Source organism: Nitrosopumilus cobalaminigenes, assembly GCF_013407145.1.
Taxonomy (GTDB): Archaea; Thermoproteota; Nitrososphaeria; order Nitrososphaerales; family Nitrosopumilaceae; genus Nitrosopumilus; species Nitrosopumilus cobalaminigenes.
Window position 1 is genome coordinate 513,405 of the sequence record NZ_CP026993.1, and the last position, 55,607, is coordinate 569,011.

The window sequence follows — 55,607 nt, forward strand, 5'->3', positions numbered from 1 at the left end:
TAAAATCTGAAAAATCAATTATAGAATATTTAAAAAAATTACCCGATGATACTATAATCAAATACTATCTTGATGTGGAGTATAGCCCATTCCCTATTCTAGTCATTGAAGAGTATACTAGACGATTTAAAAGGAAAACCAAAAATGAAATTATTAAAGATCTTAAACTACAATCTCGACTTGCCAAAAAGAAAACAAAAGAGCTTGGTTCAATGGCAAAGAAACGAAAACTAGTTGATGATGTAACTCGGGAAAAATCTGAAGAAATTATTAAACAAGCAAAGAAAAAAGGTTATGAAATAAGTGAAAGACTAGCCTCTAGGGGAAGTATTCTGGGTTCAAAATTAAAAAAGAAAACAAAATCTGGAATTGAATCTGGAATGAAAGCAAAATCTCAACTAAAAACATCAAAACACAAAGATCTTGATTTGCTCAAAAAGCTTGGAGATTTACAAAAGGCAGGAATAATCACCAAAAAAGAATTTGAGGAAAAGAAAAAGAAAATCCTTTCTAAAATTTAGAAAATTAATTCAAAATTTTATTTGATATATTTTTTATTTTGAAAATAATAATAACTTCCAATTTGTATGTCGATTGGTCCTGCATCAAGGGCTTTCACTCCTTCCATTAGCACTAATTGATAGCCTTCTTTTGTAACTTTATCAAATTCTTCAAAAAATTGGGGCTCATATCCTTTTTTCTTCCATAATACTACTATTGCTTCAGTTTTTAGTTGAAGAACTTCTTTGCTGCGCCAAAGTGATTTGATTCTTTTTGCATGTCCTACAACTTGTTTTTTGTCTTCCTCAAATTCAGTATGAAGTTCTTTTTTTACTGTGTCTTTAGTTGATTTATTTGGTTTAGTTTTTTTAGAAAATTTTTCTTTTATTCCCATGACCTAATTCTATTTTTCTTGTTTTAATACATGTTGATTTGCTCTTAACTTTAACATCTAATTATTTTGTTTTAAATTATATTTTTATTCTAATCCCAAATCTCTTGAGAAAAGATTGAAAACTATTTCCAGCATCGCTTGTAACATTTGATTTTAAAGTATCTAGTTCTATCCACTCTATTTTTTTTATTGATTTAATTTTTTCTGAAATTTTAAATGATACAAGTATTGTCTTTTTATTCTTGGGAGTCGAGTTCCATTTTATTGCATATGCAATTTGTGATTTATCTTTAAATGAAACAGTGATATGTTGATTACTTCCATGATTGGATTTCTCAATTTTATTTGGATTTTTTAGAAAATTTTTGGCATAATTATGAAAACTTTCTAGGATCTCTATCATTATTTTGTTTTTTTCTTTTTCATTTGGTTCTTTTTTCTTTATGTTTTTACTTTTAATGACTGCTGGATTCCCTGCTGCAAAAACATTGTCTGGAATATTTTTTGTAATTACTGACCCTGCACCTATTATTGCATTTTTACCTATTATCACACCTGGCAATATCATAACATTCCATGGAATCCATGCATTATCTTTAATCGTAATTGGTGAAAATTTGTTGGGGTATCCTTTGAGAACATTTTGCCATGCTCCATGTGTGAATATTTGAGAGTATCCTCCAACTCCAACATTATTTTCTATAGTGATCTTTTTTGTTGGATTAAGATATGCTCGATAAAGTATGACGCAATCATTCCCTATGACAATTTCACTTTCTTCGCTTTGCATACCTCCGACAAAGACATTTCTATCAATTAGACAACGATCTCCAATACTAATTCCCTTGAATGAATTGATGACTGCTTGTTCTTTTATCTCTGATTTTTTGCCTATAGTAATTTCTCCATCTGAAAAAAGTTTACAATCTGTTAATACGCTATCTGCGTCAATAGTTACTTTCTTCGCTTTAATTATTACTCCATCTAGTTTTGCATTATCATGAATTATAATTTCTGATGCATCTATCTTAGAATTTTTCACTATCGCATTTTTTGCAATATTTTTTAATTTCTTCATAAATCCTCATTTCCTTGTAATTTCACTATTCTTCATCAATTCTCTTTTTTTTAAAAACTTGACTATTCAAATCCTGTTTTTTGTTTTAATACATTGTCTAATCTAATGTGAATGAAAAATAAGAAAAAATCCAACTAGTATGATGCTGGAGTTGCTCTTCCCGACATATGCTCAATGTCTGGGTCTAGAAATTCTTTCTATCAAATCACTATTCCTCTGGTCGACCATAGTCAATCCGTACCCACTAGTCGTGTTGAAAATCTAAATTTGGCTCTAAATTGGTCTTGTTTTGCTCTAGGATCTACATTTGGCTTGAATTCCATATACAAATCCACTCTTGGAACTAGGTGTGTTTTCTAGCTTTTGCTTATTTTGATATGGACTTTTTCACCTTTGTTTGAATTATTTTGATATATTGTTCTAGTCTTGTATCCTTGTTTTTGTAGACATCCATCCAAAACAGATACCCATGGCAATGAGTGTCCGCTATTTAGCTTAGATTCAACTGTAATGTTTTTTGTATTTGCTTTAAAATTAACATGACCTGAACATGTAATTTGCATTACGGCATCCATTATCTCAATTACATCGTCTAGAGATTTTGTTTTTAATGAAATTCCATTCTTTTCTAACAGTTTGAACATGTCAGCTTCTGGTTTTTTTGATACCATTGAAGAATTTAGCATATACATCAAACCAGATTCGTTTACTGTTTTGATAATTTTATAAATTTCTTGGGCTTCTGCTTTTGTCATGTCTGCAAGAGCTTTGGTCTTTATTGCGTTTTTCCAAATATTTGAAAACATTTTTTCTTGATTTATGCCTAAAATTTCAGTAGATGAAAAGATGGCACCTTTTCCATTGTCATTATTTATCATCATTAATTCAGCTTCATCAAAAATGAAACAATTTTGTGCAATATCTGAGGCTCTAATTTCGACTCCATCTGGTATTGCCCTATATGCTTCAGAACAAATTTGAGTTGGAGCAACAAGTATCTTTACGTCTAAATTTCTACGTAACACTGATAACATCTGTTCTTTACATTCTGCCAGCAATCCGAATCCCCATTGATCAGTCATGATCTTGATTGATGATTTTGAACCTTCAATCATTGTTTGAAGTTGTAATAAAACATTATTTGCACTCAAATGAAAATATCTTTTTTCTTCTGAACCTCTAGACTTTCTGCTTTCCTCACTTGCTTTCTTCAAGTTAGAAATTAAAGCGTTCATTGCATTTACTTTGTTAATTTGCTCATGGATGATTCCATCAAATGCATCTTCTGGAGCAATAGCTGTACACATAATGGGTTTACTTTTTGAAATGATGACTAGTTTTTTATTTTCTAATTTTAATAATGTTGGATAGATTTTTGTTCGTGGAATTTCAGAATAATAGGCTAACTCACTTGCTGAAATAGTACCTTTTGCAATGAGTGCTACATAGGCTTGGGCTTCATACTTGCTTAACCCAAATTCTTCTAGGCTGACTGTTAAAACGTGCTCATTTATCATAATATTACTTGATTTGTTATTAGGTAAAATTGAGAGCTAAATTCCTTTACACAAATACTCAAAAAAAATCAAAATTGTATCTGCAGATGGGTGTAACTGTGGTTACTAAATAATTTGATACACCGTCCTGATATACAAAATCTTGAAGTCCTAGTTGGTATGTTGGTAAAATATGATGTCAATCCATTAGAAATTGAAAATATATCTCATTCTGTAACTCTTGTTCCAAGATTAGAATATTCTGTAAATCTATTAGATGAAATAATTGATATTCTAAATGAAAAACAAATTAAATTAAAAGAATCAAACAAGGAATTATTTAATGATTTTGACGAATCTGACAAAATTCATGTGGAATCTTTAAAACTTGAGCATCTTGTGACTTATTCTTTGAATATTTTACAACAAGTAAAAAAGAACATGAAACGTATCTCAAATGTAAGTAGTATTCCTGAAGTACTGCCTTCATCAATTCCTATGATTCGAACAGTCAGTGCTAAATTATTTGATATAATTCCTGTGTGTAGTCAAAAATTATCTGAAATATCTGTTCATTTAGGAAGCATTGTGCTTGATTCTGCTGCTTTAACTACTGCAAGTTTTGATTTTAGTCAATCAAATAATGAATCCTCGACTTCACTTAATGAAGTAAAATTGATGGTAGACTCTAAATTAAGTAAGCAGTACCCTAATCTTGATTTTTTTAAACTATGCAACACTTGATATGTTAAATCAAAAACGAGATTTTTCAAAGGATATAGAACGAATTAGGTCCATCTCTTCTAAAATTGATAAAAAATTATCTGAGGTTAAATCTTCAGATGATTCTAAAATTGATAAACTTTCATTAGAAGAATTACAAGATTTAGATAAAATTGTAGGAATTGCTGATTTTATGATGTGTAAATATGCTGATAAAAAAGATATGCGCTCAATTTTGAAACATTTCACCTCTATAATCAATGAGACTGCAAGCTCTTTGGTTGATTTGGATGATGAAGTATCTGAATTAATTCTGTCTGCTGAGGATTCTATTAACAAGGTCAAAGATATGCATACTAATATTTCAGAAAAATCTGATTTTAAAAAAAAATATCTTGACGGACCTGAGTATGATGAGCATGAAACAAGTGGAATTAATTTAACCAATTTTGTGACAGAGATTAACACCGTAGAATACCAACAAAATTCTCGAGAAGATACTGCGTAGGTAATTAGAATGAGTTTAGCCCCCCAAGAATTAGAAAACACAGCAAGCAAATATGCTTCTGAAGCCATCAAATTTGATTCCCAAGGTGCTCGTGGCATGGCAATCACACATTATCAACAAGCAATTGATGCTCTAGTGAAACTATTACAATTATATCCTACCAGCAAACTAAATCAAATTTACAAAGAACGATGTAACTCTTACCATGGTAGAATCAATGCATTACAACAGGCTCATGGTGTTGAGCCTGCAGTTGATCCTAAAGCTTCTGAATCAGATCAAAAGAAATCTGTTCAGCGACAAGAAAATGAAAATGATTTTGAAGAATTAATAATGAAAGAAAAACCTGATGTTACTTGGGATCAAGTCATTGGTTTAGATGATGCAAAAAGTGCTTTGCGTGAATCTATTGTTTATCCAACTAAAAGACCTGATTTATTTCCTCTTGGATGGCCAAAAGGAATGCTATTGTATGGTCCACCTGGAACTGGAAAAACTATGCTTGCAGCAGCGACTGCAAATGAAATGGATGGATATTTCATCAATGTTGATGCCTCATCCATGATGAGTAAATGGTTGGGTGAAGCAGAAAAAAATGTTTCAAAATTATTTGCTATGGCAAGACAATATGCTGAGAAAGAAGGAAAACCTGTTATTTTGTTTGTAGATGAAGTTGATTCACTATTAGGTTCTAGAAATAGTGAAGTTGGTGGAGAGGTGAGAACTAAAAATCAATTTTTAACTGAAATGGATGGTGTTAATGGTAAAGGAAAAGACTTGATGCTGTATGTAATTGGTGCAACAAACAAACCTTGGAGTCTTGACTGGCCATTTCTTAGAAGATTCCAAAAAAGAATCTATGTGTCATTACCTACCCAAGCCGCAAGAGAGAATCTCTTTGAACAATATACTGAAAAATTGAATAAAAGTATGAGAATTAACAATACTGATCTAGCAAAATTATTTGATGGATATAGTGCAAGCGATATCAAAGATGTATGTCAAGCAGCACAAATTAAAACTGTTCATGAAATTTTTGATTCGCCTGATTATCATGAGCCAGTTGAAGGTGAAGAACCACTACAACCTAGAGCGCTTACAACTGCTGATTTCAAAAATATTATGGAAAGAAGAAAACCAAGTGTGTCGACAGAAATGATTCGTGCTTATCACAAGTGGAGCGAAGAGTTCCAAGCCCTTTAGACGAGCGATCAAAAAAATTTCTTTTTCTTACGCACAAAACTTAAATTCACATTCTTGCGGACTTAACGAGGGTCACAATTACTACAAAGAAATCAATCCACGCAAAAAAGTTTGCAAAACTAGTTTTTGATGATGGTACTATTCTTGATGGTGATGGTTTTGGTTATTCAACTACTGTTTTTGGTGAAATTGTCTTTAACACTGGAATGGTTGGATATACAGAAGCTCTGACTGATCCTTCTTACAGTGGTCAAATTCTTACCTTAACATATCCTCTTGTTGGGAATTATGGTGTCCCCGATCCATCTATAGTTGATGAGGATGGAATTCCAAAATTCTTCGAATCAAGCAAAATCCAGGCAAGGGGGTTGGTTGTGCATGAACTATCCCTTACTGCAAGTCATTGGAACCTTTCGATGACTTTAGATGAATGGATGTATAATGAGAAAATTCCTGGAATATCTGGAATTGATACTAGAGAATTAACTAAAAAACTTAGAACTAGTGGAGTCATGATGGCAGCTCTTGTCGTATCTGATTCTGAAATTGATGTGGACGAAATAAAAAAGCAATTAGAATCTGCACCTCATTATGATTCCGAGCAATTTATGGATGATGTTTCTACCAAAGAAGAAAAAATTTATGGTGATGATGAGAACACTGTAGTAGTAATTGATACAGGTGCAAAACATGCAATTCTTAGAAATGTTCGTGATATTGGATACAAAGTTGTTTTGCTTCCTTGGAATACTACTTATGAAAAAATAATGTCTTACAATCCAAAAGGAATTGTTCTTAGTAGTGGCCCTGGTGATCCTCAAAAATGTCCTGACACAATTGATGTAGTTAAAAAATTAATTCAAGATAATGTTCCAACCCTTGGAATTTGTCTTGGTGCTCAAATTATTGGTATTGCAGGAAACACTGAAACTTACAAACTAAAGTATGGACATCGTGGACAAAACAAACCTTGTGTCAATTTAGAAAATAACCAAGTCTATGTAACTAGTCAGAATCATGGTTATGGAATCAAACCTGAATCCTTGGACAAATCTGATTTTAATTTATGGTTTACAAATGCCGATGACAAAACTGTTGAAGGAATTAAACACAAAACAAAGAACTGCATTGCAGTCCAATTCCATCCTGAAGCTGCACCTGGACCATATGATTGCAAATTTGTCTTTGAAGAGCTAAAACAACTAATGGAGAAAAACTAATGCCAAAAAATGAATCTCTAAAGAAAATCCTTGTTCTTGGTAGTGGTGCAATTAAAATTGGTGAAGCTGGTGAATTTGATTATTCGGGAAGTCAATGTCTTAAAGCAATTCAGGAAGATGGAATCAAAAGCGTTCTCATCAATCCAAATATTGCAACTATACAAACTGATACGCGGTTTGCCGACCAAGTCTATCTTTTACCTGTCACACCTGATTATGTAGAATCTATCATAGAAAAAGAAAGGCCTGATGGAATCATGTTGGCGTATGGTGGCCAAACTGCTTTGAATTGTGGGGTCAAACTAGAAGAAGCTGGAATTTTACAAAAATATGGTGTAAATGTCCTTGGTACTCAGGTTCCTGGAATTAAAAGAACTGAGGATAGGCAACTTTTCAAGGATTCTATGAAGGAATGCGGTGTTCCTGTACTCAAAAGTAAAACTGTCACCAATTTTGAAGATGCCAAAAAGATTGCAGAAGAGCTTACCTATCCTGTGATTGTCCGTGTGGCGTATACTCTTGGAGGTCGAGGTGGAGGTGTTGCTCATAATGAAATTGAACTTCACGAAATTGTTGAAAGAGGAATCAAAGCATCCATGGTTGGTCAAGTTTTAGTTGAAGAATACATTGGTCATTGGAAACAAATTGAATATGAAATTATGCAAGATTATGATGGAAATAATGTAATTGTGTGTAATATGGAAAATGTCCTTTCAATGAAAGTTCACACTGGTGACAACATTGTAGTTGCTCCTTCTCAAACAATTAACAACCACGAATATCATATGTTACGTACAGCTGGTTTACGTGCAACCAAACATGTTGGAATAGTCGGTGAATGTAATATTCAATATGCACTTGATACTGTTTCTGATAGATTTGTTGCAATTGAAATTAATCCTCGACTTTCTCGTTCTTCTGCTCTTGCAAGTAAGGCAACAGGATATCCTCTGGCATACATGTCCGCAAAGATTGGATTAGGCTATAATTTGTCTGAACTAGTAAATAGAATTACAAAAAATACTACTGCATGTTTTGAACCTTCGCTTGATTACATTGTATGTAAACATCCTAGATGGGATTTCGCAAAATTTGAACTAGTAAATCCAAAACTTGGTCCTACTATGAAATCTGTTGGTGAAGTAATGGCAGTTGGTAGAACATTTGAAGAATCTTTACAAAAAGCAATTAGGATGCTTGATATTGGAAATGATGGATTGGTGTTAAATCGCACCACCGGTAAATCATACACTGAAGAAGAGATTGAAGAAAAATTATCTCATCATGATGACAAGATTTTGTACAATGTTGCAATTGCACTAAAGATGGGGCTTTCAGTTGATAAAATCTATTCACTATCATCAATTGATCCTTGGTTTATTGAAAAAATTAAAAATATTGTAGAAATGGAGTCTGAAATAAAATCCAAAACTCTTGATGTGTCCTTGATGCGTGATGCCAAGCAACTAGGCTTTGCAGATAAGCAGATTGCAAGAGCTATAGAAAAAACCCCTGATGAGGTACGTAATTTACGCAAGAAAATGGGAGTTGTGCCTGCAGTCAAGCAAATTGACACGCTTGCAGCTGAATGGCCTGCAGTAACTAACTATCTGTATATGACCTATGGAGGATCTTCCAATGATATTCAAATTCCGTCTGATGAAAAAGGTGTGGTTGTAGTAGGTGCTGGTCCCTATAGAATTGGTAGTAGTGTTGAATTTGATTGGGGAACTGTTAACATGGTTTGGGGCTTGCAAGAAAATGGTGAGAAAAATGTTTCAGTAGTTAACTGTAATCCTGAAACTGTTTCTACTGATTATGATATTTGTACAAGATTATACTTTGAAGAAATTACTCAAGAAAGACTGCTTGACATTTCTGACTTTGAAAATCCTAAAGGTGTTATTACATGTGTTGGCGGGCAAACTGCAAATAACTTAACTCCTGGACTTGCAGAACATGGAATCAACATTATGGGAACTGCAGCACATGATGTCGATAGAGCTGAAGACCGTTCAAAGTTTAGTGCAGAACTTGATAAACTTCATATTAAACAACCCCGATGGCAGGCATTTTCAAATCTTAGCGAAGCAAAAAGTTTTGCACAAGATGTTGGTTTTCCTGTGATTGTTAGACCTTCATATGTTTTATCAGGAGCTGCGATGAAAGTTGTTTGGTCTCAAGAGGAATTAAAAACATATGTTAAAGAGGCAACTGATGTTTCCCCTGATCATCCTGTTGTGATTTCTAAATTTATGTTAAACTCACTTGAAGTAGATGTTGATGGAGTCAGTAATGGTAAAGAAGTTGTAATTGGTGCTATTGTTGAACATATTGACAGTGCTGGTGTCCATTCTGGAGATGCAATGATGTGTATTCCACCATGGCGTCTTAGTAACAAAACAATCGACACCATAAATGAATACACTAAAAAAATTGCTCTAACATTTAATGTAAAAGGCCCATTTAATTTGCAATTTTTAGTTCACGATGATCATGTCTATGTGATTGAATTGAATATCAGAGCGTCTCGTTCCATGCCATTTGTTTCAAAATTAGTTAAAACAAATCTAATTTCCTTAGCTGCCAAAGCAATTTTGGATAAACCTCTGCCTAAAATCCCTGAAAATAAATGGCAAAAAATCCCTAATTATGGAATAAAGGTCCCGCAATTTTCATTTATGGCACTTGATGGTGCTGATATTTCATTGGGTGTTGAAATGCAATCTACTGGTGAGGCTGCATGCTTTGGAAATAGTTTCTATGATGCTTTATCCAAAGGATTGACTTCTGTTGGATATAATCTTCCAGCAAAAGGAACTGCTCTTGTTACAGTAGGTGGTGCAGAGAACAAAGAAAAACTTGTAGCATCAATAGCCAAACTAAAACAATTGGGATTCAAAATTCTAGCAACTGAACATACTGCAGAATTCTTTGAAGAAAAAATAGGTGAAGTTGAAATTGTTCACAAAATATCTGAACCAGACAGAAAACCAAATATTTCTGATTTATTATATGATCGAAAGATAGATTTCATCATAAATATCCCCAGTACTTCTACTTTAGAAAAATATGTTGGAATGCTTGATGATGAATATCAAATTAGACGTAAATCATTGGAGTTAGGAATTCCAGTTCTCACTACTTTGGAATTGGCTGACTCTTTTGTTAAAACACTAGAATGGCTAAGAGACAATGAAACAACCAAAGATCCTATAGAGCCTTACGATAATTATGATTAATTTTAAAAAACATAAACACAAGTATTCTATGAAATAACATATGGCAAAAAAATTCTCTGATGATGAACTCGATGAAGTTCTAAGTAAGATTGTGAAATTTGATACTGATGGAATTCGTTTTATTCATTTGAAAAATAGTGTAAAGAAAAATTTTGTGAAAATAAAGATTGCAGAGTTTAAACTAAAAGATATTTTAGTTTTTTTAGATGAAAATAGTCTTGTACAGAGAATTCCGTTTGATGACAAACCTGGATTTCATGATTTAACTCTCTACAGAATATCTGACAAGGGCAGAGATTTAATTGCAAAGTTTATTCGTGATCCTAATGATGATTGGAATAAAAGTAGCTATTCCTCTAATGTGTTCTGTCAAAATTGTGGACATTCATATGAAATTCGTATTTCATATTCAAAAACTGTAAAAACATGGGCAAAATCAGAAAGATGTCCAAATTGTGCTATGAAAGGCACTCTTGAAACAAAAACAATTTGATTAAATCACTTGTTTGATGTTTGATTCGTTTCCAATTATTGTTCCATCCAATGTTATAATTTTTGCTTTGGATATTTCTTTAATTTTGTTAATGATTGGTGAGATAGATTTTTTGTATTGTTTTCTATGTGTTGCATAGAAATATTTGTTAAATGATGGCATTATTGTTATTTCAATCTCTCCAGTTTTATTTGGAAAAATATTTTCTTTTTCAGTTTTAATTGAAACCCATACTCTTTGACCGTTGATGATTGAATCTTCTTGAAAAAATACTGGATGAAGATGGCCCATAATGATTTTATCTACATGCGAAAAGTTTTCTGAGGGCATTGTATGTCCATGTGTTAACAAAATATTTTCTTCAACCATTCCTGTAGAGCTCATCATTGAAATATTGTCTGGAACTAGTTGCTGAATATTTGCATCATGATTTCCAGGAATTAAAATCACATCGCATTTTTCTTTAATTTTTTTAAAAAATAATGGAACTTCATTCCATTCATTTCTTGATATGCTTTTAATACTTGATTTAACATCCCCTAACAAGATTATTGAATCTGGTTTTTCTGTATCAATTATTTCAGATAATTCATGAATTAATTCGTTAATTGTTGAATTTTTACCTATGAAAATTTCATTTGCAGCCATACTGTTTTCAAATCCAATGTGGATGTCTGTAACTATGAGATTCTTTTTCTCTCCTTCTAAAACCATAACTGGTTTTGATGGAACTATCCTTGTTTGTAACATCAAAGTTATACTGTAGATATCTGATTAAACCCTTATGAACAAAGATCCAGATCGAATCCAAACACTTGTTTCTGAAAAACGTGTAAAATTACATATTTTTGAGCCAACTCAACGAAAAATTTGGACTGTAGTTGGAAAAGGTGAAGAACATTGGATTGATCCTGAAAGTAACTATTGTTCTTGTCCTGGATTTTATTTTGGTAAACTAAATGGAAAATCAACTTGCTATCATCTTGAATCTGCACAATTAGCTAGGGATGAAAATCAAGTTGAAGAAATAATTTTCTCAGATGATGAATTTTCTGATTTTCTTTCTGGACTGATTTCTGATTTGTAATAATTAGTTATTAGAATGTGTTAATAACTAGAAATTCTTTATATTATCATGGATGAAGCCCAACAAAACTCAGAAATTGAGAAAATTGCAAATATTATGGTTCACGATGACGTTTCCCCTGATGAACAAGATATTGAAAAACTAGCAAAATACAAAAATCAGATCAAGGAAGATTGTGGTCTTGATGATGAAGAAGCTATGAAAATGGTTTATGAAACATTACTGTATCGAAAATTAAAAAATTCTGATTCAAGTGATGTTTTAGAAAAAGGTAATGATTTTGGCGCTGGATTCAGCTAGTCTATTCTAAAGGAATAGTATCAACATCATCTTTTGAAACACCTTTCCAAAGACCAATCATTCCTTCTGGTTCAACTTCTTCAACTTTGGAAATTTGTTGAAGTTTGATATGATCTGGATTTGGAGGCATCCATAGCATTGCCATGTATTCCCCTACTTCTCCAACTTTGGTTGGTAAGGCCATGGTGATTTTATCTGCTGCAAATCCCTTTGCAGTTAATGCGTTTGTTGCTTTCTCTTTAAGATCCATTCTCCCGTGTAGGAACAAATAGATGCTTTTTTGAGTATCGATTTCTGCCATAAAATTACTGGATTTTCAAACTAAATCAACCTTTCCTGATCTGGTGCCTCCAAAAAGGGTTAAATTAGAACGTAGAAAATTTACAACTGTGAAAATATTCACTGTTGGAAGTAAATCGTTTGTAACAAGTTTTCAATTAGCTGGTATTCCAGGTAAAATATCTGAAAATCCTCAGAATGCTTTAGATGAAATAAAGACGTTAACTGATGATTCAGATGTAGGCCTAGTTTTAGTTAGTGATGATATTACTGAATCCATTAGTGATGAGTTGACTGCATTACGAGCAGAAAAATCTACTTTGGTATTTGCATTACCTGCAACTGGAAGTGAAAAAACCGAAGTTGATTACAGAGTAATGCTAAAGAAAATACTCGGCGTATAATCTACTTATAATCAAATTTCTAATGTTTTACCATGAAAACTGCATCTGTTAAAGAATCCTCTGTGATTTCAATTGATGAAGCACCAAAACCCTCTTTGACATCTGGTGATATTTTGGTACAAATGCATGCTTGTGGAATCTGTGGTTCTGATTTGGAAAAAGTTTTTGGACAATATGGACAACCATCTATGCGTTTAGGACATGAACCTTCTGGAATTGTGTTAGATGTAGGTTCTGATGTAACTGAATTTAAAAAAGGAGATAGAGTATTCACTCATCACCATGTTCCTTGCTATGATTGTCATTATTGTAATCATGGGAATGAAACCATGTGCCAAAAATATTATGAAACAAATCTTTCTCCTTGTGGATTATCTGAAGAATATGTTGTTCCAGGATGGAATGTTTCTCATGGCGGAGTTTTAAAAATTTCTGATTCACTAAGCTATGAAGAAGCTGCTATGATTGAACCATTAGCTTGTTGTGTTAGAGCATGGACAAAATTTTCTTATCAACAAGGAAACTCTACTGCTATTTTTGGTGTAGGTCCTACTGGAATGATGCACGTAATGCTTGCACATGCAAAAAAATTCTCAAAAATCTTCTGTTTTGATGTCAATGATTTTAGATTGGATTTTGCTAAAAAATTCAATATTACTGAATCCATATCTTCAATGGATGAGAATAGAAAGCAAAAGATTTTAGAGAATACTAATGGTTTAGGTGTGGATGTGGCAATTGTTGCAACTAGTAGCCTCAAAGCATTAGATGATGCAATAGATATGGTCAGAAAAGGTGGAACTGTGATGATGTTTGGTGTTCCTTCTAAAGGTGCAAAAATGGATTTAGATATGAGTAAAATATACTCTAAAGAAATTACTCTAGTTACAAGTTATGCTGCATCAGATTCTGATACAAAAGAAGCATTGGATTTAATTGAATCCTCTCAAATTGATGTCAAACAATTAATCACTCACACATACACTATTTCTGAATCTCAAAAAGCATTTGATCATGCACGTACAGGTGAAAATGCAATGAAGATTATTATTACAAAATAAGAAAGGCTTAAGAAGGGATTTTCATTCTTTCAAAATCGAAGAGAAATGGATTGGGGATTAAAAAATAGACTTTCTAGAATAATTAAACCACAAAATAATCGTGCATTAATGTTGGCTGTAGACCATGGATATTTCCTTGGTCCTACTGAAAAACTTGAAGATCCAAAAAAAGTAATTGCTCCTTTGCTAAAGCATTGTGATTCTTTGATGCTGACAAGAGGTGTTCAAAGAACATCTGTTTCAGCAACAAGTGATACTCCTATGGTGTTGAGAGTTTCTGGCGGTTCAAGTATTATTGGTGAAGATTTGTCTCAAGAAGACATCACTGTATCAATTGAAGATGCAATTAGACTGAATGCAAGTGCTCTTGCAATGTCTATTTTTGTTGGTTCAAAATATGAATATCAAACAATTGTAAATCTTGGAAAACTTGTAAGCGAGGCCGAAAAATATGGAATACCTGTATTAGCTGTAACTGCTGTTGGAAAAGAATTAGGTAAAGATGCACGATATCTTTCATTAGCCTGTAGAGTTGCCGCTGAACAAGGTGCACATATTGTCAAAACTTACTATTGTGATAATTTTGAAAAGGTTGTACAATCTTGCCCTGTTCCAATTATTGTAGCGGGAGGAAAGAAAATTCCTGAGCGTGATGCATTACAATTAACGTATAATGCAATCAAAGCCGGTGCAGTTGGAGTTGATATGGGTAGAAACATCTGGCAATCTGAACATCCAGTTCCTATGATAAAAGCTGCTAGAGCAATTATTCATGGAAATCTAAACGTTGATCAAGCTTTCAAATTATACAAAAAACTAGTAAGTGAAGAACCAAAAAGGAAACAAAAATCACAAAAAAAGAAATCAAACAACAAAAAACCACAAAACAATCCTAATCAAAAGAAATCAAACAACAAAAAACCACAAAACAATCCTAATCAAAAGAAATCAAACAACAAAAAACCACAAAACAATCCTAATCAAAAGAAATCAAACAACAAAAAACCACAAAACAATCCTAATCAAAAGAAATCAAACAACAAAAAACCACAAAACAATCCTAATCAAAAGAAATCAAACAACAAAAAACCACAAAACAATCCTAATCAAAACAAACCAAATCTTACTAAAAAATAGAAATTATCCATCAATTTTTGATAGATGAATATGTGCAATTTTCCATGTTGGTTGTTTAACAAGAACAAATGTTGCACGTCCAGTAATTACCATGTGTTCTCCTGTGAATGCTTTGTTATCTACTAACATTCCTTTTTGAATTAATTCTAATGCTACAACTGCAGTATCTCCAAATAAGCTAATTTTTGGATTTTTTATTTCATACGTATAATCCGAAATACTAACAAATCTTAACTCTTCAAGTTCTATTGTAGTTTGATAGTCTTTAAGATCATATGGTGGTAAATCACTAAAACTAGAGAATTTTGGATCATTAAGGTGGATGTCTTTGAGAGACTCTAAATTTTTTGTAATTCCTGCTTGAAATAATGTCTCAATAACATTGATGATTTCTTCATTATCACTCAAAACAGATCATTTCGAGTGGAGAAAATATCAGTTTAAGTCTTCTGGATAATCTAGAGTAAAACCTCGAGCATTATCCGGATAATCTTTATTAATTATCCATTGATTGTTTTTATGATTTCAATGGACGTAAAATTAACTAAAAAATTTGGCAATGATTTGCCTCTTGTTATTCTACTATAGTGTCCTAAAATTTACTAGCTTAAAATTATGGAGAGAAATTTAATGAATAAAATGGAAAATATGACAGGTGCAAAGGCCTTGATGACGGCTATGGAAAAAGAAGGCGTCAAACAAGTATTTGGATTACCTGGAGGTGCAAATCTTCCAATGTATGATGAATTTAATCGATGTGATATTAGACACATCTTGGTAAGACATGAACAATCAGCAGCTCATATGGCTGATGGTTTTGGTAGAGTGAGTAGAAAACCTGGTGTATGCTTTGCAACGTCAGGTCCTGGCGCAACTAACATCTTAACTGGAATTGCAACTGCACAAGCTGATTCTGCACCAATGGTGGCAGTAACTGGACAAGTATCTGTAAACATGATTGGTAAAGATGCATTTCAAGAAAGTGATATTATTGGTATGGCCAACCCTGTTGTAAAATATGCATTTCAACCACGAAGCGCTAGCGAAGTTCCTGAAGTTGTAAAAAAAGGATTCTTTATTGCTGAAACTGGAAGACCTGGACCTGTATTGATTGATGTTCCAAAAGATGTACAAACAAATGAAGAACCAATGAATTTCCCAGACGAATTTAAAATTCAAGGATATCATCCATGGGCTGATCCTGATATTGTTAATGTTGAAAAAGCAATAGACATGTTACTTCATGCAGAAAAACCAATCATCTTAGCTGGTGGTGGTGTAATTATTTCATCTGCATTTGCTGAATTACAATCAATTGCAGAAGCTCTCATGCTTCCTGTTGTTACAACTTTCAAAGGTAAGGGTGCATTTCCTGAAACACATCCTTTGTCATTAGGTCCAATAGGAATGCATGGACATGCAGAAGCTAATAAAATGATGGCTGAAGCTGATTGTGTTTTGGCTATTGGAACTAGATTTTCTGATAGATCTGTTGGAACCTTTGAGGCATTTGAAAAACGATTAAAGATTATTCATATGGATGTTGATCCTGCAGAAATAGGTAAAAATCAAAATGCGCAAATTGCAGTAATTGGAGATGTACGTGTAAATCTTAGAGTAATGGTTAAGATACTTTTGCAAAAAGCAATTAGAAAATCAGAAGAAACTCCTTGGTTTAAACATGTACAAGAAACTAAAGCATACTGGAAAGAAAACTTGAAACTTCATCCGGGTGAGATGGGTGCTGCTAAACTTTTACGAAAATTACGTGAATTATTACCAAAAGAATCTATTGTTACCACTGAAGTAGGTCAACACCAAATGTGGGCATCATTGTTTTATGATGTAATACAACCTGGTACTTTCTTTAGTTCTACTGGACTTGGAACCATGGGTTGGGGTTTTCCAGCTGCAATAGGTGCTAAAGTAGCAAAACCTGATGTTCCTGTTGTAGATATTGCAGGTGATGGTAGTTTTAGTATGACTGAAAATTCTCTTGCAACTGCAGTGTTGGAAGATATCCCTGTAATCGTATTTCTTTTGAACAACTCTTCATTGGGTATGGTAGCTCAATGGCAAAGAACTTTCTATGATAGAAGAATGACTGGTGTAGAACAACACAGTTGTCCTGATTATGTTAAATTAGCACAGTCTTATGGTGCTCAAGGAATTAGAGCACAATCTATGGATGAACTTGATAAAGCTATCAAAGATGCATTGAGCAGTGATGTGGCAACTGTAATTGACATTCCAATTGATCCTGAAGAAGATGTCTTGCCATTTGTAGCTCCTGGAACTTCATTATCGGATATGATTTTACCCTCTTAGGTGATTAATGATGTGGGCTATTCTTTCTATTTTAGTTGAAAACAAACCTGGAATCTTGTTTAAGGTAACTCATCTTTTTAGAGCAAGAAATTTCAATATTGATAGTATTTCTGTAGGGACTACTGAGAATCCTGACTATTCAAAAATGACTATTACAACATACGGTGATGAAAAACAGATCACCCAGATAGTCAAACAACTCGATAAAATGATTGATACTGTTAAAGTTGAGCGCTTAGATGAGCACAAAACTGTATTTCGAGAACTTAGTCTTTTTAAGATAAAACTTAGTAATGCTAATGATAGTATGGAGGTAAATAAATTAGCAAATGCATATGGCGGAAAGGTTCATGATGTTAAAAAAGACTCACTCATGGTAGAGTTAACTGCAACACCTGATCAAATCAAAGCATTTGAAGAATTAGCAAAACCATTTGGAATCTTAGATGTTGCACGAACTGGTGTTGCTGCATTACAGAGAAGTGGTGCCTGATGGTAAATGTCAGAATTTTTGATACAACATTAAGAGATGGAGAACAAACTCTCGGTGTATCATTATCACCAGATCAAAAATTAGCAATTGCAAAAAAACTTGACGAATTAGGTGTTGATGCTATTGAAGCAGGATTCCCTGTAATTTCTGAAGGTGAGTCCCAAGCTGTCAAAATGATAACATCTGAAGGATTATCTTGTGAAATTGCGGGATTAACTAGAACCATAAAAAAAGACATTGATGCAGCAGTTGATGCAGGATTAAATTATGTTCACACGTTTATTGCAACTTCTGACATTCACTTGGAACACAAGCTCCAAATGACTAGAGACCAAGCACTTGAAAAAGCAATTGAAGCAGTAGAATATGGAAAATCACGTGGATTGCAAGTAGAATTTTCAGCTGAAGATGCATCTAGAACTGACAGAGAATTTTTGAAAAAAGTTTTCGGCGATGTTGCAAAAGCAGGAGCTGACCGAGTTAACATTCCTGATACTGTGGGCTATTCTACTCCTGAATATATGGCTGAAATTACAAGAGATACAATTGAAGCTACGAAACTCCCAGTAAGTGTACATTGTCACAATGATTTTGGATTGGCCGTTGCAAATGCTTTGTCTGGAATTCATGCAGGGGCTGCATGTGCACATGTAACAATTAATGGAATTGGTGAAAGGGCAGGAAATGCTTCATTGGAAGAATTTTCTATGGCTCTCAAATGTTTGCCTTATGAGCAAAATTATGAAACTAATATCAAATCTGAATTAATCTATGACACATCAAGATTCATCTCAAAAACTGTTGGTATCATTGTACAACCCAATAAAGCAATAGTTGGGGCAAATGCATTTGGACATGAATCTGGAATTCATACACATGGTGTGTTGAATAATCCTCTTACTTACGAACCAATTAGTCCTGAATTAGTTGGAAGAAAAAGATGGCTCAAGGTTGGAAAACATGCTGGAGTTCATGGAATGAATGCAATGTTGGAAGAATATGGTGTAAAGCCAACTGAAGAACAAGCAAAACAAATTTTGGAAAAAGTAAAAGTTCTTGGTGATCAGGGAAAACAAGTTACTGATGTAGAATTATTATCAATGGCTAGTGAGGTTTTAGGTGAAAAAGAACTCAAAAGAATAGTCCAATTAACAGGTTTTTCAGTTTCTACTGGAATTGGAACAATGCCTTATGCATTTGTGAAATTAAATGTAGATGGTCAAGATCATATTGGAACTGATTATGGAGTTGGTCCCGTAGATGCCGCATTAAACGCAATTCAAAAAATTACTGGAAAGATTTCAGAAATTAGAATTAAAGACTATGGTTTGGCATCTATTTCTGGTGGTTCTGGAGCATTGTGTGAAGTTACAGTAAAAGTTGAGGATCCTTTAGGAAACAAGGTTTCAGCAAAATCTGTTGGTGAAGATATTGTAACTACTTCTGTAAAAGCAGTAATTGACGCAATCAATAGAATCATGCTCAAAAAGATGCTTAGTGAAAAACAGGTTAACTAAATCCTAAAATCTCCCCTTGTTTGATGTGTAATTATGTATAAAATTTCATTAATCACTGGTGATGGTATCGGCCCTGAATTATCCGAATCTGCAGTATCTGTTTTGAATACAATTCATGACAAACTTGATTTGAAATTTGATATTACGAAATTATCTGCCGGCGACAAGGCATTATCTGAAACTGGAAAGGCACTTCCTGATGAAACAGTTCAAACCATCAAGCAATCTGATGTTTGTCTAAAGGCTCCAGTTGGTGAAAGCGCCGCTGATGTAATTGTGGTTTTGAGACGAATGTTAGATCTTTATGCCAATATTCGACCTGCAAAATCATATCCACACATGCCCGCATTACGTGATGATATTGATATGGTGATTGTTAGAGAAAACACTGAGGATCTTTACACTGGAAAAGAATTTAGTTTAGGTGATTCTTCTGTTGCTCTAAGAATAATTTCAGAAGCTGCTTCTAAAAGAATAGCAAAATATGCATTTGAAACTGCAAAACAAAGAGATTCTATGAGAAAAGTAACTTGTGTTCATAAATCAAATGTAATGCGAGTAACAGATGGTATGTTTGCCAAAGCATGCACTGATGTTTCTAAAGATTATCCTGATATTTCATTTGAGCAAATGTATGTGGATGCATGTGCGATGAACTTAATTCGTCAACCAGAACAATTTGATGTTGTTGTAACTACAAACTTGTTTGGAGATATTTTATCTGATGAATCCTCTCAAGTGGTTGGTGGTTTAGGTATGGCCCCTGCTGCAAACATTGGAGACAAATTTGCATTATTTGAACCCGTTCATGGTGCAGCATTTGATATTGCAGGGCAAAATATTGCAAATCCTTCATCCTTCTTACTTTCTATAAAAATGATGTTTGACTGGTTAGGAAAAAAACACAATGACTCAAAATGTATTGAAGTGGGTCAAAAGTTGGAATCTACCATATTTGATTTAGTAAAATCTGGAGTTAAGACTAAAGACATTGGTGGTGATAAAAGTACTTCAGAATTTACAAAACAAATTACTGATAATCTCTAAATTTTATTCTAAAACAACGAGATACAAGGAAAACACGTTGAATCAAGGACGTATTCCTAACATGATGTGTTTTCCATACCAATCGTTCTACGACGCAGAACAACGGTTTCTCGTCATAATCATTACGTGAAAATCATATTTAACAATGATCCTAATTTCCAACAAGTGATAATTTGAAATCTATGATATTTTCTGAATATATTCTTCATGAATTTTTTTCTGATTTTGAATTATCCACAAAAATGCTTCATAGTTTGAATCCATGAAAATTACTAGATCTTTTTTGATAAAGATCAAAAAGTGTAAAAAAATTGATTTTTTGGTTTTGTATTGATTTTGTGCCTGTAGAACCTGCCAGTTTTGGGACATTGTGGTATATTTTATAATCTGATTTTGAAAAAAATCAATATGAAATTGCTATCTTTTGTTTTTACTTTGTTTGTTTTGGGGTCTCTAGTTTTTGCTCCTCTTTTTGATTCTCAAGTGGCAACTGCTGAATCTATTTCTCCTAAAACTATGAAACTAAATGCCCTAAGTGAGCTTCAATCCCTTGAAATTGATAATAAAAAAGATCAAAAAAGAATTGCAAAAGCTGAAAATCATCTTGAAAAAAGCCTAATGGATAAATTTTGGGAAGATGACTATTCATTGAATTTTCTTGGAAAAAAAGTATTCACACATGAGAAAAAAGCTATCAAAGAACTAAGTAAAGTTAAATCTGTAGATATTTCTCATATTTCCACTTCTCTTGTAAATGCTGACATGGTTTTAGCTCAATTAGCAATTGATCAAATCCCAAGTGACTCAAACAACAAAAAAATTATTAAAAAATTAAACAAGGCTATTGAAGAAATGGATAAAGCTCAAAAAGATTTTGATAAAAATAAACTAGACAAATCTGTAGATCATTACAAAAAAGCATGGAAGATTGCATTTATGGGAGAAGATGTTGATGTTATTGAAATTGATAGTGCATCGTTAGATTATAGCAATGATGGTGTCACTGATTATTATGTTCAATTGGAATACACTGGAAACAACAAAAAACCTGTAATCATTGGCTACAAAATACAAGATGAATGTGTTGATTTGGGACCAAAAGATCCATCTGATATCGGGGGTGACACATTTGATGATGCGGCAATGAAAATGGGTGTATCTACAATTTCCAAATCTGAATGGTTAATTGATGATATGGTTGTATGGAATGATTGGTTTGAGAAAAAAAATAATGATGAGAACAAAATGGTTGATTTGGTTTATTCTCCTGTTCGAAAATTACCTCATTTTGAGGAACTTGGCGGTGATAATGTAATTCAGGAAGGCGAGAGAAAATCTTCATTTGATCACTCTGCTTCAATCTCTAAATTAGGTGGGCAATCTGGTTGGGAAGGTTTTATGTATTTCAATGCACCTTCTGGTGACTATTTGTTGTGGACTGTACATCCTGCTGGGGGAATTGATGAATGTGATCGTTTAGCAGCATTGGGAGTTCCAATTACTATTCCTTAATTTTAAAAATTACCAATTTTTATTAATTGCATATTTTATCAAAATTATATGGCTGACTGTTGCATTTGTAAAGCTGTTCCAGGAACTCTAAAAATAACTGATGGTAATCCAAAATATAAAGGAAAGCCAATTTGTAAAGAATGTGCTGGATATAGAAAACTACTCAAGGAAACTAAGTAGTCTCTTCTGATTTTGTTTTATTTTTAGCTGCCCATTCTTCGTACATTTTTATCAATTCATCTACATCTTTACCTTCTTCTGAATAAGTAACAATGACTCCAAATGTTCCTTTTTTATCGTGACCTCTGGCAAAGTAACCCCAAAATGAATCTGGCAATTTTACAAAACTGTTTGAATCGTGTGAAACTCCGATTAGATTATTCCCTATGACTTCGACCACTTTTTTTGCATCATTTTGTTCAATCATGATTAATCGAAACCTTCATGCCATAAAAATTTGAATAGTTTAAAGTGTTAATTGACGCCTTTTCTTCTACTAAGTTTTTCGCCTGTTTGTACGGCATCTTTTTCAAAATCGTCTAATTTCTTCTTCATTTCTTCTTTTTCTTCTTTAGTTAATTCTCGAATAATTGTATCTACACCATCTGCAAAATTTTCACATTTTTCACATAACCATAATGGTGCTTTGTCTTTTGCAAAAACAATTGGCAATCTTCTTTCATTACATTGTTTACAGAATAATGTCATTATTTCTATCTCCTCTATGGACTCAATCTGTCCGGATCTCGTGGATACAATACTACTTCACGTACATTATCAATCCCAATCAGCGTAGTCATTAGTCTGTCTAGTCCCATACCCCAACCAGAATGTGGTGGCATTCCCCAATCAAATGTTTTCAAATGGTCTGCAAATTGTGTAGGATCTAATCCCTGTTCTTTTAATCTCTCTTGAAGCATTTCTGGATTGTGGAGTCTTGTTCCTCCTGAAGATAATTCTAAAAATCCATATTGTAAATCAAATGAGCGTGAAAGTGTTGCATCTTCATCTTTTTCTCTAATGTAGAATGGTTTTAGTTTCATAGGCCAGTCAGTCAAGAAGAAAAATCCTGGATGGTTCTTGCCAATAATCCTTAGATGTGAATCAAGCAAGTCATCTCCAAATTCAATTTGCTCTCCCTCTTTTTTCAATTCTTCAACACATTGAGTATATGTCACTCTCTCAAATGGTGCTGAAGGTACTTCTATTGTATGTTCGATGGTTTCTTGCTCTGTTTTACAATTCTCTGAAATATCTTTGTATACTGCCAAAACAAGTTCTTCTAATACATTCATGACATCTTCATAGTCCATAAATGCAGCTTCAATGTCAATACTGGTAAATTCTGTTAAATGTCGTCCAGTATGTGAGTTTTCTGCTCGATAAAAGTTTGAAATTTCAAAAACTCTCTCTAATCCTATTGTCATTTGTTCTTTGTACAGTTGTGGACTTTGAGCAAGATATGCTGTTTTTCCAAAATATTCTAATGAAAATAAATCTGCTCCCCCTTCACTTGCACTTCCAATGATTTTGGGTGTTGTAATTTCTAAGAATTTTTTGTCTGCTAAAGTCTTTCTTAATGATTGTAATACATGATGACGTAATTTGAAAATTGAAGCTGTTCTTTGATTTCTCATATCTAGAGCACGGTGATTTAATCTGGTATCGATATTACTTTCTAGTCTACCAATTGGATCAACTGGTAATGGGTGGATTGCTTTTCCCAACACTTCGATTTCATCTGCTTTAACTTCAAATGCAAAATCTCTGGCTTTTGTCTCTTGAACAATTCCTTTGATACTGACAACGCTTTGACGATTAATTTCACCTAAATTATCATTTAATTCCCCTTTGACTATCACTTGGGAAATTCCTGAAACATCTCTGAGTGTAATAAATGACATTTTGCCTAATTTCCTAAGGTCTTCAATCCATCCACCTAGTACAACTTGTTTTCCAATTAATTCTTGATTTAATTCAGAAATATCGTGAGTTTTTACAAAAACCATGTCTATCTTTTATCCTCAAATTCTATCTCAATGTCAAGGTTTCGGGCATTTCTGACTATTTGAACAACTTTTTCAGTATCAATTGGAAATTTTGGAGTCCATTTACCTGATACCACTGCTTTTGTTTTTTGAACGCCGCCTGGAGCCCAGACAGCATTAATTGATAGGATTTTTGTTGGAAAAAACAAGTCCTCTATGAATCGCTTGTCTGTTTCGTCTGCCTCGACTAGCCAAATTTTTCCTTTGAATTGATCTTGCAATGTTCGATATAGCGTCCTGCTTTGCCTAATTATCATGATGTCGTTTTTTGCTAAAGATAATACAAAATTCCCATCAAATTCTTTACAGGAAAATAGAGTAAAATTTTCAATTTCTTTATTTGATTTCCCGATTTTTGCAAGATTCATTGATGCTTCTACATCTGCCTTTGTTAATTCCCCTGATTCTACCTTACTTTCACATTGGGGACATAGGATTGAATTTTTTGCATCAAAGCCACAAATAGGTAATTTCATTTGAATCGACTTTTTCATTCTGATAATGTTGTTTATATCCCTTAGTGCAAAACAAAAATCATAGTTTGGATCTAAGAATACAATGACTTTTCTAATTGTAAATGGATTATCTTCTAGATATTCTTCATCTAAGGGACCTGTTTATGCTGTTGATGATGTAGATTTTGAATTAAATCCTGGTGAGTCTATAGGGATTGCAGGCGAGAGTGCTTGTGGGAAAAGTACATTGGGGTTGTCATTAATTCGGATGCTTTCTGGAGGAACTGCTCAAGGGACGATAACTTTTGATGGTGATTCTATTTTAGATATGGATGAATCTGTTTTTAATGATGAATATAGGTGGAAAAAAATATCCATGATTTTTCAGGGTGCAATGAATTCTCTTGATCCTGTGTTTACAATTAATGAACAATTCATTGAAGTTTTGAAACAACATAATTTTGAAGGTGACTCTAAACAATTAATTTTAGATGCCATGAATTCAGTACATCTTGAAGAACATGTTCTAAAAAAATACCCCCATGAACTTAGTGGTGGAATGAAACAAAGAGTGATAATTGCAATGGCATTATTATTAAAACCAAAATTTGTAATTGCAGATGAACCCACTACTGCATTAGATGTTTTAATTCAAGCACAAATTATCAATTTACTCAAATCTCTCAAAAAAGATGGAATGTCAATTATGTTAATTACGCACGATTTAGCAGTTTTATCAGAAATTGCTGATAAAATTGGTATCATGTACGGGGGACAAATGGTTGAGTTTGGTTCTTCAGAAGAAATTTACAAAAATCCAAAACATCCTTACACGCAAGGTCTTTTGGAATCCATTCCTACTCTTAAAGGAAATATTCCAAAATATATCAAAGGAATTCCTCCTAGCTTACTTGATGCACCAACACAATGCAGATTTATTGATAGATGTCCATTAGCAATTGAAAAATGCAAAGAACTGCCTCCTAAATTTAAAACAAAAACTGGTTATGTTAGATGTTGGTTGTATGAAGATGAAAAATAAATTTATTTTGAATTAAGATATTCTTCATCAATTTTTTTTAAATATATTTCCTGTAACTGTGCAACCTCCCTTTCTACTGTGTTTTTACAAATCATTTTTGCGTACTGAATCAAATCTGGATTCTGTTGTGCTTTTTTAAACTCGTCAATTTTTTTAAATGATATTTGTTCAAACTTCATAATTTCCCTCAATTCTTTACTGATTTCTTCAGCCTTCATTTTCTCATAATTTTTAGAATTTGATTTTCTGAAACTAATTTCATCTATTAGTTTCTCAATTTCATCTGGCTCTTTCATACTGTGCTTTGAAATTACTCAAATAAGTTAATTTTGTGTCTCTTTTTTATGTTCTAGAATATGTTTTAATCCGTCTGTCATGCTAAGTGAATCTAAATCAATTTCACAATACGGACACTTCATGTGTTAGGAGAATTTTTTAACAATTGGTAAGCATGAATCAATAATTCTTAGCATTTCAGATCTTATTACTTTTTTATCAATTGAAATCCACACTCTTGATTTTTTGATGGCAAAAGAAATGGTCTGAACCTTTTTCCTTTCTTCCCATACGAATTCTATTTCTCCTAGATTTTTATCAAAAAACCCTTCCAAATCTGTCTTAATTGCTATGTGTGAAAATTGGTACTGAGTATTTTTTTCATTCAAAAGTGGCACTAAATCTGGTCTTCTTTTGTATGCTAACAGATTTCCACTTTCCCCAATCACGCCTACAAATCTGATGTATGGGCTGATTGTGGCTATAGTGTTACAAATATTTTCATAATCTTTTTTTATCATCTGATGGGGTTCTGAAAAGATGATATTTTAATGAATTGCAAGCAATTCAATCTAGATCTAATTAAATAAAGCCTGAAAATAGTTTGATTTGTGGATTTTGTTGACATATTTCCATTTGCACCAGATGTAGGTTACTCTTTACTGGCTTTAGTCAATTTCTTTGGTTCCCTTGTACCCTTTGTTCCATTACCTGGATTTTTACTTCTTGCTACAATGTCTGTAGGAAATCAATACGACTTGCACATTTTAGCATTAGTTTCTGCAATAACTGCAACTGTTGCTAAACAAATTATTTTCTATGTTAGTTATGGCGGAAGAAGAATAATCAATGAAAAAACTCGAAAACGAATGAGACCCTTTGAAAGATTGATCAAAAGATATGGTGCAGGTGCTGCCTTTTTTGCAGCTGCCACTCCGATTCCTGATGATTTAGTATATGTCCCCTTGGGATTGGCAAAATATAATCCCAAAAGATTTTTTGTTGCAACACTTACTGGAAAAATTGTACTAAGCTATTCCATTGTATTTATCTCTCATAATTTGGGATTATCTTTAGTAGAACCTTTTCTTGAAAATGTTGATGATGCAACACCTGTTTACATTGGAATAATTATTTTTGGTGTAATGATGACTGCAGTAGTTGTATTGTTATTGAGATTGGATTGGGCAAGAATTCTTGGAAAATTTGCTCCTTGGACTTTGGATGAAAACAATAAAGATTAAACTTTAATTTTAAAATTCCATAACTTGTCTGCTGCTTTTGAAATTCCTATTCTAGGCGATGCAATAATTTCTTTAGGTTTTATTCCTTGAGCAATATATATCTCTGATTTTTTTGTTAAATCTATTCCATAATGTTCTTTTGTGATGTCTAATGCTTGAGCTAGTTTTGCTGGCCCATTGGTGAGATTTTTCAAATTTACACTTCCTCTATTTTTTTGCATAATTTCTATTCCTTTTAGAGGCTCAATTGCACGAATTAGAACCGCTCCTGCAGCAATTTTGGGAGTTTTGGCTACTATGTTAAAGCAAAAATACATTCCATAGGTAAAATAAACATAGGCTGAACCTATTTCTCCAAACATTATCTTGTTTCTATCTGTCATTTTACTAAATGCATGACTAGCTGGATCATCTTTGTGCCTATATGCCTCTGTCTCTGTTATGATTCCTGAAATTTCTATTCTTCCAATTTTTCTAACAATTTTTTTCCCCAAAAGATTTCTTGCTACAGTAACTGTATCTTTTGAATAAAATTCTCTAGGTAGTATATTCAATGTCAATTTTTACTTTTTTCTTATTTTTTAATTCTGTCACTAAATCAAATAGTTTGACAATATCCTTTCCCAATACTTTGATTAATTCTTGATTGTAAATTGTTGCTGCTGGATGAACAGTTAAAAAATACAATTGATTGTCTTTTCGAACCAATTTGCCTCTGAACTTTGTAATCTCGGAACCTCCTAATAGAGAATTAAATGCAGTATTTCCTAAAACACAAATAATTTTTGGTTTTATAATTGATATTTCTTGTTTTAAATAATCTTGACATGTTTCTCTCTCTATAGTTGTTGGAACTCTATTTTTTGGGGGTCTGCATTTTACTATGTTTGTAATGTATACCTGTTCTCTTAAAATTCCTGCCCCTTCTAGTGCTGCTGATAATTTTTTACCTGCAACCCCTATGAATGGCTCTCCATTTTTATCTTCATTTTTTCCTGGAGCTTCTCCAACAAATATTACATCTGACTTGAAATTTCCTTTACCTGGAACTGAATTTGTTCTAGTTTTACAAAGTTCACACTTTGTACATTCTATTACATTTTGTTTAATACTTTCTAATTTTTGTTTCATTTTTTTAGTTTGCACTCTTTACTGTTGCAGTTCCTCTTATTGTTGGTCCTCCATTACCCATAATCATTGATTGCATAGGATCTCCCTTTCCACAATTAGTTATAGGTCTAACAGTAAAATCGTCCCCACATGCATCAATTGATTTGAAAAATTCTGGTGCTGTTCCCATGACTATGACATCTTTTAGTAAATCTGTTATTTCTCCATTTTCAATTTTTTGTGCATATTGACAAGATATACTCCAATTGTATCGTTTCATATCGATTGAAGGGATTTTCATATTTGATATTAGATATCCGTGCTTGACATCCTTGATTATTTCATCTACTTTTGAATCTCCATTGGCAATACATGTGCATGCCATTCGTATTAGAGGCATAAATCGATAATTTGTAGCTCTCATGTTGCCTGTTGGTGCAGAATTGAATATTTGGGCTGTTTCTCTATTTTGCATATGGTTTTTTAATATTCCATTTTCCACAAGTGTTGTTTTCCTTGTTTCAACTCCTTCATCATCGAATTGATACCATCCTAAACTTTCTTTTATTGTAGGATCATCAAACACGTTGAGTTTTTCCGAACCTATTTTTTCTCCCAATTTATTTTTCCACCATGCGCCTCCTGCCCATGCCATCTCTTTTCCTAATACTCTATCTGCTTCTGATGGATGCCCTAATATTTCATGAGTAAGCAATGATACGAAATCTGGATTCATAACTACTGTTGCTTTTTCTTCTTTTACTGGTTTAGCATTTGTTAATTGTGATGCTTTAGATGAAATGTTTTTTGCAGTTTTTTGAATTTTATCATTATTTAAAATCTGTTCCAATCCGCCTCTTCCTCCCTCAGTAATGTTTACTGATTGTGTAATTCCTGAATCGTGTGCAGTTGCAATCATTTCTATAATTACATCGGTAAAATTTTGTAAGATTTCTGTTCCTTCTGAGTTGATAAAATATTTAGAATTTATTGAATACCATGGATGAACAATAGATTTGATTATTTTTGGAGTCTCTAAAATAATTTTATTACACTCTAATCCAATTTTTATTATTTCATCTAATTCTGGTTTTTTCAATACTGGATAATTTATTTTAATTTTTTTATTTGTATTTGGATAAAGTTTAATTTTATTTTCATTTTGATTATTAGTATTTTTTATAGAATTATTTATTGCTACTTTAACTTCTTCAAATGATTGCGGATTGGTAATTGAACAAAAACTCCACAAATTATCTTTTATAATTCTAATTCCTAATCCTCTGTCATCATTAGTTCTAACAAATTCTGTTTGATTATTTTCTAAAAGTACTGATTTTTGTTTTTGTTGCTCTGCTCTAGCATCGCAGTATTGGGCTCCTGTTCTACTTGCATAATTTACTGCTTTTTCTGCAAAATCTTGTAATTTTGTATCCATAACATCTGCAGATGTGGGTGGTTCGTAAATCTTCTGCTATCTAGTGACTAGAAATTGCAGGCATGGTAAAGTAATATTCATCCTCAAAATCATAATCGGTCATACTTTTTTTGCGTAAAAATTCAAAATACTGTGTACAATTATTGTAAAATTCCTTGTTTTTTTGATTGTTTTCTTGCATGAGTTTGATATCTAAATATCCATTTTTTCAAGAGTGTGAGTGTTTTTAGTTCTGAGAGTTTGTTTTCTTTAAGCAGAATTTAGAGGTGACTTTGTATTTTCATTGGCATTTTTTGGAATCATAAATGAAAATGTGGCTCCTTGATTTGGAACACTTTCAACTGTTATTTCACCAAGGTGATTATCGATGATTCCTTTACAAATTGCTAATCCTAATCCACTTCCTCCTCTTTCTCTAGTTAATGTGGCATCTACTTGATAGAATTTTTTGAATAGGTTCTTTTGTTTTTCTTTGGGAATTCCCACACCGTTATCTTTTATTGAAATTCTTACATTATCTGGATTGTCATACATTGAAACTTCAATTTTACCTGGATTTGGTTGTATTGCAATGATGCTGTTTTTAATTAAATTAGTAATTACTTGTCCTATTCTTTCAGAATCGTGATTAATAATTAAACTTGTGGCATTTGTACTGATTTCTATTTTATTTGATTCAGCCTCTGGCTTTAGTGTTTCAATTGCTTTTGTAATTGTATGTTTGACGTCTGTATTTTGTTTTGTCATTCTTAATTGTCCTAAATCTAACTTTTGAGCATCAAGCAAATCTGAAATAATTGATAACAATGTTTCTGAACTTGATTTTATAATGCTGATTCTTTCTTTTTGTTTGTCTGTTAATTTCCCCAAGTGCTCATTTAGTAAAATGTCTGAGTATCCTTGAATTGGTACGAGAGGTGTTTTTAATTCGTGAGTGATCATTGCAAGAAATTCATCTTTTGCAATATCTGTCTTCTTTGCTTCATCTTCTTTCTCTTTAATTGTATTTGACATTATATTGAAATTTGTTACAAGTTGTCCAACTTCATCTGTACCCGAATACTCTATCTTTTCACCATACACCCCTTCTTTTACTTTGGATAGGGCTTTACTGATTGATTCTAGAGGAGAAAGAGATTGCCTGATGACAAATAAGACTAAAATGAATACTGCAATGTCTACTATCAACAGAACTTGAATAATGATTTGTTCTTCTGATCCTTGACTTGTTAATTCATCGTTCCATGAATTTAGAAGTCCGTCTATATTGTTAAATAAATTATTTTTTTCATCATTCATTTCATTTTTTGCTAAATTAAACTCAGGAGATAACAGTGCCCTATCCTCGAGTATTTCGATTTTTATTTTAATTGATTCCCATAATGGATCCAATGTTCTTAATGCCTCTGAGTTTTCTCTTGGAATGGAAATTAATTCTTCATGCGTCATTCCGACACTTTCTACATCTAAATCTGATGTTGATATTTGTAATAATTTCCTCATTCCTATCTCAAACTGCAAATTCTTTTTTTGAAGTGTTTCTTGAGCATTTTCCCCTTCCCCTATTGAAATAAGCAGACTTTGTTGTCCTATGATCTTTGCACATTCAGCCAATTCTAATGCAATTTGTTTGTGTTCGTTGTAATCTCTGTCAAGTTTGGCTAAATCTTTACTTAATTGATCAGTATGTAAAACAAGTTCTTGATTTTTTTGTAAAACATAATTCATTGCACTTGTAGCTTCAGGATCAAATACTGAAGTCACTTCGACTTTCAATGCTTTTTCTTTGTATGTTTCCCATGATGACAACACTTTGTTATAATCTGGAATGAGTGATGTTGGAATGTTTCCTAATGTTTGTCCTTTGAATTCTCCACCATTTTTAATTTTTTCTAAAGTTGATTGAACTTCACCAATTTCTTTTTCAAGTTCTCCTTTATCTTCAATTACTCCCCTTGCAACAGATGTAGCTAATCCTGAAATTGATTCAGCTTTCACTTTTACATCTCCGGCTCCGATAATAGAATATGATTGTGATGTCTCTATATTTTGATCTTGATATAATAAGAATAAATTAAAAACTGCGGCAATAATCAATATGGCAATTAGCACATATGCCTTACTGACTATCTTCATAACAAAAAACACATAGCGTAGACTATAAAAATAATGGGTGAATTTTATTTAATGTACATAATGTCTGATGAATTCATTGCTGTTGCTTCTAAAGAAGTGAATGACGATATTGAATCATTAGAAAATATTTTGAAATCTTGCTCTGATGATAATGATGTTGTCAAAAATTCCAGTTTGTTTCAAAAACATACTCATAAAATTAAAGGCCTTGCCCCGATGATGGGAAAAGAATCCTTGGGCAGTTTTTCATCATCTCTTGATGATTTATTCAAAAAGATGATTGATGGTACTCATTATGATGGCATTTTTGCTGCAATATCTGAATCTGTCATTACAATGAAAAAATCCATGAATGAGCCTGAATTTAATTTTAGTCAAATTTCTGATAAAATCAAACAATTTTAGTCAAATTTTCAATGCTGAAGTTTTTTAATATGGCATTTTAAATTATAGTTGATGGCAAAAATCTTGATTGCAGATGATTCTGATGCAATTCGTTTGGTCTTAAAAGATATTTTGTCAATTGGTGAACATGAAATAGTTGGAGAGGCAACTGATGGGGCAGAAGCTGTAACTTTCTATAAACAACACAACCCTCAAATTTTACTACTTGATTTGGCAATGCCAAAAAAAGATGGATTCACTGTTGTTAAAGAAGTAATTGAATATGATCCTAAAGCAAAAATTATTTTGATCACTGCTAGTGATGATCAAAAAGTAATTCAGCAATGCTTGGATCACGGTGCATCATCTTATATCTCAAAACCATTTGATTTTAATGGTGTTTTAGAATCAATAAAGTCTCTAACTTAAGAAAGCAATTTAGGGAATAAAATAATTAAAAAATTGATTAATAATTTGTCAAAAATTGTATCTGATACTAGTGTAATAATTAACGGTCAACTTTTATCCCAAATTGAATCTGGTGCCGTCAGAAATTCTGAAATCATTATCCCTCAAGCTGTTTTTGATGAGCTTCAATCACAGGCATCTAAAAAAAGAGAACAAGGATTTGTCGGTCTTGAGAAAATTAGAAAATTAAAATTATTATCTGGAAGTCATGGGTTAACTGTAATTGTCGGTGGGTCTCATCCAACTTCTGATGATGTGAAACTTGCAAGCAGTGGTAGAATTGATTCACTAATTGTTGATATGGCCAAACAAAATAATGCAATTTTATACACTTCTGATCGTGTGCAACATTTAGTTGCACAGGCTGAAGATGTTGAAACTGTTTTCTTAAAATCTGAAATAAAGAATGAGTCTTTAGAATTTCTCAAATTCTTTGATTCAGAAACTATGAGCATACATCTTAAGGAGAATCAGTGTCCCTTGGCCAAAAAAGGCAAACCCGGAGAATTTGTTTTAACAAAATTAAACGATGAACTTCTTTCAAAAGATTATTTGGAAATGATGTCCTCTCAAATTTTAGATCTTGTAAATGTGTATGATTCTAGCACTTTGGAAATATCAAAAACTGGTGCATCTGTAGTTCAACATGAAGACTATCGAATTGCAATTACCTATCCTCCTTTTTCAGAATCTTTTGAAATAACCATAGTTCATCCAATTGTAAAAATGTCTCTTGATGATTACACTATATCTGAAAAATTAATGGAAAGATTTTCTGATAGTGCAGAAGGTATTGTAATTTCTGGTTCACCCGGCTCTGGAAAAAGTACGTTGGCATCTGGCCTTGCAAATTTTTATAACAACAAAGGAAAAATTGTTAAAACATTTGAATCTCCACGTGATTTGCAAGTTGATTCTGGAATAACACAGTACAGTAAACTAGATGGAAGTTTTGATAACTCTGCAGATATTTTATTACTTGTCCGGCCTGATTATACTATTTTTGATGAAGTAAGAAGACGGGAAGATTTTACCACCTTTGCTGATTTGAGATTAACTGGAGTTGGAATGGTTGGTGTTGTACATGCAAATTCTCCCTTGGATGCAATTCAGCGCTTCATTGGAAAAATTGAACTAGGAATTATTCCTAATGTTTTGGATACTGTGGTTTTCGTAAAAGATGGAGGAATTCAAAAAGTCTATGACTTGGAATTAAAGGTTAAAGTTCCTACTGGGATGACTGAATCTGATTTAGCAAGACCTGTAATAGAAATTAGAAATTTTGAAGACAATACACTAGAACATGAAATTTACACTTTTGGTGAGGAAAATGTCATTGTACCCGTAGGTAAAAAAACAGAAAAAATAGGAATTGAAAAACTTGCTGAGGATAAAATTAAAGAAACTTTCAGACAATATGACCCACGCGCAGAAGTTGAAATTTTAACTGATAATCGTGTCAAAGTCATGGTTGACGAACAATACATTGCATCAATCATTGGTAGAGGTGGTTCAAACATTAATGATATTGAAAAATTACTCAATGTACACATTGATGTTGTTGAAAAAACATCTAATGATATTTCAATGACTTCAAATGATTTACCCTTTAGTTTTTCAGAATCCAAAACGGCATTGCTTTTAACTGTAAATAGAGATTTTACAGCAATGCATGCTGATATCTATGCAAATGAAAAATTCATTGCATCAGTTAGGATTGGAAAGAAAGGACAAATTAAAATTCCAAAACGTTCTGATGTTGCACGAAACTTGATGGATTTAACATCTTCTCAAAATGAAATCAAAATTTTCCTTAAAGATTTTTAAAATTATCGATAATTTTTGGATTTGCTTTTAGAAAAGTAATAAATTTTCTTAATTGTTTGATTGTTTTTGGGTTTAGGTGATGTTCTATCCCTTCTGTATCTTGGTTTGCAGTATCATATCCAACTCCTAAGATTTCAAAAAATTCTAACAATATTCCGTGTTTTTGTCTAATCCCTTCTGCAATTTTGATTCCTTTATTTGTTAGATTTATTCCGTGATATTTCTCATATTCCAAAAACCCATTTTCATCCAATCTTTGAAGCATTTTGGTAACACTGGGTGCACTAACATTCATGTATCTTGAAATGTCTAATGTTGTTGCATATCCTTTTAACTCAACTAATTCTGAAATTATTTCCAAATAATCTTCCATTCTTGTACTTGAACGTGTTCTCTCTGATTGATGTGCAGCTTTGATTGAATCTAGTCTTTTGTAATTTTTAGACTTCATGTTATCTTTGTAACTAAATTAAATCTAGTATAATTGGGTGTCTTTTGACTTGGATTTGGTTACTCTTTGTTGACTTGAAAGTGACCGTAGTTGATCTTTGATTCTTAACTAATTTCTTCTAAATCTAGGTTGGAATGGTTGATCCCCTAAAGGCACGTCTAGATAAATTACGAAAATTCTCTGATTCTGCTAAAAGAAGAGCCAGCTTATACGCTGAAGTCTCAACTATGGATGACAAACATACTGCCCGTTCATTAGGAGCACTTCAAAAAGCACCTGCTCCTGGAAAAAAACTCCAAAAAATTGGGTTTTTGATGTTATGGGTCCCTGAACCTACTGGTGTTACATGTGCTATAGGAGGTCCAATGATAGTTGCCGGGCGATACCTTGACAAAAAGTACAATGGTTCAACACTTCATGATATTGGTCATCAGACAAAAAATACAATGTCTTCGATTTCTGATTTTAAGAATTCTGTAATGTAATCTCCCTTAGTTTTTAAAAGGATTGAAACAAATTCCTTTATGACTACTCGTGCACAAGCATTAATCCCAATTACGATTGCTGCTGTAATTATTGGTGTTATTGGAATGCTTACTCTTCCAAGTGACAGTAAACTTGAATCTGTTGAATTTCCACGAGGAACGATATTGGTTGATGATGTTGCGCTTGAAGTTCAAATTGCAGATTCTGAACCAAGACGTGTACGTGGATTAATGTTTCAAGATCAATTGCCTCCTGATCAAGGAATGATTTTTGTTTTCAAGGAACCTGGGTTGTATTCTTTATGGATGCTTAACATGCAATTTCCTTTGGATATGATTTGGTTTGATCTTGATGGAAATGTTGTACATATTGAAAAAAATGTACCTCCTTGCAAAACTGCATTAGAAATTACTACTTGTCAGAGTGTTGTACCTGATGATGACGCATCGTATATTCTTGAAGTGACATCTGGATTTATAGATCAAAACAATATCACAAAAGATTCTAAATTAACAATTATCTCTATTTGATATTGCAAAAACTTATCTTTGAATACGAATTTTCTAAATTATGAATAAATTTATTCTAATCTCTATTCCTGTAGTAATTGGAATAATAATTTTATCTTCTTTATTGATATCTAACAATGAATCTGTTGAACCTGAATCTAATTTAATTTATGATGCTGGTTTTACCTATTATGATATTGAAAAAATTCGAAATATTTTAGCAGAACAAAATATTTTTGTTTCTTCTCCTACTGCAATTACTGATCAAACGATTGATCAATATTGTACTTATTTCCAAAAAGGACTTCCTAGATCTGTAGAGTATTGTACAACTACTGCTGTAGTGAATGCTGATGGTGATACAATAGGGAATATCAATATTGGTGGTAATACTCAATCTCCTATTTTGGCAATTGCTAATCTTGAAACATCCTCCCTAGAGTCAAATCAAGAGGAAACAATTGCAGTGTTTAAAACTATGATTGAGACACTTGTTTGTGATTGTTGGGATGAAAAAAAATCTGCAGATTATGAATCTGTTACTGACTGGATGGAAGGTGTTAGAACGTTTTATTATGATTCAGACCAACGTAGCATAACATCAAAAATTGATAATTTGGCTGATCATGAAATATTCTTAGAAATCACTACTATGGATAACTCTGTTTTGCAGACATTAATTATTCTAAAGTAGTTTAATTATATGATGGATTTCTTTGATTGATGCTATTATGATTGATCAACTATGGCTTATTGTATTAGGATTTGGTGCAGGAATTCTAGGTTCTATGATTGGTCTTGGTGGTGGAATAATTGTTGTTCCTGTTTTAACATTTTTGGGGTTTTCACCAACAGTTGCAGCAAGTAATAGTTTGTTTGCTGCATTAAGTAATGCTACTGCATCTACAATTTCATATTCCAAACAAAAACGAATTGATTACTCTTTGGGTATTAAACTTGGATTACTTTCAATACCTGGTACTGTTTTAGGTGCAATTGTTTCTACTGACATTGCACCTGATCTTTTTAAAATTTTATTTGGATTTGTATTAATTGCATCTGCAGCATATATTTTTCTCCGGAAACAAATTGAAACTAAAGAAAAAATAATTTCAAAACAAATAATGATTTTTGCTATAGGTGCCAGTTTCTTTGCAGGCGTTATTTCTTCTTTCTTTGGAATTGGTGGTGGTATTGTCTTTGTTCCTTTGATGGTAGTTGGAATGGGAATGGCAATGAAAAAAGCTGCACCTACATCACAATTGATTTTATTATTTGCGTCTTTCTCTGGAGTAGTTGTACATAGTCTACTTGGGCATCCTGACTTTATTCAAGCTGGATTGTTAGCAATTGGTTCTTTTATCGGTGGACTAGTTGGTGCAAGATTATCTATTGATGTTAAGGAGAGATATTTACAAATCCTAGTCTCAGTTGTGATTTTAATTGCCGCTGCAAAATTGTTTATTGATTCCATGTCTGTAAATATTTCATTAGGATTTTAGCCTCGCTAATCTTTTTGTGTTTTTATACTAATTTTGTAATACATATTGTTCGTTAGGTCTTATGACCTAAGGGCGGGGGAGACTAGTCGGCTCTCCTGTATTTTTACTTTCTATATTGATTTTGCACATATGTTTTCTTAAATCTAGTTTTCTATTAAAAAGAAATTCCCATATTTGGGACTTAATACTATAAGATAATAAGATAAAGTATGATTACCATATTAGAGTAAATTATGACGATGAATTTGGGGTTTAATGTACATGGTTAGTTGTATTGTGATAGATGACGATGTAGATATCGTTGATGTCTTTTGTGAATTGTTGAATGTAGTTAATGTTGATGTACTAGGAATTGGAACTGATGGTAATGATGCGTTAACTTTGTATGAGAAACACCGTCCTGACATTGTTTTTACTGATTTACAAATGGATAGATGTGATGGGTATCATGTAGTCGAAACAATCAAAGATGTTTATCCTAAAGCAAAAATTGCAGTAATTACTGGTGATCTTAATGCAACATCCTCACTAATCCTTAATTTATTGAAGATACCTATAATCAAAAAACCATTTGACACTCATGAAATTAAACAACTAATCAATGATATCTTCTTAATAGATCATACGATGCCTTCTTCATTTGAGATTCAATACAAATTCCTAAATGACGTGAATGTTTATTCTTGCAATGTTAATTATCAACAATATAGAAATTTCAAATCATTGCCTGTCATAGAAGAATGCCTAGTCATAGATTCTAGTAAAGGTGATCTCTCTAATCTCAATGAAATGGAAAATGCCCTTCAATTAGCAGTAAAAAATGATGTTACCTCTATCCGTAAATTATCGGAGATTGTTCCTGAATGACTCTGAGAATGACTTCATGTATTTGGAATATTAATATGAAAGTATTAACAAATGAGAATTATGGCTGAAATAGATACTTTTTTTGCACCCTCACTTGAAAAGATGATTCGAGATAATCTGGGTGATACTACGTATCACAGTATTCAAAATCGCCTATTTGAAAAATATGGTGCATCGATCACTGAATCTATAATTGATTTTAGAAAATTAGATTCTGTTCTTAGAGAATTTTTTGGTGCAGGAGCTGAAGGTTTAGAAAAGAAATTCTTGGATAAGATTTGTTGTATTAAATCTAAACAAGATAAAGCTGAAAATAGATTTACTATATCTGATCCTGAAATCAGTCAATCAATTCTAAAAGCATTCAGTGATGATGAAATGTCAAAAATTCTCAATGCCTCTATTGGAGAACCTTGGACTATTTCCGAAATCTTAGAAAAATTAAACATTCCTACAACATCTGGTTATAGAAAAATTAATTTATTGATTGAACAAGGACTGTTGGTAAAATCTGGGTATGACTTTACAACAAATAGACGAACTGTTGACAAATACAAATCACTATTCGATAATGTGAATATTGATTTCAACAATAAAGTTACAGTGAATGTGCAATTTACACCTGAAGTCATTGAGAATAGTACTGTATTACAAACAGTCTATAGTAACTAAAATAATTTTTATTCTAAATGAATTGATAATAATTATTTTATTTTATATCTGATCTGCTTTTTATTTTTAGTTTAAAAATTTCATTATACCTATTGTGAAAAATATATTGGTATCTGCAGAAAACTTTTCCTAAATAACAAATTTGCTTACTTTGTTCCCTCTCAAACCCTATTTGATAAATCACAATATGATCATAATAGACTAACCCTGATGTTATCTTATGATGAAATACTTATTGAAAAATCTAAATTAGCTGCTATGTATGTGACTCCTGAATCTGATAGACTCTCTGGAAAATTTGAATATTTGATAATTCTTTGTGCTGATACAACACTGCCTGAAAATTAATTTTGAAATCTTTAGTATGATTCCTACGACTCTGTTAAATACAAAAATTACCTGATAATTATATGACTATTTTATACGTCCCAATAAGACCTTCAAGAAGAAATGATGAAGAATTAGAAGATTAGTTTTTACTATTTTGGCGTTTCTTTTTTAATCCTGTAGATGTTTCTCTTTGAAATAACAACTATGTCATTGTCCTGTGACATTCCTTCATAATCTATAGATATTTTTCCAAATTCATCGTCAATGTCATTTGTTTCTGATACTGTAAATTTTAATTTTAAAACTTGATCCGTGTATAGTGGTTTGAGAAATCTAGTGTTTCTATTTTCCCACTTTGGATCTCCGTCTGTTCCCAGAAAAATAATGTCATTCCCGTAAATCTGATTTAGTCTTGTAAATTCTCCTTCCATTCTTGATAAAATTGCTCTGCCTGAAACTAGTTGCTGTTCTCCTTTCTTTTTATTTTCTAGAAATGCATTTCTTACTCTAGAAAATTTAAGGTATTCTTCTAATTCTTTATCTGAAATACTGCATGTGGAATAAAATGAGTCTCCTACTCTGAATTCAGAAAATTTTTTCATTATTATCTTGATTCATCAACACAGAAAGTAACTTCTGATGATGAAGCAGAGATATCTGATACAAGGAAATTAAACGCATCAGCAATTTTTTCATTATTTGGTTCTGAACCTGTAACTGAACCTGGGAATATCGTAAATAATCTAATTTGTGATTTTAATACATCACTCAATTCTTGATTTACAGTTGTTGTAAACGGTCTTAGTGCTCCTCTAAACACTTCAACTTGAGCTCTTTGAGTTCCTGTAACTTTACGTCCAATGGGTAAATCTGGACCGATGATCATGATTGAACCTTTTGTGTCTTTGAATAATCTTGGATCTTTTCCTCCTCCTGGTACAAATTGTTCTAATGCTCTTTGAGCAACAGTTGCAGGAGTTGAGATGAATTTTGCAACTAGTTCTTCCCAACCTACTCTGCTTAATTCTGTTAATTTTTCAACTTCTGGAAGTTTTCCTGTGATGTGAATCACACCTAGAATATCTCCAATGTTTGTTTTAGCTGTGTTTAACCACTTTGAAACTTCTTCTGGGTTTGTAATATCTACAACATGTGAATGGAATTTTCCACTAATTTGTTCTTGCAAGTTTGTAGGAGTTGTTTGTGAGATAAAACATGCCACTTTTCCACCATTCTTTTCCACATGACCTGCCAAGTATTCTACTCTTTCTGCATCTGCTTTGTCAGTTGCATCAACTGTAAACACTACAGCTTTTCCACCAAAGTCTGGCTGATGAACTCCTGGGGTGGTGGTTCCGACATGAGCTTTAACTGGATAAAATACTCTATCTCCTGGAATTACTTTGCCGTTAATTATTTTTGCAATCTCGTCATCACACAAATTCAGAACTGACTCTGCAACTTGTGTTTGTGACAAAAATTCTTTGTTTGCAATCATATGTGATGTATTATTTTGAACTTTTTCTGCTATTGTTTGAATTTTGGTTAATAGATTGGTAAATGTTTCAGTTAATTTAGCAACATCTTTTCCATTTGCTAATTTTTCTGCAGTTTTTGCAATTCCTTCTTTATCTACTCCATCAGCTAAAATACATTCTAACAAATCATCTTTTGCTTCTTCAACTTCAACTGGACTCAAGTCTTCAAATCCACTGACTCTCATAAATTCAGCAGCTGCTTTTGGATAAACTGTTTTGTAAATTCTATCTGAATGAACAGGACCTGGATTTGTTGCAATAGAAATAATTCCTTTATCAGTTAATTCCCATGACATGCATTCAGCTAGTCTATTCTTTGCACCTTGTGATGCAGTATATGGACTTCTAAATCTGTAAGGTCTCTGTTCTAATGGCCTTTCTTCTGTAAAGAATGTTGAAATTGTAATTATTTTTCCACCTTCTTTCATTACTTTTAATGCTTGAACCGAGCCCCAGAAAGTACCTGTTAAATGAATTCCAATTGTACTTTTGAATTCATCTAATGGTGAATTTGGAAAACATGTGACAGGGCCTGACACACCTGCATTGTTAATTATGTAATCTATTGTAACATTGTCATTCTTTAGAGAATCAAACATTCCATTCATTGCAGTTTCATCTGAAACATCAACCCCTGAAAAAATTCTCACTGATGCATTTGTACCTTGAGGAATTTTTCCTTCAAGTTCCTTTGCTGCCTCTTCTAGTGGCCCTTTTCTTCTTCCAAGAATAATTACACTTGCTCCTTCCTCGACAAATTTCGTTGCGATGGCTTTACCAATTCCAGTACCACTTCCTGTGATTAGAGCAATTTTATTTTGAAATTTCAATTTAGATAAAATCTCAAAACTTTTGTAATATTTAATTCGATTGATCTTTGAGTCAAAAAATACAGAATATCTTTATTTGTGGGTATGATTGATGATTTTTAATGCATGATACAGAGTCTGACACATTTGTCTATCAAACATGGCCTGAAAAATTTGCTGGCATGCTAAAGGAGATCGGCATTGATTCTGAATCTAAAGAAATTGGAACTGATGAAATTGAAAATGATGATTACTATAGTAGATATTTTGCTCAAACACCTAGAATGGTAACTAATAGAGGATGTATTGATATCAAGAATTCGAACATTGACGCAGTACAAATAATTCAAAAGGGATAATCATGCAAGATCCTAATCCACTTCCATGGGGCGCACTAGATAGGTTTCAAGCTCAATTTATTGTACGAAAGGCCACTGGTAATTCGTATAACAACTATGTTGCCAAAACCAAACTTACTACTAAAGGGCATTTTGCCTCAAAAACTGTTGTCAAAGTAGAATGGAATGGTTCTGGTAGTCTTGCATCAAAACTAAATGCAGATACTGAACTAAATGATATGATTGCAAAACAATCAGTAAAAGATGCAACAATCTACGTAGAGCCCACTGAAGTTGCAGTAAGAATTAGAAGTAAATGGGACAATCATATTGCTTTTGGAATCACAAAAGAACTCTTTGAAATCTATGACCGAATTGCAGGTCACATAAAATCCGTCTAAGCTTTCCACCAATCTAAAGCCAAGAAATCTACTTTCTCTTTGCCTTTAGGAATTGCCAAGATGAATTGTTTCTTAACACTTGTAGCTAGTCTGCCTGCTAGAACAATACCTGTGGATGTAATTGGTTCACTTCTTGTATACACTTGAATTAAAAATGGAGCATGATCAATTCCTGGTCCTTTCTCATAAACTGCAAAGTCACATCCAAATTTAATTCCTGGATTGATAATGTACCCTTTATCTCTAAAATTCTTGTATACTAGATATTTTTTATCAAATTCATGAACTTCTTTTTTACATATTTCAATTAATTCATCAACTGTTACTCTTTGTTTGGATTTTGTAATTGTAATTTTTTTATTTTCTAATAGATACAATCCTTCTATAAGATCTAAAATTAATGGAGCATCTATTTCTTCAATTTTTGGTTTTGGTATGCCTATTGGTTTCCCGTAATATCCTTGACTGAAAAGTTTTCGTGAATCCTCAATATTCCATACTATGATTCGATTTTCGATTAATTCGCTTTTCATTGTCTTTGTATGTTATTCTCTGTATATGAATTCTATAGGAAAATAGAATATCTAAATTGAAAATAAAGTAAAAGTAGTGAGGTTTTGTTGGTTATAGGCTCAATGCTAATAGAATGAAAGAATCTGATACTCTTTGACATTTGTCTGCCATTTCTTCAATTCCTTCAATAACATCTTTGATCAACATTAGTTCTTTTGTATTTGTAACTTCTGTGAGAAGTTTCAATGTTGCTTGTCTGTATTTGATGTCTATTTCTCTCTCTATTGTTTGAGTTTCTTGTGCCAACTCGATGGCGTTTGCAGTGTTTGTGTTAAGACTACGAATGATTTCATTTAGTTTGTAAACTTCGTCTACAACTAATTCAATCAGTTTTGTAATATCTTTATCCAGTTTTGCACTCTTTAGAGTTGTAATTTTTACATTTGATAGTTTGAATGAAATGCCTGTGATATAACCTGCAATCTCATCCATTGTATATGCTGTATTTAGAAGATTTTCTCTGTTCATGATTAATCCTCCAACATCGGCAACTTCTCGTGTAATTTTTCTTCTCAAGTTTTCAACTTCTTCTTCAATTGTTGAAATTTGCTCTAGTGTGTTTTTGATTCCTGATTTGTCTTTTTTCATCATTAGTTCAGGTAGTGTTGCAAGTTCTCTGGATGCATTTAGAATTCTATTGATTTCGTCTTGTAAAACTGCTATAGCCTTTCTTTTTGCTTGAACTTCAAGCTCTCCGCTATACATAACAAAAATGAAAAAACTCTGTGGTAATTTAAATCCTTTATGGTTTTAGAACTTTTTTGAGCACGAATCACATCAAATTTTTGTCATGTGCTACTTTTTTCTGACCTTTGTATAATGAGATGACTTCCTCATTTGTTGATGCATCCTCTACTGCTTTTTCAACTCTAATTTTCCCTGTGAATTTTGGAAATCTTAATGCTAGTCCTGCATCTTTGCGAATTACATCTAGTGCTGCTTTGTGAATTGGACTAAGAGTGATTTCTGATGCAACTACCTCGATTACTAATTCTGGTTCAAACCATACATCTGCTTCCATCTCACTTACTATTCGTGGATTTTTTTTAATTGAAACTTTGGGATGTAATATTTGATATAACTGATCTAGAGATTCATCTGAAAAACCTGTTCCTACTTTGCAAATACTTGGAAACGTATCTTCATCTTCATCATATGTGGCTAAGAGTAATGTTCCATAACTTCCTGTCCTTCTTCCTTTCCCAAAAAATCCACCGATTACGACAAGGTCTAAACTATCGCCCAACTCGTTTCTATATTCGCGTTTAAGCTTTAACCAATGACTGCCCCTGGAACCTGCTTGATATGGTTTATCTAGCATCTTTAACATCAAACCTTCGCTTCCTGCATTGATACTGTTTTCCATAAAGTCTTCAATTTCACTTTCATTTTTTACCGTGCTCATTGGAATGTACTTTGAAAATTCATCTTCTTTGACATGTTTTTCAAGTTTTTCTCTTCGTTCTTTGTAACTTAATTCAACACAACTTTTGCCATTACAAAATAAAATATCAAAAAAGTTTACTGTGATTGGATATTCTGTAACTGCTTTTTCTATTTTGTATTTTCTTCTTCGATGCATTAGTTCTTGAAATGGTAGAAATTCTCCTGTATTCTCATTTATTGCAACAGCTTCTGCTTCTAAAATTATGTTGTCTGCAAGTATGTTTTTAGGAATTTTTTCAATAATGTCTGGATAATAACTTTCAATCCTTTCTAAACTCCTAGAAAATAATTCTACTTTTTCCCCTTCAATGTGTAATTGAACTCTTTCTCCGTCTAGTTTGTATTCTGCAGCAAATTCATTCCCCATCTTTTCAATTGCTTCTTGTTCACTTTTCACTCTGTCAGCTAACATTGGTCTGATTGGATTGAACAAAACAATTTCAAATTTTTCAATTCCTTCTAGGCCTTTTGTTGCAATAGTTTCTGCAACTTTGCCCAAGTCGCTTGATACGTTGTACGCATATTGAAGTTTTTTTCTATTTTCTTTATCTCCTGAAAATGCTATTGCTAAAGCATCCATTACAGTATTTTCTGCAATTCCTAGTCTCAAAGTTCCTAACAAAATTTTCAAAATAAAACTTGCCTCTAATGGGGTTGCGTCATTTAGCAAACTAGAAATGTATTTCATTTTCATATCTTGAGATCTAGATCCTCCTAGTTTTGCAATTTTGAATAATGTATCGTATACTCTTTCTACAGTAATGTCTTCAACTAGAAATGTAGTCTGTGTTTTTTGTTCCAAAATTATTGAAGATGCATGGCCGAGATCTCCGCCTTTCCTGTATTCGTCTTCGATTTTTTTAATAGGAATTCCTGAAGATTTTGAAATTGCTCTAATTGCAAGTTTCTCTGCAACTCCTAACTCAATTCCTTCAAAGTCTGGTCTTAATTTTCCTTGAATGAGGTATACTATTTTTGATATTACATCATGCGGTGTTTTTTCAAATAGTTCAACTAAAAATTGTGTTAATTCTAGTCTTTTTCTAGTTGATTCCATTTTGTTAAATGACTCAGCTAAAATTGCAAACTCCATTTTACTTATCTATGTAATCTTGAATAAAAGTCTGAATTAGATGTATCTAAAAATTGTTGGTTTATCTGACTTTGGAAGATCTGAAACTAGTGCAAAGTTGTAAAATGGATATGCCTCTTTGTATTGTTTCATAAAACTCCATGCCACATCATGTGTTTTGAATTCTGTTCTAATTCCATCTATCTTGCTTTTTTTCCCATACACATCAAAAGGGACAACAGAGTATTCTTTTGGACGGTTATGTGGTCTTGCTTTGAGTAGCCATGCAAATGCAAATATGAAAACTGCTCCTAAAATCACATATTCTCCAGCAATTTTGAAAAATGCTAAAATTACTCCTGGAATAGTTTGTCCAAATAACACTGCAACGAAACTTGAGAAAGATATGACTGCTAATGCTGTGAAAATATACGTCTTCCAATCAAACACCTTTTGAAAAGCATTCATAAACTAATATGAGTACGTAGTTTTTTGATTTAACTATTTCCTATGATTAGCAAGATCTGAAATGACTAATCTGGATCTTCGTAATTCTCTTTCTTTTCACCGCTGGATGTCTCTTCCATTGGCTTCATCTTAGCTTCAAGAATATCCATTCTTGCTCTATATCCTTCAGCATATTCTAGTTCTGATGGAACAAGTGTTGCTGGATGAATGAATCCTTGACTTCTAATTGCTATTGCTTTCTTTGTAGCATTTTCTCTAATGTAGTCCCAATCTGGAGTTGAGAATCCATCAAATGGTCCAACTAGTTTCCCATTATGCATGCTGAATACTAGTGATTCTACAATTGGAATACAAAAGTTGATTGATGCTGCCGAGTTTAATTTTACTGGCATTAATGGCATGTTGTGACTACCTCTTGTATTTCCTGCAACATAGTGTGGATTGTTAAAGACACTTCCGACTTCTTCTGTGGCTGGGAAGTTCTTTTGAGTTCTTACTAGCATGATTGGATCATCTTTTCCAACATATGTTCCTGCAATGTTGTGTAATCTATCAGTTGATGCATCGAGAATTGGTTCTCCATCTTTGGTGTACACTGAATCTACGACATATCTTCCTGGATACATCAATGCAGCTTCGATGGTTGGCTTGTCTTCCCATAAACGTAAGGATGCAATTTGTGCTTTCTCAACATCCATGATATTCATTACAACACCAGCTGCTAGACTTTTGTTTACAATCAATGCTGTATTGCTTAATGTATCTACAAACATTCTATAGATTGGATAGTTGAATGCACCTGGTTCTGTTTTATCTGCTGCATAAACAGTAAAAGCTTCATTGGGTCTTTCTTCAAATTCTAATTCTGCAACACCTGGACCCATTCCTTTCACGTTTCCTGAAAATGAATCTTTTAACAAGTCTTGACCTGCTCCATACAATCCCTCATCTTTTGCTACTTGAGTTCCTGCCATGAATGCATCCCATGCTAATTTGTGAATTTTTTCATTGTCTACCCCATGTGTGTGGGTCATAACAATATGTGTGTCATCGCCACAATATCCTATATAATGATCAATAAGTAAATCTCCTGAATTTTCAACGGTATCTCTAATTGCTTTGATTAGGCCGTCACTTGGTTTTGTATGTCCGCCGATTCCTCCGACATCTGCTTTGATAACTGAAACTGTAATTTTCATATTTTTGATTTCTATCTCTTTGATTTATGTGCTTTTAGCAAAGTCTTATGATCTGTAATTAATTGATTTTTTTTTAATTTTTCTTCAAAAATTCATAACGCTAATAAATGCCCTCAGCGACGCATTTCATATGGCAGATAAACCACACTTGAACCTGATTGTTACAGGACATATTGATAATGGAAAATCAACTACTATGGGTCATTTTTTGATGGATCTTGGAGTTGTAGATGAAAGAACAATTGCAGCTCACGGAGCAGAATCCGAAAAGACCGGAAAAGGTGATACTTTCAAGTACGCTTGGGTTATGGATAACATTAAAGATGAAAGAGAGAGAGGTATTACAATCGATCTAGCTTTCCAAAAGTTTGAGTCACCAAAGTACTTCTTTACTTTGATTGACGCTCCTGGTCACAGGGACTTTATTAAAAACATGATTACTGGTGCTTCTGAAGCAGATGCAGCCATTCTAGTACTTTCAGCAAAAGAAGGTGAAACCGATACAGCAATTGCTGCAGGTGGACAAGCAAGAGAACACGCATTCTTGCTAAAGACACTCGGTGTAAGCCAACTAATCATTGCAATCAACAAGATGGATGCAGTCGAATACAAAGAAGACGCATTCAACGCAGCCAAAGCAAAAGGTGAAGGTTTAGCAAAATCTGTTGGTTACAAATTAGATCAAGTACCTATCATTCCAGTATCTGGATGGAAGGGAGATAACTTAGTCAAGAAATCAGAGAACATGGATTGGTACAAAGGTAAGACTTTGTTAGAAGCATTTGATGACTTTACTGTCACTGAAAAACCCGTCGGTAAACCACTACGTGTTCCAATTCAAGACGTTTACACTATTACCGGTGTAGGAACTGTACCAGTAGGTAGAGTTGAAACAGGAATTATGAAAGCAGGAGACAAAATTGTTGTAATGCCTTCAGGAGCTCCTGGTGAAATCAAATCTATTGAAACACACCACACTGAAATGCCATCTGCAGAAGCAGGTGACAACATTGGTTTCAACCTTAGAGGTGTTGAAAAGAAAGATATCAAGAGAGGAGATGTTCTTGGTACTCCTGATGCACCTCCAAACGTTGCAAAAGAATTCAAAGCCCAAATTATTGTTATTCACCACCCAACAGCAATTGCTCCTGGTTACACACCAGTAATGCACGCACACACTACACAAGTCGCAGCAACTGTTACTGAGTTCCTCCAAAAGATCAACCCAGCAACTGGTGCAGTTGAAGAAGAAAATCCAAAATTCCTCAAAGTTGGAGATTCTGCAATTGTCAAAATTAGACCGGTGAGACCAACATGTATTGAAACATTCCAAGAATTCCCTGAGATGGGTAGATTTGCCCTTAGAGATATGGGTGCAACTATCGCAGCAGGAATTGTAAAGGAAATTACCGAAGAGTACAAACCATAGGCGGATTTTATGACACAAACCGCCCGTGTTAAACTCACTTCCACCAGTCTTCCTAAATTAGATGGTGTATGTGGGGAAATCATGGGTATCGGTAAAAAAACCGGTGTTAAAGTCAAAGGTCCAACTCCACTTCCTGTAAAAAGATTGCATGTTGCTACTAGAAAGTCACCATGTGGCAGTGGAACTGAAACCTATGAAAAATGGGAAATGAAAATGCATAGACGTATTATCAATATCAATGCTGATGATAAAGCAATTAGACAACTTATGAGACTAAAAATCCCTGATGACGTCTACATTGAATTGTCTTTGACATAATCTGGTAGCCTTAAATTATAGAAATTTTGATGATTAACATGGTTGAAGAAGAAATAGATGAAATCGAAGAAACTCCTGTTGAGACTTTTGATGTAAGTTATTCTTGTTTAAGATGTGGTACTAGTGTTCAAAATTCTGAATTGTCTAGATTGCCTGAAATCAAATGTATTTGTGGATTCAGAGTGTTTACTAAAGATAGACCTCCAGTAGTTAAAACCGTAAAAGCAATTTAATTATCTGTCTTTTTTGTAGCTATGTTCTCTTTGTAAATGAGTTCTCATATCTTCCATGTTTGAAAAAAACTTGTTACATTTTTTGCAATCATATTTCAAATCTTTACCGTGAACAATTTGTATATGATTCATCAACTCCTCTTCTTTGGAAAATTTCTTATCACATAATTCACATTTACTTTTGTTAAAAAATCCCACTTCTATCCAAACTCTGCTTTCTTTTCATCCCAGCATTTTCTACATAACTGGCCTTCAATCTTCCAATTGCCTTTTGGATTGTATCTGATCAAACCCATTTTACCGCCACACAATGAACAAAAGTTTTTCTTTTTACCATGGTCTTCTTCTTTATTATCAAAGCATTTTTTGCATAACAAACCTTCCATGTCCCATTGCCATCTGGGTTCCCACAAATCAGTAATTTTCTGTGTTGTTCCACAAACTACACATGGCTGTCTAACCTTTCCTTCATAATATTCCTTAGATTTATCAAAATGACAATCTCCGCAAAGTGGACCTTTTACATTCCATTCTCTTTTTGGTTTGTGTTTGTGAGTTAATTCCTTATTGCAAACACTACAAAATGATGGCTTTTTACTAAATAATCCCATTTTCTTTGATCCTCATGATATGATATATTCTATAAATGTAAACAAAATAAAAATAACAAAAAATGCTTATTGGCTTAAGATTTTTTCAAGAGCTTGACTTGCATTTAGCATACCGTTTCTCTTGGCAAATTCTTCGATCATTTTGTATTGTTTTTCAGTAAAACATACTGGCATTGAACGTCTTTCCATAGTTAATGTCTGCATATTTTACTAATATCCTTTTCTCTTGGAAAGATATTTCAAACCATATTTTCAATAATCTTTGTGGCAAAAAAACGTCAAATTTTGGTTATTGGACATAACACAAATGGTTGCACTCCCGAGCATGAAAAAGTAGCATATGATGTTGGAGTTGAAATTGCAAAATCTGGATCTGTTTTGTTAACTGGGGGATTGGGTGGTGTTATGCAGGCTGCATCACATGGTGCAAAAGATGCTGAAGGATTAACTGTTGGGATTATTCCTCAAGACGATGCTACATTAGCCAATGAATATTGTGATATTGTGATCCCAACTGGAATGGGATTGACTCGTGATTTCTTGAATGCTTTGAGTGCTGATGGAATTGTTGTTGTTGGAGGCGGATCTGGAACCTTGTCTGAAGTTTGTGCTGCATATATGCATAAAAAACCCATGGTGGCTATTAGAAATCTAAATGGTCCTGTTACCCAATATATTGATGGATATTTAGATCACAGAGAAAATGTAAAAATTGAAGGTGCCGATAGCGCACAAGAAGCTGTAAAGAAGATATTAGAATTAATTAAATGAGGAAATCTATTTTTTAGTTTATCTTATGAATACTGTTGTTTGTTTTTCCCCCTGATTTCTTTCATTTTGTCATTTTCAATACCAAAAATTTCTTTTCCAACTACATCCATCATTTCTGGATGGAAAATATGTGCCATTCTTTTAAAAGCAAATTCAAAAATCCAATTATTTTTAAACATTTTAAACCATTCTAGCCATAACACCCATTCATCTTCTTCTAATAACCCTGCATCTTTTGCTACAAAAACTCTTTCATACAAATCCAATTCTAATATAAAGAAATTAAAAATTTTCCTTTCAATTGTGTTAAGTTGACTTACCTCTAACGTTTCTTCATTATGCCCTTCAGGTATTTTATCAACATTGTAACATACAAGTAATTCTTTATCATTTACTAACATGCGAAGTTGATGAATATGATCTTGCCTAATTTGTTGATAATGCTGTTGATCTACAATGGGCAAGTGTGAGTATTTCTCATTTGTTAACTGGGGTGGTAGATATTCTTCAGGTGACAACGGTGCAATTGGATTTTCTTTCAACCATCTATGTAATTCTGGCCAAAGATCTTCAGATTTTTTCTTTGATTGTAAATTTTGATTTATTTCTTCATGGTCACAATTCCACCAGTTTAATAGTGTCACTCCGTATCTAAATTCACCTGTTTTGAAATAATCTAAAACTGATGAAGGAATCCATTTTTTAGATTCTGCAAAAATCATAGAATCTAAAACATTTAAAAAATTTGTTGCATATGTATCACAATCCATTTTTGTGATTAATTTAGGTTCTTCTTCATTTAGTTTTTTGAATTTTTCTTGATAATCATTCACAATGTTTAGGTATTTAGTTTTAGTTTGGGATCTATTTACAAAAGCATTCAGAACAAACCCTCCGAATAATCCAATTGCTGTTATAGATGCAACTAATATGCCATAATCGATATTGCCATTACTCTTCCCTTCTTCTTGAGCATATGCTGTTGGAATAAACAATGTTATGAGAACAAAAAATACAATGATATTATTTTTCAAACAATCCTATTATGAATATAATAATAAAAGCGTTGTTGCCCTTTTTAATTATAAATCGATTCATAAATTAATGAGTAAAATTTAATGGAAAACTTGAGTGATGAGAAATCTGTAATGGATGCCACTACTTGGAAGATAAAAAATCTAGAAAATAGACTTCATTTACATAAACAGGCTTTGGAAGGTAACAAAAATGATATCATACTTCGTTCTGAGGATTATATTAATACGTTAAAAAATTGGAGAACTACTGTTTTAACTATTTTAGGTACTTTGATTACTGTAATTTTATTTGGTATTCCTATAATATTTGGAATTGCTAACAGACCAGATGAATCCTCTTCTCTGATTAATTCAATGCTATTAGGAGTCGTTCCTTCTGGAATTATTCTTTTTGTGATTTTAATCTATGTGGAACATTCCGCATTTCACATTGTTGGTAAAATCAAAGAAAGGTATGCTAGAATTTTATCTTTTATTTCTAGTCAACAAGATGCTTTATTGGAAACAACATATGACCAAGATAATATCACAAATGATGAAATAGATAATTTTGATTCATTTTTACTCCTAGCATATCTTATTGAAAAAAAAATGGTTTATGAATCTCTACAAGGACCATATGGATCGAATTTTTTAAGTAAAGGTGTAAAAAATAAGATGGATGCCTACATGGATAATCCTGATGAAGATGAACTTAATGATGCGATGAGTGATGTTAATTTTGAAATCCTTCCTAAAAGTTTGCTTCCTTGGATAAATCCTTACAAATAGTTCTGAATTTAATCTTCTTCTGATTTCTTCTTCTTTACTTCTTCTTTATATTTGACCCATTCTTTCTCATTGGATCTTTTTTCTGATTCTTCTATTTTTTTCTCCATTCTTTTTACTGCTGATGCTCTTTTTATCATGATTAACTATGGTTCTTTGTTCTATTTAATTATGATTTTTTTATTGATTATATATGTCAAAATACATCTAAAGTTGATTTTTAATTTATGTTCGTTGGTTATTTCAAGACAAATTTTGTTTCTTTATCTTTATGTGTCAGTTATTTTGTTCAAATATTGTTGACTCCTTTGGCACTGCTGGGGATAGTGTTCTTAGCTCTCTTTATTGGGCTCATGGGATATAGTTTATTATCTACATTTCCTGAAACTGATGAAAAAATTATGGATGAGGATAATGGATTATTTGATAATCTTAACTTAGAGTGTTCTTCTGAAACTATCTATAATTCTGAACCTGATCTTTGCGAATAGAATTACTCTCTGTATTGATTATGGATTTTAAATAACGTCTAATTGAATGATTTATCTGAATCTAATTGCAATTATTGTGTTTAATCAAACAAATTTTATTGCATTGATATGAGTAAGGGATCTGGCCTATAAAATTCCCCATGTTCATCAGCCAATTTGTTTAACTCATCCACAATTTTTTTGATTCCTATCTCTTTTGCAGTTTCAAATAATGGTTTTTTGAGACCTAACCCTAATTTGGCTGCTTTCTCAATTTCTTCTATATCGCTTGCTCCATTTGAGACAAGCCATGCTGCATTGTTTAGAATATTTGCAACAAGTTGAATTGGATCACATTTTTCTGCAAGTTCTTCTGAAAGTGCAACTCGTTCATACTTGTCATCAGAATATTTGTAATATCCTTCTCCTGATTTTTGTCCTAGCTTTTTTTCATCAAACATTTTTTCTACAAGTGTATGTGGATTGATGACTTTTTTATCTCGTAAATGCATTTCTATTGTTGCTTTATGAATTACATCCATTCCTGTAAAGTCAGCTAATTCAAAAATACCCATTGGAAATCCGAGTTTGAATTTTACTGCTGAATCAATTTCTTCAAGTGATGCACCTGTTCTATCTTTAACAAAACATGCTTCGTGAACCATTGGAATGAATAATCTGTTTATGATGAATCCTGGAACGTCTTTTCTACATAACACTGCTTGTTTGTTTACTGATTTTACATAATCTTGGGTTAAATCCGTAATCTCTTGAGCTGTTTTTTCACCTGGAATGACTTCAACTAATTTCATTAATTGTGGAGGATTGAAAAAATGAATTCCGATAAATTTCTCAGGACGTGATGTTGTATTTGCAATTTCTGTAATTGGTAATGTACTTGTGTTTGATGCAAAAATGACCTCTGGCCCTGCTGCTTTATCTAATTCTGCATAAACTGATTTTTTTAAATCCATGATTTCTGGAACTACTTCAATTACCAGTTCTGCATTTTTTACAGCTTCATTCAAATCTACAATTGGTGTAATTCTGCCAAATATTGCATCTCCTTCTTCTTTTGATATTTTTTCTTTGGAAACTAGTTTGTCTAAACTCCACCTGATCTTCTCCATTGCTTTATCTAAAAATTCTTGTTTGATATCTCGTAAAACTACATTGTATCCTGCAGTTGCTGAAACCTGAGCAATCCCATGTCCCATAACTCCAGAGCCTAAAACTGTGATATTTTTTACTGTCACAAATGACAAAAATCGAGTATCCTTTATAATGTATTTCAAAATTTTATGAATTAATGGGTTTATTCAAACGTAAGAAAGATGATGAAAACAAAACCAAATGTGATGTTTGTGGTACAGAGTTACATGATCCTGAGCGATTGAAAAAACATATGAAAAAAGCACATGGAAATGTACCTGCTAAAAAAATGGATCCTAATGCAGGCGATGGCGGTACTTGGTAATTGGAACTTAGCTCTAGCCAAAAAACTAGTCTTGTTTTTGTTGGTGCTTTTCTAACTGCTGGAATTGTTTTATCTACCATTGTTTTCCCTTTTTGGAATCTTATTCGTGAAGATGTCTATGAAGAGGTAACAATTTTGACAAACGATGAAGGAGTTTGCTATGTTGAAACTAAAGACACTGTTCCAAAAATTATCGAGGATTGTACTTTAAATTCCGGAGATGTAGCTATGATCAAATTTGGTGAAGGTCTTGCATGGGCTACGATTGTAGAACCATAATAGATGATTTAATATTTTAATACATTTTATAATTAATCATGGATTGCATCTTTTGCAAAATTATCTCTGGTGATATAAAAACCAAATTTCTAAAAGAAACTAGATTATCTGTTTCATTTCTTGATGCTTTTCCTCTTGCAACAGGACACGTTCTTGTAATTCCAAAAAACCACCACAAAAAAATTCAAGATATGAGTGTTGAGGAAAACACTGATTTGTTTTCATTGGTGCATGAAATGATATCCAATGTTGATAAAATCACTGGTTCAACTTTAGTTGCAATTCATAATGGTGAGGATGCTGGTCAAGAAATTCCTCATGTTCATGTACATTTAGTTCCGAGAAGTAAAAATGATTCTGCTGGAGCAATACATAGCATGTTTAGTTCACCTGTAAACTTGTCTGTATCTGAAATGGATGAATTGTATGATACATTAAAAATCTAGTATGGGAATAATCTTTCTTTTGTATCTATATTCTCTACTCTAATTGCTTTTGTTGGACATGTTTCTGCAGCATTCATTATTTTGTTAACCCCTGCTCCTTTTTGATTAATTACTGATGATTTGGGATTTGATTTGCTAGATTTGTTTATTTCAAAAACCTCTGGTGCGATAGTTTCACAACTACAACAACCAATACACAAACTTTTGTCAACATCTACAAATAGATCTGGTTGTTTTTTTGGCTCTTGTGCTTTTTCATATTCTCCATTTCGTCCATCTGGACGAACTCTTGCATTGTAATCCTCCCAAAATTTTTTCTCATATTCTTTCCAAAAATCAGGGTCCCCTTCTTCAAATTCACGTGTATATTTGCCCCAATCTTGTTCTGGTATGCTTCCATCATCTGGTGCTCCCCATTGTGGTTTTCTTTTAAAATTACTTTCTGGCTTTTTTTGTGTTTTAGTTGCATTTTGGTAAGGTGATTGATGTTGATTGTGATTTTTCTTTAGATGATTATATGCTTCAGTAATTTTCTTGAATTCTTCACCTTCTCTTTTGTTTTGATTTTTGTCTGGGTGTAATTCTAGTGCTAGTTTTCTGTATGCGCCTTTTATTTCCTCCTGAGATGAACTTGAATCTACGTTGAGTACCCGTAA

71 protein-coding genes and 1 pseudogene (2 of these 72 cut by a window edge) are annotated in these 55,607 nt (G+C 32.8%); 41 read left to right on the top strand and 31 right to left on the bottom strand.

Going from position 1 to position 55,607, the window contains the following annotated elements; genetic code table 11:
* Positions 1 to 521, top strand: partial view of a hypothetical protein gene (locus C5F47_RS03080; RefSeq protein ID WP_179361442.1) — the 3' portion only. The gene continues 7 nt to the left of window position 1, outside the view; only the last 521 of its 528 coding nucleotides appear in the window; its start codon lies off the left edge, out of view; its stop codon occupies positions 519 to 521.
* Between the two features lie 17 nt (positions 522 to 538).
* Here the strand turns inward: C5F47_RS03080 and C5F47_RS03085 are convergent, their stop codons facing one another.
* The 3 genes from C5F47_RS03085 to C5F47_RS03095 all read right to left on the bottom strand — a co-directional run bounded on the left by C5F47_RS03085 (position 539) and on the right by C5F47_RS03095 (position 3,490).
* A complete protein-coding gene (locus C5F47_RS03085; RefSeq protein WP_179361443.1) occupies positions 539 to 895 on the bottom strand; it encodes a hypothetical protein in 357 nt (118 codons plus the stop codon).
* Positions 896 to 971: 76 nt separating this feature from the next.
* Complete coding sequence (locus C5F47_RS03090; protein ID WP_218841256.1) at positions 972 to 1,973, bottom strand: acyltransferase; 1,002 nt, start codon at positions 1,971 to 1,973, stop codon at positions 972 to 974.
* 356 nt (positions 1,974 to 2,329) lie between these two features.
* Positions 2,330 to 3,490 (bottom strand): TrmB family transcriptional regulator, encoded by a 1,161-nt coding sequence (locus tag C5F47_RS03095; RefSeq protein WP_179361444.1) that lies wholly within the window; start codon positions 3,488 to 3,490, stop codon positions 2,330 to 2,332.
* Between the two features lie 159 nt (positions 3,491 to 3,649).
* Here C5F47_RS03095 and C5F47_RS03100 point away from each other — a divergent pair, with 159 nt between their 5' ends.
* The 6 genes from C5F47_RS03100 (at position 3,650) to C5F47_RS03125 (ending at position 10,858) form a co-directional block, all read left to right on the top strand.
* Positions 3,650 to 4,213 carry a hypothetical protein gene (locus C5F47_RS03100; RefSeq protein WP_179361762.1) on the top strand — a complete coding sequence of 188 codons (564 nt, stop codon included), beginning with the start codon at positions 3,650 to 3,652 and terminating at the stop codon, positions 4,211 to 4,213.
* Positions 4,185 to 4,700, top strand: a complete 516-nt coding sequence (locus C5F47_RS03105; protein WP_246271164.1) for a hypothetical protein — start codon at positions 4,185 to 4,187, stop codon at positions 4,698 to 4,700. Before C5F47_RS03100 ends, C5F47_RS03105 begins: the two co-directional genes overlap by 29 nt.
* 9 nt (positions 4,701 to 4,709) lie before the next feature.
* A complete protein-coding gene (locus C5F47_RS03110; protein ID WP_179361445.1) occupies positions 4,710 to 5,903 on the top strand; it encodes an AAA family ATPase in 1,194 nt (397 codons plus the stop codon).
* Between the two features lie 95 nt (positions 5,904 to 5,998).
* Entirely contained in the window at positions 5,999 to 7,123 is a 1,125-nt protein-coding gene (gene carA / locus C5F47_RS03115) for a glutamine-hydrolyzing carbamoyl-phosphate synthase small subunit (RefSeq protein WP_179361763.1), read from the top strand.
* A complete protein-coding gene (carB, locus tag C5F47_RS03120; protein ID WP_179361446.1) occupies positions 7,123 to 10,365 on the top strand; it encodes a carbamoyl-phosphate synthase (glutamine-hydrolyzing) large subunit in 3,243 nt (1,080 codons plus the stop codon). Before carA ends, carB begins: the two co-directional genes overlap by 1 nt.
* Before the next feature lie 40 nt (positions 10,366 to 10,405).
* Entirely contained in the window at positions 10,406 to 10,858 is a 453-nt protein-coding gene (locus tag C5F47_RS03125; RefSeq protein ID WP_179361447.1) for a hypothetical protein, read from the top strand.
* Here the strand turns inward: C5F47_RS03125 and C5F47_RS03130 are convergent, their stop codons facing one another.
* Positions 10,859 to 11,608 carry a metallophosphoesterase gene (locus tag C5F47_RS03130; protein WP_179361448.1) on the bottom strand — a complete coding sequence of 250 codons (750 nt, stop codon included), beginning with the start codon at positions 11,606 to 11,608 and terminating at the stop codon, positions 10,859 to 10,861.
* 34 nt (positions 11,609 to 11,642) lie between these two features.
* Between C5F47_RS03130 and C5F47_RS03135 the strand changes: the two genes are divergently transcribed.
* Together C5F47_RS03135 and C5F47_RS03140 are read left to right on the top strand one after the other, a co-directional pair.
* Positions 11,643 to 11,945, top strand: a complete 303-nt coding sequence (locus C5F47_RS03135; RefSeq protein WP_179361449.1) for a hypothetical protein — start codon at positions 11,643 to 11,645, stop codon at positions 11,943 to 11,945.
* A gap of 48 nt (positions 11,946 to 11,993) precedes the next feature.
* Positions 11,994 to 12,245 carry a hypothetical protein gene (locus C5F47_RS03140; protein WP_179361450.1) on the top strand — a complete coding sequence of 84 codons (252 nt, stop codon included), beginning with the start codon at positions 11,994 to 11,996 and terminating at the stop codon, positions 12,243 to 12,245.
* Position 12,246: 1 nt separating this feature from the next.
* On the opposite strand, the gene C5F47_RS03145 is transcribed toward C5F47_RS03140, so the two are convergent.
* Positions 12,247 to 12,546, bottom strand: a complete 300-nt coding sequence (locus C5F47_RS03145) for a hypothetical protein (RefSeq protein WP_179361451.1) — start codon at positions 12,544 to 12,546, stop codon at positions 12,247 to 12,249.
* 88 nt (positions 12,547 to 12,634) lie between these two features.
* Here C5F47_RS03145 and C5F47_RS03150 point away from each other — a divergent pair, with 88 nt between their 5' ends.
* The 3 genes and pseudogenes from C5F47_RS03150 to lsrF form a co-directional block, all read left to right on the top strand.
* Positions 12,635 to 12,928, top strand: coding sequence for a V-type ATP synthase subunit F (locus C5F47_RS03150; protein ID WP_179361452.1), 294 nt, complete (start codon positions 12,635 to 12,637; stop codon positions 12,926 to 12,928).
* 32 nt (positions 12,929 to 12,960) lie between these two features.
* Complete coding sequence (locus tag C5F47_RS03155) at positions 12,961 to 13,989, top strand: zinc-dependent dehydrogenase (RefSeq protein WP_179361453.1); 1,029 nt, start codon at positions 12,961 to 12,963, stop codon at positions 13,987 to 13,989.
* 39 nt (positions 13,990 to 14,028) lie between these two features.
* Positions 14,029 to 15,126: pseudogene (gene lsrF / locus C5F47_RS03160) on the top strand (3-hydroxy-5-phosphonooxypentane-2,4-dione thiolase); the annotation flags it as partial.
* A gap of 3 nt (positions 15,127 to 15,129) precedes the next feature.
* Here the strand turns inward: lsrF and C5F47_RS03165 are convergent.
* Positions 15,130 to 15,534 carry a YybH family protein gene (locus C5F47_RS03165; protein WP_179361455.1) on the bottom strand — a complete coding sequence of 135 codons (405 nt, stop codon included), beginning with the start codon at positions 15,532 to 15,534 and terminating at the stop codon, positions 15,130 to 15,132.
* A 222-nt stretch (positions 15,535 to 15,756) separates the two neighbouring features.
* Between C5F47_RS03165 and ilvB the strand changes: the two genes are divergently transcribed.
* From ilvB to C5F47_RS09725, 6 genes are all read left to right on the top strand, one after another.
* The gene (ilvB, locus tag C5F47_RS03170; RefSeq protein WP_246271166.1) at positions 15,757 to 17,454 is read left to right on the top strand and encodes a biosynthetic-type acetolactate synthase large subunit; all 1,698 of its coding nucleotides are present in this window, start codon (positions 15,757 to 15,759) and stop codon (positions 17,452 to 17,454) included.
* Positions 17,455 to 17,464: 10 nt separating this feature from the next.
* Positions 17,465 to 17,947: an acetolactate synthase small subunit gene (gene ilvN, locus C5F47_RS03175; protein ID WP_179361764.1), complete on the top strand. Its 483-nt coding sequence runs from the start codon at positions 17,465 to 17,467 to the stop codon at positions 17,945 to 17,947.
* Positions 17,947 to 19,464, top strand: coding sequence for a 2-isopropylmalate synthase (locus C5F47_RS03180; protein WP_179361457.1), 1,518 nt, complete (start codon positions 17,947 to 17,949; stop codon positions 19,462 to 19,464). Before ilvN ends, C5F47_RS03180 begins: the two co-directional genes overlap by 1 nt.
* Before the next feature lie 33 nt (positions 19,465 to 19,497).
* The gene (locus C5F47_RS03185) at positions 19,498 to 20,511 is read left to right on the top strand and encodes an isocitrate/isopropylmalate dehydrogenase family protein (protein WP_179361458.1); all 1,014 of its coding nucleotides are present in this window, start codon (positions 19,498 to 19,500) and stop codon (positions 20,509 to 20,511) included.
* 408 nt (positions 20,512 to 20,919) lie between these two features.
* Positions 20,920 to 22,023: a hypothetical protein gene (locus C5F47_RS03190; protein ID WP_179361459.1), complete on the top strand. Its 1,104-nt coding sequence runs from the start codon at positions 20,920 to 20,922 to the stop codon at positions 22,021 to 22,023.
* Between the two features lie 48 nt (positions 22,024 to 22,071).
* Positions 22,072 to 22,203: a hypothetical protein gene (locus C5F47_RS09725; RefSeq protein WP_281361090.1), complete on the top strand. Its 132-nt coding sequence runs from the start codon at positions 22,072 to 22,074 to the stop codon at positions 22,201 to 22,203.
* Here C5F47_RS09725 and C5F47_RS03195 read toward each other — a convergent pair.
* Genes C5F47_RS03195 through C5F47_RS03210 form a run of 4 tightly spaced genes read right to left on the bottom strand, consistent with a single transcriptional unit; the run spans position 22,196 to position 24,547 of the window.
* Complete coding sequence (locus C5F47_RS03195) at positions 22,196 to 22,450, bottom strand: hypothetical protein (RefSeq protein WP_179361460.1); 255 nt, start codon at positions 22,448 to 22,450, stop codon at positions 22,196 to 22,198. The two genes, C5F47_RS09725 and C5F47_RS03195, sit on opposite strands and share 8 nt — an antisense overlap.
* Positions 22,451 to 22,497: 47 nt before the next feature.
* Positions 22,498 to 22,731, bottom strand: coding sequence for a hypothetical protein (locus C5F47_RS03200; protein ID WP_179361461.1), 234 nt, complete (start codon positions 22,729 to 22,731; stop codon positions 22,498 to 22,500).
* A gap of 14 nt (positions 22,732 to 22,745) precedes the next feature.
* Positions 22,746 to 24,032: an aspartate--tRNA(Asn) ligase gene (gene aspS, locus C5F47_RS03205; protein ID WP_179361462.1), complete on the bottom strand. Its 1,287-nt coding sequence runs from the start codon at positions 24,030 to 24,032 to the stop codon at positions 22,746 to 22,748.
* Positions 24,033 to 24,034: 2 nt separating this feature from the next.
* On the bottom strand, positions 24,035 to 24,547 hold the full coding sequence (locus tag C5F47_RS03210) for a transcription elongation factor NusA (RefSeq protein ID WP_179361463.1): 513 nt from the start codon (positions 24,545 to 24,547) through the stop codon (positions 24,035 to 24,037).
* 82 nt (positions 24,548 to 24,629) lie between these two features.
* On the opposite strand from C5F47_RS03210, the gene C5F47_RS03215 reads away from it, so the two are divergent.
* Positions 24,630 to 25,568 (top strand): ABC transporter ATP-binding protein, encoded by a 939-nt coding sequence (locus C5F47_RS03215; protein WP_179361464.1) that lies wholly within the window; start codon positions 24,630 to 24,632, stop codon positions 25,566 to 25,568.
* Between the two features lie 2 nt (positions 25,569 to 25,570).
* Here C5F47_RS03215 and C5F47_RS03220 read toward each other — a convergent pair whose 3' ends face one another.
* Together C5F47_RS03220 and C5F47_RS03225 are read right to left on the bottom strand one after the other, a co-directional pair.
* Complete coding sequence (locus C5F47_RS03220; protein WP_179361465.1) at positions 25,571 to 25,864, bottom strand: hypothetical protein; 294 nt, start codon at positions 25,862 to 25,864, stop codon at positions 25,571 to 25,573.
* Positions 25,865 to 25,990: 126 nt separating this feature from the next.
* Positions 25,991 to 26,365 (bottom strand): DUF6659 family protein, encoded by a 375-nt coding sequence (locus C5F47_RS03225; protein ID WP_179361466.1) that lies wholly within the window; start codon positions 26,363 to 26,365, stop codon positions 25,991 to 25,993.
* 90 nt (positions 26,366 to 26,455) lie between these two features.
* Here C5F47_RS03225 and C5F47_RS03230 point away from each other — a divergent pair, with 90 nt between their 5' ends.
* Entirely contained in the window at positions 26,456 to 27,088 is a 633-nt protein-coding gene (locus C5F47_RS03230; RefSeq protein ID WP_179361467.1) for a VTT domain-containing protein, read from the top strand.
* Here the strand turns inward: C5F47_RS03230 and C5F47_RS03235 are convergent.
* The 4 genes from C5F47_RS03235 to C5F47_RS03250 form a co-directional block, all read right to left on the bottom strand.
* Positions 27,085 to 27,642, bottom strand: a complete 558-nt coding sequence (locus C5F47_RS03235; protein ID WP_179361468.1) for a DNA-3-methyladenine glycosylase — start codon at positions 27,640 to 27,642, stop codon at positions 27,085 to 27,087. The genes C5F47_RS03230 and C5F47_RS03235 overlap by 4 nt on opposite strands.
* Positions 27,626 to 28,219, bottom strand: a complete 594-nt coding sequence (locus tag C5F47_RS03240) for a uracil-DNA glycosylase (protein ID WP_179361469.1) — start codon at positions 28,217 to 28,219, stop codon at positions 27,626 to 27,628. The genes C5F47_RS03235 and C5F47_RS03240 overlap by 17 nt, the downstream gene beginning before the upstream one ends.
* A 4-nt stretch (positions 28,220 to 28,223) precedes the next feature.
* Entirely contained in the window at positions 28,224 to 29,636 is a 1,413-nt protein-coding gene (locus C5F47_RS03245; protein WP_179361470.1) for a TldD/PmbA family protein, read from the bottom strand.
* Positions 29,637 to 29,885: 249 nt separating this feature from the next.
* On the bottom strand, positions 29,886 to 31,772 hold the full coding sequence (locus C5F47_RS03250) for a sensor histidine kinase (RefSeq protein WP_179361471.1): 1,887 nt from the start codon (positions 31,770 to 31,772) through the stop codon (positions 29,886 to 29,888).
* A gap of 51 nt (positions 31,773 to 31,823) precedes the next feature.
* Here C5F47_RS03250 and C5F47_RS03255 point away from each other — a divergent pair, with 51 nt between their 5' ends.
* The 3 genes from C5F47_RS03255 to C5F47_RS03265 are packed head-to-tail and all read left to right on the top strand — an operon-like array spanning position 31,824 to position 34,451.
* A complete protein-coding gene (locus C5F47_RS03255; protein ID WP_246271170.1) occupies positions 31,824 to 32,177 on the top strand; it encodes an Hpt domain-containing protein in 354 nt (117 codons plus the stop codon).
* Between the two features lie 51 nt (positions 32,178 to 32,228).
* Complete coding sequence (locus tag C5F47_RS03260) at positions 32,229 to 32,585, top strand: response regulator (protein ID WP_179361472.1); 357 nt, start codon at positions 32,229 to 32,231, stop codon at positions 32,583 to 32,585.
* Positions 32,586 to 32,630: 45 nt separating this feature from the next.
* Positions 32,631 to 34,451 (top strand): PINc/VapC family ATPase, encoded by a 1,821-nt coding sequence (locus tag C5F47_RS03265; RefSeq protein WP_179361473.1) that lies wholly within the window; start codon positions 32,631 to 32,633, stop codon positions 34,449 to 34,451.
* On the opposite strand, the gene C5F47_RS03270 is transcribed toward C5F47_RS03265, so the two are convergent.
* Positions 34,438 to 34,902 (bottom strand): metal-dependent transcriptional regulator, encoded by a 465-nt coding sequence (locus tag C5F47_RS03270; protein ID WP_179361474.1) that lies wholly within the window; start codon positions 34,900 to 34,902, stop codon positions 34,438 to 34,440. The genes C5F47_RS03265 and C5F47_RS03270 overlap by 14 nt on opposite strands.
* A gap of 134 nt (positions 34,903 to 35,036) precedes the next feature.
* On the opposite strand from C5F47_RS03270, the gene C5F47_RS03275 reads away from it, so the two are divergent.
* The 7 genes from C5F47_RS03275 to C5F47_RS03305 all read left to right on the top strand — a co-directional run bounded on the left by C5F47_RS03275 (position 35,037) and on the right by C5F47_RS03305 (position 39,286).
* Positions 35,037 to 35,387: a hypothetical protein gene (locus C5F47_RS03275; RefSeq protein ID WP_179361475.1), complete on the top strand. Its 351-nt coding sequence runs from the start codon at positions 35,037 to 35,039 to the stop codon at positions 35,385 to 35,387.
* Between the two features lie 39 nt (positions 35,388 to 35,426).
* Positions 35,427 to 35,918: a DUF192 domain-containing protein gene (locus C5F47_RS03280; RefSeq protein ID WP_179361476.1), complete on the top strand. Its 492-nt coding sequence runs from the start codon at positions 35,427 to 35,429 to the stop codon at positions 35,916 to 35,918.
* Positions 35,919 to 35,958: 40 nt separating this feature from the next.
* Positions 35,959 to 36,591 (top strand): hypothetical protein, encoded by a 633-nt coding sequence (locus C5F47_RS03285; RefSeq protein ID WP_179361477.1) that lies wholly within the window; start codon positions 35,959 to 35,961, stop codon positions 36,589 to 36,591.
* A gap of 37 nt (positions 36,592 to 36,628) precedes the next feature.
* Positions 36,629 to 37,399: a sulfite exporter TauE/SafE family protein gene (locus C5F47_RS03290; RefSeq protein WP_179361478.1), complete on the top strand. Its 771-nt coding sequence runs from the start codon at positions 36,629 to 36,631 to the stop codon at positions 37,397 to 37,399.
* Between the two features lie 261 nt (positions 37,400 to 37,660).
* Positions 37,661 to 38,266 (top strand): response regulator transcription factor, encoded by a 606-nt coding sequence (locus tag C5F47_RS03295; protein WP_179361479.1) that lies wholly within the window; start codon positions 37,661 to 37,663, stop codon positions 38,264 to 38,266.
* A gap of 60 nt (positions 38,267 to 38,326) precedes the next feature.
* Positions 38,327 to 38,938, top strand: a complete 612-nt coding sequence (locus C5F47_RS03300) for a transcriptional regulator (RefSeq protein WP_179361480.1) — start codon at positions 38,327 to 38,329, stop codon at positions 38,936 to 38,938.
* Positions 38,939 to 39,148: 210 nt separating this feature from the next.
* A complete protein-coding gene (locus tag C5F47_RS03305; protein WP_179361481.1) occupies positions 39,149 to 39,286 on the top strand; it encodes a hypothetical protein in 138 nt (45 codons plus the stop codon).
* Between the two features lie 131 nt (positions 39,287 to 39,417).
* On the opposite strand, the gene C5F47_RS03310 is transcribed toward C5F47_RS03305, so the two are convergent.
* Positions 39,418 to 39,870, bottom strand: a complete 453-nt coding sequence (locus C5F47_RS03310; protein ID WP_179361482.1) for a hypothetical protein — start codon at positions 39,868 to 39,870, stop codon at positions 39,418 to 39,420.
* Between the two features lie 2 nt (positions 39,871 to 39,872).
* A complete protein-coding gene (locus C5F47_RS03315) occupies positions 39,873 to 41,636 on the bottom strand; it encodes an SDR family NAD(P)-dependent oxidoreductase (protein ID WP_179361483.1) in 1,764 nt (587 codons plus the stop codon).
* Between the two features lie 101 nt (positions 41,637 to 41,737).
* Here C5F47_RS03315 and C5F47_RS03320 point away from each other — a divergent pair, with 101 nt between their 5' ends.
* On the top strand, positions 41,738 to 41,974 hold the full coding sequence (locus C5F47_RS03320) for a hypothetical protein (protein ID WP_179361484.1): 237 nt from the start codon (positions 41,738 to 41,740) through the stop codon (positions 41,972 to 41,974).
* A 2-nt stretch (positions 41,975 to 41,976) separates the two neighbouring features.
* On the top strand, positions 41,977 to 42,354 hold the full coding sequence (locus tag C5F47_RS03325; protein WP_179361485.1) for a hypothetical protein: 378 nt from the start codon (positions 41,977 to 41,979) through the stop codon (positions 42,352 to 42,354).
* Here the strand turns inward: C5F47_RS03325 and endA are convergent.
* The 5 genes from endA to C5F47_RS03350 form a co-directional block, all read right to left on the bottom strand.
* Complete coding sequence (gene endA / locus C5F47_RS03330) at positions 42,351 to 42,887, bottom strand: tRNA-intron lyase (RefSeq protein WP_179361486.1); 537 nt, start codon at positions 42,885 to 42,887, stop codon at positions 42,351 to 42,353. The two genes, C5F47_RS03325 and endA, sit on opposite strands and share 4 nt — an antisense overlap.
* Before the next feature lie 91 nt (positions 42,888 to 42,978).
* Positions 42,979 to 43,632 (bottom strand): DUF47 domain-containing protein, encoded by a 654-nt coding sequence (locus tag C5F47_RS03335; RefSeq protein WP_179361487.1) that lies wholly within the window; start codon positions 43,630 to 43,632, stop codon positions 42,979 to 42,981.
* A gap of 67 nt (positions 43,633 to 43,699) precedes the next feature.
* The gene (locus C5F47_RS03340) at positions 43,700 to 45,466 is read right to left on the bottom strand and encodes an ATP-dependent DNA ligase (protein WP_179361488.1); all 1,767 of its coding nucleotides are present in this window, start codon (positions 45,464 to 45,466) and stop codon (positions 43,700 to 43,702) included.
* Between the two features lie 36 nt (positions 45,467 to 45,502).
* Positions 45,503 to 45,913 (bottom strand): membrane-associated sensor domain-containing protein, encoded by a 411-nt coding sequence (locus C5F47_RS03345; RefSeq protein ID WP_179361489.1) that lies wholly within the window; start codon positions 45,911 to 45,913, stop codon positions 45,503 to 45,505.
* 65 nt (positions 45,914 to 45,978) lie between these two features.
* Complete coding sequence (locus C5F47_RS03350) at positions 45,979 to 47,112, bottom strand: fructose-1,6-bisphosphatase (protein ID WP_179361490.1); 1,134 nt, start codon at positions 47,110 to 47,112, stop codon at positions 45,979 to 45,981.
* A 130-nt stretch (positions 47,113 to 47,242) separates the two neighbouring features.
* Between C5F47_RS03350 and tuf the strand changes: the two genes are divergently transcribed.
* The 3 genes from tuf to C5F47_RS03365 are packed head-to-tail and all read left to right on the top strand — an operon-like array spanning position 47,243 to position 49,092.
* A complete protein-coding gene (tuf, locus tag C5F47_RS03355) occupies positions 47,243 to 48,541 on the top strand; it encodes a translation elongation factor EF-1 subunit alpha (protein WP_179361491.1) in 1,299 nt (432 codons plus the stop codon).
* A 9-nt stretch (positions 48,542 to 48,550) separates the two neighbouring features.
* On the top strand, positions 48,551 to 48,859 hold the full coding sequence (gene rpsJ, locus C5F47_RS03360) for a 30S ribosomal protein S10 (protein WP_008299200.1): 309 nt from the start codon (positions 48,551 to 48,553) through the stop codon (positions 48,857 to 48,859).
* Positions 48,860 to 48,888: 29 nt separating this feature from the next.
* Positions 48,889 to 49,092, top strand: a complete 204-nt coding sequence (locus tag C5F47_RS03365; protein WP_179361492.1) for a TFIIB-type zinc ribbon-containing protein — start codon at positions 48,889 to 48,891, stop codon at positions 49,090 to 49,092.
* Here C5F47_RS03365 and C5F47_RS03370 read toward each other — a convergent pair whose 3' ends face one another.
* The 3 genes from C5F47_RS03370 to C5F47_RS03380 form a co-directional block, all read right to left on the bottom strand.
* The gene (locus C5F47_RS03370; protein WP_179361493.1) at positions 49,093 to 49,290 is read right to left on the bottom strand and encodes a C2H2-type zinc finger protein; all 198 of its coding nucleotides are present in this window, start codon (positions 49,288 to 49,290) and stop codon (positions 49,093 to 49,095) included.
* Between the two features lie 2 nt (positions 49,291 to 49,292).
* The gene (locus C5F47_RS03375; protein WP_179361494.1) at positions 49,293 to 49,703 is read right to left on the bottom strand and encodes a hypothetical protein; all 411 of its coding nucleotides are present in this window, start codon (positions 49,701 to 49,703) and stop codon (positions 49,293 to 49,295) included.
* 66 nt (positions 49,704 to 49,769) lie between these two features.
* A complete protein-coding gene (locus C5F47_RS03380) occupies positions 49,770 to 49,907 on the bottom strand; it encodes a hypothetical protein (protein WP_179359961.1) in 138 nt (45 codons plus the stop codon).
* Between the two features lie 60 nt (positions 49,908 to 49,967).
* Here C5F47_RS03380 and C5F47_RS03385 point away from each other — a divergent pair, with 60 nt between their 5' ends.
* Positions 49,968 to 50,474: a TIGR00725 family protein gene (locus tag C5F47_RS03385; RefSeq protein WP_179361495.1), complete on the top strand. Its 507-nt coding sequence runs from the start codon at positions 49,968 to 49,970 to the stop codon at positions 50,472 to 50,474.
* Between the two features lie 23 nt (positions 50,475 to 50,497).
* On the opposite strand, the gene C5F47_RS03390 is transcribed toward C5F47_RS03385, so the two are convergent.
* Entirely contained in the window at positions 50,498 to 51,508 is a 1,011-nt protein-coding gene (locus C5F47_RS03390) for a hypothetical protein (protein ID WP_179361496.1), read from the bottom strand.
* A gap of 84 nt (positions 51,509 to 51,592) precedes the next feature.
* On the opposite strand from C5F47_RS03390, the gene C5F47_RS03395 reads away from it, so the two are divergent.
* On the top strand, positions 51,593 to 52,282 hold the full coding sequence (locus tag C5F47_RS03395) for a hypothetical protein (RefSeq protein ID WP_179361497.1): 690 nt from the start codon (positions 51,593 to 51,595) through the stop codon (positions 52,280 to 52,282).
* Between the two features lie 8 nt (positions 52,283 to 52,290).
* On the opposite strand, the gene C5F47_RS09730 is transcribed toward C5F47_RS03395, so the two are convergent.
* Complete coding sequence (locus C5F47_RS09730) at positions 52,291 to 52,419, bottom strand: hypothetical protein (protein ID WP_281361091.1); 129 nt, start codon at positions 52,417 to 52,419, stop codon at positions 52,291 to 52,293.
* A 213-nt stretch (positions 52,420 to 52,632) separates the two neighbouring features.
* On the opposite strand from C5F47_RS09730, the gene C5F47_RS03400 reads away from it, so the two are divergent.
* Entirely contained in the window at positions 52,633 to 52,770 is a 138-nt protein-coding gene (locus tag C5F47_RS03400; RefSeq protein WP_179361498.1) for a hypothetical protein, read from the top strand.
* 95 nt (positions 52,771 to 52,865) lie between these two features.
* Here C5F47_RS03400 and C5F47_RS03405 read toward each other — a convergent pair whose 3' ends face one another.
* Positions 52,866 to 54,005 carry a 3-hydroxyacyl-CoA dehydrogenase gene (locus C5F47_RS03405; protein ID WP_179361499.1) on the bottom strand — a complete coding sequence of 380 codons (1,140 nt, stop codon included), beginning with the start codon at positions 54,003 to 54,005 and terminating at the stop codon, positions 52,866 to 52,868.
* Between the two features lie 53 nt (positions 54,006 to 54,058).
* Here C5F47_RS03405 and C5F47_RS03410 point away from each other — a divergent pair, with 53 nt between their 5' ends.
* The 3 genes from C5F47_RS03410 to C5F47_RS03420 are packed head-to-tail and all read left to right on the top strand — an operon-like array spanning position 54,059 to position 54,951.
* On the top strand, positions 54,059 to 54,226 hold the full coding sequence (locus tag C5F47_RS03410; protein WP_014965382.1) for a hypothetical protein: 168 nt from the start codon (positions 54,059 to 54,061) through the stop codon (positions 54,224 to 54,226).
* Complete coding sequence (locus C5F47_RS03415; RefSeq protein ID WP_179361500.1) at positions 54,227 to 54,505, top strand: hypothetical protein; 279 nt, start codon at positions 54,227 to 54,229, stop codon at positions 54,503 to 54,505.
* A 38-nt stretch (positions 54,506 to 54,543) separates the two neighbouring features.
* Entirely contained in the window at positions 54,544 to 54,951 is a 408-nt protein-coding gene (locus tag C5F47_RS03420; protein ID WP_179361501.1) for an HIT family protein, read from the top strand.
* On the opposite strand, the gene C5F47_RS03425 is transcribed toward C5F47_RS03420, so the two are convergent.
* Positions 54,948 to 55,607, bottom strand: the 3' portion of a protein-coding gene (locus C5F47_RS03425) for a DnaJ domain-containing protein (RefSeq protein ID WP_246271173.1). 18 nt of this gene lie beyond the right edge of the window; only the last 660 of its 678 coding nucleotides appear in the window; the start codon falls outside the window, past its right edge — the gene reads right to left on this strand; the stop codon is at positions 54,948 to 54,950. The two genes, C5F47_RS03420 and C5F47_RS03425, sit on opposite strands and share 4 nt — an antisense overlap.

Bases quoted from the DNA above. Each gene is read 5' to 3' on its own strand.
- C5F47_RS03240 (WP_179361469.1), bottom strand. From the start codon at position 28,219: ATGAAACAAAAATTAGAAAGTATTAAACAAAATGTAATAGAATGTACA.
- ilvN (WP_179361764.1), top strand. From the start codon at position 17,465: ATGTGGGCTATTCTTTCTATTTTAGTTGAAAACAAACCTGGAATCTTG.
- C5F47_RS03185 (WP_179361458.1), top strand. From the start codon at position 19,498: ATGTATAAAATTTCATTAATCACTGGTGATGGTATCGGCCCTGAATTA.
- C5F47_RS03380 (WP_179359961.1), bottom strand. From the start codon at position 49,907: ATGCAGACATTAACTATGGAAAGACGTTCAATGCCAGTATGTTTTACT.
- C5F47_RS09725 (WP_281361090.1), top strand. From the start codon at position 22,072: ATGGCTGACTGTTGCATTTGTAAAGCTGTTCCAGGAACTCTAAAAATA.
- C5F47_RS03410 (WP_014965382.1), top strand. From the start codon at position 54,059: ATGGGTTTATTCAAACGTAAGAAAGATGATGAAAACAAAACCAAATGT.
- C5F47_RS03215 (WP_179361464.1), top strand. From the start codon at position 24,630: ATGACTTTTCTAATTGTAAATGGATTATCTTCTAGATATTCTTCATCT.
- C5F47_RS03400 (WP_179361498.1), top strand. From the start codon at position 52,633: ATGGGATATAGTTTATTATCTACATTTCCTGAAACTGATGAAAAAATT.
- C5F47_RS03305 (WP_179361481.1), top strand. From the start codon at position 39,149: ATGTTATCTTATGATGAAATACTTATTGAAAAATCTAAATTAGCTGCT.
- C5F47_RS03365 (WP_179361492.1), top strand. From the start codon at position 48,889: ATGATTAACATGGTTGAAGAAGAAATAGATGAAATCGAAGAAACTCCT.
- C5F47_RS03345 (WP_179361489.1), bottom strand. From the start codon at position 45,913: ATGAATGCTTTTCAAAAGGTGTTTGATTGGAAGACGTATATTTTCACA.
- C5F47_RS03110 (WP_179361445.1), top strand. From the start codon at position 4,710: ATGAGTTTAGCCCCCCAAGAATTAGAAAACACAGCAAGCAAATATGCT.
- C5F47_RS03130 (WP_179361448.1), bottom strand. From the start codon at position 11,608: ATGTTACAAACAAGGATAGTTCCATCAAAACCAGTTATGGTTTTAGAA.
- C5F47_RS03140 (WP_179361450.1), top strand. From the start codon at position 11,994: ATGGATGAAGCCCAACAAAACTCAGAAATTGAGAAAATTGCAAATATT.
- rpsJ (WP_008299200.1), top strand. From the start codon at position 48,551: ATGACACAAACCGCCCGTGTTAAACTCACTTCCACCAGTCTTCCTAAA.
- C5F47_RS03125 (WP_179361447.1), top strand. From the start codon at position 10,406: ATGGCAAAAAAATTCTCTGATGATGAACTCGATGAAGTTCTAAGTAAG.
- C5F47_RS03210 (WP_179361463.1), bottom strand. From the start codon at position 24,547: ATGAAATTACCTATTTGTGGCTTTGATGCAAAAAATTCAATCCTATGT.
- C5F47_RS03350 (WP_179361490.1), bottom strand. From the start codon at position 47,112: ATGAAAATTACAGTTTCAGTTATCAAAGCAGATGTCGGAGGAATCGGC.
- C5F47_RS03180 (WP_179361457.1), top strand. From the start codon at position 17,947: ATGGTAAATGTCAGAATTTTTGATACAACATTAAGAGATGGAGAACAA.
- endA (WP_179361486.1), bottom strand. From the start codon at position 42,887: ATGAAAAGCGAATTAATCGAAAATCGAATCATAGTATGGAATATTGAG.
- C5F47_RS03310 (WP_179361482.1), bottom strand. From the start codon at position 39,870: ATGAAAAAATTTTCTGAATTCAGAGTAGGAGACTCATTTTATTCCACA.
- C5F47_RS03260 (WP_179361472.1), top strand. From the start codon at position 32,229: ATGGCAAAAATCTTGATTGCAGATGATTCTGATGCAATTCGTTTGGTC.
- C5F47_RS03245 (WP_179361470.1), bottom strand. From the start codon at position 29,636: ATGGATACAAAATTACAAGATTTTGCAGAAAAAGCAGTAAATTATGCA.
- C5F47_RS03335 (WP_179361487.1), bottom strand. From the start codon at position 43,632: ATGTATAGCGGAGAGCTTGAAGTTCAAGCAAAAAGAAAGGCTATAGCA.
- C5F47_RS03270 (WP_179361474.1), bottom strand. From the start codon at position 34,902: ATGAAGTCTAAAAATTACAAAAGACTAGATTCAATCAAAGCTGCACAT.
- C5F47_RS03200 (WP_179361461.1), bottom strand. From the start codon at position 22,731: ATGACATTATTCTGTAAACAATGTAATGAAAGAAGATTGCCAATTGTT.
- C5F47_RS03285 (WP_179361477.1), top strand. From the start codon at position 35,959: ATGAATAAATTTATTCTAATCTCTATTCCTGTAGTAATTGGAATAATA.
- C5F47_RS03290 (WP_179361478.1), top strand. From the start codon at position 36,629: ATGATTGATCAACTATGGCTTATTGTATTAGGATTTGGTGCAGGAATT.
- C5F47_RS03085 (WP_179361443.1), bottom strand. From the start codon at position 895: ATGGGAATAAAAGAAAAATTTTCTAAAAAAACTAAACCAAATAAATCA.
- C5F47_RS03375 (WP_179361494.1), bottom strand. From the start codon at position 49,703: ATGGGATTATTTAGTAAAAAGCCATCATTTTGTAGTGTTTGCAATAAG.
- C5F47_RS03250 (WP_179361471.1), bottom strand. From the start codon at position 31,772: ATGAAGATAGTCAGTAAGGCATATGTGCTAATTGCCATATTGATTATT.
- C5F47_RS03100 (WP_179361762.1), top strand. From the start codon at position 3,650: ATGTTGGTAAAATATGATGTCAATCCATTAGAAATTGAAAATATATCT.
- C5F47_RS03300 (WP_179361480.1), top strand. From the start codon at position 38,327: ATGGCTGAAATAGATACTTTTTTTGCACCCTCACTTGAAAAGATGATT.
- C5F47_RS03195 (WP_179361460.1), bottom strand. From the start codon at position 22,450: ATGATTGAACAAAATGATGCAAAAAAAGTGGTCGAAGTCATAGGGAAT.
- C5F47_RS03225 (WP_179361466.1), bottom strand. From the start codon at position 26,365: ATGATAAAAAAAGATTATGAAAATATTTGTAACACTATAGCCACAATC.
- C5F47_RS03090 (WP_218841256.1), bottom strand. From the start codon at position 1,973: ATGAAGAAATTAAAAAATATTGCAAAAAATGCGATAGTGAAAAATTCT.
- C5F47_RS03275 (WP_179361475.1), top strand. From the start codon at position 35,037: ATGGTTGATCCCCTAAAGGCACGTCTAGATAAATTACGAAAATTCTCT.
- C5F47_RS03220 (WP_179361465.1), bottom strand. From the start codon at position 25,864: ATGAAAGAGCCAGATGAAATTGAGAAACTAATAGATGAAATTAGTTTC.
- C5F47_RS03155 (WP_179361453.1), top strand. From the start codon at position 12,961: ATGAAAACTGCATCTGTTAAAGAATCCTCTGTGATTTCAATTGATGAA.
- C5F47_RS03095 (WP_179361444.1), bottom strand. From the start codon at position 3,490: ATGATAAATGAGCACGTTTTAACAGTCAGCCTAGAAGAATTTGGGTTA.
- C5F47_RS03255 (WP_246271170.1), top strand. From the start codon at position 31,824: ATGTACATAATGTCTGATGAATTCATTGCTGTTGCTTCTAAAGAAGTG.
- C5F47_RS03395 (WP_179361497.1), top strand. From the start codon at position 51,593: ATGGAAAACTTGAGTGATGAGAAATCTGTAATGGATGCCACTACTTGG.
- C5F47_RS03190 (WP_179361459.1), top strand. From the start codon at position 20,920: ATGAAATTGCTATCTTTTGTTTTTACTTTGTTTGTTTTGGGGTCTCTA.
- ilvB (WP_246271166.1), top strand. From the start codon at position 15,757: ATGAATAAAATGGAAAATATGACAGGTGCAAAGGCCTTGATGACGGCT.
- aspS (WP_179361462.1), bottom strand. From the start codon at position 24,032: ATGGTTTTTGTAAAAACTCACGATATTTCTGAATTAAATCAAGAATTA.
- tuf (WP_179361491.1), top strand. From the start codon at position 47,243: ATGGCAGATAAACCACACTTGAACCTGATTGTTACAGGACATATTGAT.
- C5F47_RS03320 (WP_179361484.1), top strand. From the start codon at position 41,738: ATGCATGATACAGAGTCTGACACATTTGTCTATCAAACATGGCCTGAA.
- C5F47_RS03295 (WP_179361479.1), top strand. From the start codon at position 37,661: ATGGTTAGTTGTATTGTGATAGATGACGATGTAGATATCGTTGATGTC.
- C5F47_RS09730 (WP_281361091.1), bottom strand. From the start codon at position 52,419: ATGATAAAAAGAGCATCAGCAGTAAAAAGAATGGAGAAAAAAATAGAA.
- C5F47_RS03280 (WP_179361476.1), top strand. From the start codon at position 35,427: ATGACTACTCGTGCACAAGCATTAATCCCAATTACGATTGCTGCTGTA.
- C5F47_RS03325 (WP_179361485.1), top strand. From the start codon at position 41,977: ATGCAAGATCCTAATCCACTTCCATGGGGCGCACTAGATAGGTTTCAA.
- C5F47_RS03340 (WP_179361488.1), bottom strand. From the start codon at position 45,466: ATGGAGTTTGCAATTTTAGCTGAGTCATTTAACAAAATGGAATCAACT.
- carB (WP_179361446.1), top strand. From the start codon at position 7,123: ATGCCAAAAAATGAATCTCTAAAGAAAATCCTTGTTCTTGGTAGTGGT.
- C5F47_RS03145 (WP_179361451.1), bottom strand. From the start codon at position 12,546: ATGGCAGAAATCGATACTCAAAAAAGCATCTATTTGTTCCTACACGGG.
- C5F47_RS03135 (WP_179361449.1), top strand. From the start codon at position 11,643: ATGAACAAAGATCCAGATCGAATCCAAACACTTGTTTCTGAAAAACGT.
- C5F47_RS03420 (WP_179361501.1), top strand. From the start codon at position 54,544: ATGGATTGCATCTTTTGCAAAATTATCTCTGGTGATATAAAAACCAAA.